We start from the raw sequence: 47,303 nt of genomic DNA on the forward strand, positions 1-47,303 counted from the left end.
GGGTCGGCGGGCGCGATCGGGCTGGCGCGGGCCGCCATCGTGGCCGGGGATGCCTCCGTCGTCGTGACGGTGATGGCGCTGCAACAATCCAAACAGCGCCTGGGCTCGGTGTTCTCGGCGATCGAGCCGGATCCGATCAACTCGTTCTTGCAGCCGTCCGGACTGTTCGGGCCCGGCCAGTTGATGTCGGTGATGGCTCGTCGGCACATGCACCTCTACGGCACCCGCCGCGAGGCGTTCGCCGAGATCGCGCTGTCCACGCGAAGCAACGCGGCCAACAGGCCGAAGGCGATGCATAGGGACCCTCTTACGTTGGAGGACTATTTCAAAGCCCGGATGGTCGCAGAGCCCTTGTGCCTCTACGACTTCTGCCAAGAGACCGACGGGGCCGTCGCGGTGATCACCACCAGCATGGACAGGGCCCGCGATCTACGGCAGCGACCGGTGCCGGTTGTCGCCGCCGCCCACGGCGGCGTCCGCGAATGGGGGAGGGCGTTCGCCTGGATGGGGATGCCCGACGAATACTTCGCCTCCTCGGGCAACGCACCCATCGCCAAGCGGCTCTACGAGCAAGCCGGTATAGGCGCCGACGACATCGACGTCGCGCTGCTCTACGACCACTTCAGCCCGATGGTGCTGATGCAGCTCGAGGACTACGGGTTCTGCGGCAAGGGGGAGGGCGGCGCGTTCGTCGAAAGCGGAGCGATTCGGTACGACGGCGGCTCGATCCCGGTCAACACCCACGGCGGCCAACTCTCCGAGGCCTACGTCATCGGCATGACCCACATCGTGGAAGGGGTTGAGCAGATGCGCGGGACCGCCATCAACCAGGTCGCCGACGCCGAACTCGCTCTCGTCACCGGAGGGCCGGCGAGCCTGCCCGTGAGCGGGCTGATCCTGGGGCGCGCCGCATGAGCACCGCCGCCGCCACGTTGGCTACGGCGATCCCCGGCGAGCATGTCCGGATCGCGGTCAATAAGGACACCGAACCGTTCTGGCAGGCCGCGAAGGAACGGCGGCTGGTGGCGCCACAGTGCGGCGACTGCCAGACCTTCCGCCTGCCACCGACACCGTTTTGCCCCAATTGCCAGTCCAAGGAAGTGAATTGGGTCGGTCTCAGCGGCGACGCGGTAATCTATAGTTTCGCGGTCGTGCACGGGTTCCCCGGAATGCCGGATCTGGTGCTGGTGCCGGCGGTCCTTGACCTGCCCGACGCGCCCGGTGCGCGACTGGTCTCCAACATCGTCGACGTCGCACCCGCCGACGTCACGATCGGATTGCCGGTCCGCGTTGACTTCTCACCGATCGCCGACGGCTGGCTGCTGCCCGTCTTCCGGGTCGGCGCTCAGGGCGAAGAGTAACGCCGTGTCCGACGACAGCGCCCTGCACGAGAAGCCCCTCGAGTTCCTCACCAGCATCGCCAACACCGGCGGATCGTGTGACGGCCAGGCGATCCTGCCCGTCAATGGTCACTTCCGTTGCACGTGCTCGTGCGGTGACTGGGACATCGAGGTCGACGACCCTCAGGAGGGCTTGCGACAAGCGAGGATTCACACCGGCAGCATGACTGGATAGGCGTTGAGGAGCAAGGGACCATGGGTAATCTGAACGGCAAAGTCGCCTTCATCACCGGAGCCGCCCGCGGCCAGGGACGCGCGCATGCGGTCCGGCTCGCGGCGGACGGCGCGGACATCGTTGTGCTCGACATCTGCCGCGACATCGGTTCCATCGACTACCCCAACGCCAGCCCCGAGGACCTCGGCGAGACGGTCAAGCTCGTCGAGAAGGAGGGCAGGCGCACCGTCGCCCGTCAGGCCGACGTCCGCGACGCCGACGCCGTCGAACAGGCGGTGGCCGATGGGCTCGCCGAGTTCGGGCGCCTCGACATCGTGATCGCGAACGCCGGCGTCATTCGACTGGGTTCTGGCGGCGATCGGCGGCAAACGTTCCGTGACATCATCGACGTCAACCTCGTCGGCGTGTGGAACACCGTGGAAGCGACCCAACGCGCCCTGATCGACGGTGGTCGCGGCGGATCGATCGTGCTGACGTCGTCGAGTGCAGGACTCAAGGGCACCGGCACGGACCGGGCCGGCGGTCAGGCCTACACCGCGGCCAAGCGCGGGTTGGTCGGGCTGATGCAGGTGTGGGCGAACGAGTTCGCGCAGTACTCGATCCGCGTCAACACCATCCATCCGACCGGTGTCGCCACCGGGATGGTGATGAACGAGACCATGGGCAAGCTGCTGGAGGCCAACGACACCGCGGTCGCGGCGATGCAGAACGCACTGCCGATCCAGATCCTGATGCCTGAGGACATCGCCAACGCGGTGGCGTTCCTGGTGTCCGAGGAGGCGAAGTTCATCACCGGCACCGCCTGGCCACTCGACGCCGGCTTCGCCGTCCGTTGACAGCGTTCCGGCAATTGCATCGGGTGCTGCGTTCGTCCCAGTCAGTCCGGTGCGTCTTCGGTGAGCACCAACGCCCCTTCCGGGCAGGATTTTTCGGCCCGCTGCAACGCCTCTAGGTGATCAACGGGCACCTGCCCGTCGCCGCGGACATGTGCTAGGCCTCGCTCGTCGTCTTCGATCAGGTCGGGCACGACGAGGTAGCACTGGCCGTGTCCCACGCACAGGTCGGAATCGATCTCAAACTTCGTCACCCTTGTGCCTTAAAGACAAGAGGCAGGCTCTCCAGATGGTATGTCCCTGTAGGCCAAGCGATTCGGGGCTCGAATCCCTGCGGGAGCTCGTAGTCAGGGATGCGGGCGTGGAATTCTTCAACGATCAATCTGAGTTCGCGACGGGCCAAATGTGACCCCAGACAACGATGAATGCCGCCGCCAAAACTTAGGTGAGCGCGTCCGGCGGCGGACAAGTCGATCTCGTCTGGGGCAGCACCACTGGCGGCTTCCCGGTTGGCCGTGGCCATGCAGATGCGGACCATTGCTCCTGCCGGGATGGTGACTCCAGCGACGTTGACCTCGCGAGTGGTTCGTCGGGGGACCATCGGAGCGGGTAGCTCGAGTCGGAGGATTTCTTCGACGAGCGGGTTGATCAGGGCCGGGTCGTCGATGACGGTCTGACGTAGGTCGGGGCGTCGCGCCAGGTGGTACATGGTGAATCCGATAGCACCGGTGGTGGTATCCAACGCGGCAAGGACGAACAGAAAGCACATGCCCAAGATGTCGAGGTCGGTGAGACCTTCGTGATCGGCCACGGCGAGCAGGCGATCGATCATGGCGTCGCTGCCGGGGTTGGGTCGACCGCGTTTCACGTTGACGTGCTCCTGCAGGTAGCCGAGCAACGCTGCTCCGGCCTCCATTGCCGCAGGGGTGGCCTCACTTTTGGAAGCGTCGGATGTCAAGGCGTCGGACCACAATTTGAATTTGTCGCGGTCGGCGACTGGCAACCCGAGCAGCGTGAGCAGTACCTGCGTCGGGAAGAGTTCTGCAAGGTCGGTGATGGCGTCGCAACGCCCCTGACCGACAAGGGGTTCGACCAGTTCCGCTGCCTGCCGACGCAGGTCGTCTTCGAGGTCGTTGATGACCCGCGGTGACAGCATAGGATCCAAGAGGCGCCGATAACGCGCATGATCGGGCGGGTCGATCATCAACGGCACCATGGGAATTGGGCTCCCGACGTCGTAACCGCCCGCCGAGGAGAAGATTTCGGGGTGGTGCTGTGCGAATCGGACCGCTTCCAGGCTGGTCAGATACCACATGCCGTCGGCCTCGTATACATCACCGCGGTCTCGAACGTAGCGCCAACCCGCGCTGCGATCGAACGCCATCGGCGCCGACTCGTAGAAATTTGGTCTCTGCTCAATGTCTGTGCTGGTCTTCATTGCGGGTCTCCTATCGCTGGTAGGTGGCGTCGGCGCCAGCCATGTCTTCGAGAATCGTGCCCTCCCACATCGGGTATTCCTCGGTCACCGTGAGCACATGGCACGGCGAGAAGGCGACCTTGCGGTGCGCGATACGCCATTGCCCTTCGCGGCGTTCGACTCTGTCCAGGTATCGGACCCGAAGAAATACTTCTCGGTTGCTGTGCTTGCCGTCGCTGTCGGGCTCACGGTAGAAGGCCAGCGTGTAGGTCTCGGTGTGCGCGACATCGCCCTCGATATCGATCAACTGCGTTCCGTTGTGGTGCATCCAGTGGTGTCCTGGCACGCTTCCCGTCTTCATAAAGTTCACGAATTCCGTTGCAGGGCCGTTGATCGGGCCATGTTCGTCGATCGCATCAGGATGAAATAGTGAAGCCAAGAGCTCGTGATCTTGCCGGTCGATTGCCCGCGGATACTGTGCCAGCAGCCGGCGGATGGCCGCTTCGTCAATCAGGCGTTGGACTTCAGGATCCCGGTCCATGGTATGTCCTCTCAGCTCGTCGTTCTGGTCATCGGATATTTCGCAGTCTGCGAGCAGTGCAAGGTTTTCGGTAGCGTTTGGGAGGCAGTCACGATGATCGTGGCTGTCAGGCCGACAGATAGTTGCTTGGTATCAGGCCCGATACGTCTTCGCCCGTCATCATTTTTATCGGCAGGCCGGTGTCCCAGTAGTCGGTCCAGCGAGCGATCTTGCCGTCGTGGACCACGAAGGTTCCCATCACGGGAACTCCCACCACCTCGCCCGCAGGCGTCTTGATCATGTCGAGGCGTTCGGTGAGTACGGTGTTGCCCGAGGCGGCGATGTTGATCATCCGGTAGGCGTAGGAGTCGGGGAACACGGCGAACTGCTGGCCGAGGTTCTCGGCGATCGCCTCGGCGCCTACGGTCGCCGGCATGCCGACGTTCTGGTACACCGCGTCATCGGCGAGGTAGGGCTTGAGGGCCGCCGCGTCGCGCTGCTCCATCAATCCACAAAAGGTCTCAACGAGCTGGATCGGATCAGTCATGGCGAGGGCCTCTTCCGGGAAATTTTAGCGTACAGATTGAATGTATATCACCTACAGGCAGTATGGGAATATACTGAGCGCGTGTCCCGAGGTCAACAGTCCGCGAAAGTCGCAAAGACGCCTCGCGCTGCCCAGGCCGAAGCCACCCGCGCGGCGTTGATCGCTGCGGCCCGAAAGCTGTTCGTCGAGAAAGGTTATTTCGAGACTGGGACCGAGGAGATCGTGGCGGCCTCAGGTGTCGGGACCCGCGGGGCGTTGTATCACCACTTCGATGACAAGCGTGCGTTGTTCCAGGCGGTCTTCGAGCAGGTCGAAGAGGATCTGCTGGCCGCCGCCGGCGGCGCGGAGGACACTGGCGACGCGCTCGGCCGGCTACGATCCGGCCTCCTGAGATTCCTCGATGCTTCCCTTACTCCTGAGGTCCAGCGCATTTTGCTGATCGATGGGCCCGCTGTTCTGGGTTGGCAGACCTGGCGCCAGCTTGAAGGCCGGTACGGTGTTGGGGCCATTCACGGACTTCTCGAACGCGCTGTCTTAGAGGGATCCCTACCGGCTCAGCCCCTGATAGTTCTGGCTCACGTCTTATTGGCGGCCGTGGACGAAGCGGCGCTGGTGATCGCGAACTCCCCGGAGCCGATGGCCGCCCGTGACCAAGGAATCGCGGCGATCAGCCAGCTGCTAGCCGGACTGGGAGTTTCCTCGCCCCTGCGGTGAGGCGCGGTCGCGTCCCGTCGTTCAGCCGTTAGCGGTTGACACGCCAGACCGTATCTGAACATACTGTTTGCACGCTAATCACATACAGATCGTATGTCTTATGGTCGTCGGCAAAACTGACGCCCCCGCTTCGCCGTGAGCGCAGAGCTCGCCGGTGAACTGTCCCCGTGGTGTTGAGGAGCTCAAGGTGCCAATTCCCGACGACGTCGTGAACGACCTGGTGGACCACTTCGACCATCATGCTCCCGGGTTCGCTCAAGAAGGCGTCCCACAACGGGTCTACGCCGAAATGCGTGAACACTGCCCCGTCAAATGGAGCGATGCCCAGGGCGGCTTCTGGGTCACCTCGAAGTACCAAGACATCGTCCGCGTCGCCGATGACGCCGCGACGTTCTCCTCGGCATTGGGCAACTTGGTACCGCACGCCCCCGACGCGCTCCCCGAAGAAGAACGGTCCGCGCTGCTCGAGAGCGGGAAGGGCAGTGCACCTCCGGTGTTCTACGACCCGCCGCTGCACGGTGCGTACCGCCGCGCGTTGAACCCCTTGTTCACCCCGAAAGCCGTTCGCACACGCGAAGATTACATCCGATCCGTGACTGATGAGCGCATCGATGCGTTCATTAACTTGGGGTCATGCGAAATCGTGAGCGCATTCTGCGCACCGGTACCGGCAATCGTCGTCCTCGACTGGTTGGGACTTCCGACTGAAGGGTGGAAGCAATGGTCGGATGCGGTGCTGTCGCAGTTCGAAAACCCCGGTCAAACTGGGCCGGACCCGTCCAAGATCGATCTACCCGCAGTGCTCGCTGAGGTGCAGGATCGGCGGGCCAACCCTCGTAATGACGTGCTGACGGCGCTGTCCCAAACCGAGGTGGAGGGAGCGTTGCTCAATGACCTTGAGCTGCTTCAGATCGTCGCCGTCGTCATCTTTGCCGGGCTCGACACCACCACCAATGCCGTCGCCAGCTCGCTGGTCGAGTTGCAGCGCCACCCCGATCTGCGGGCCGAACTCGCCCGTACGCCCATCGAGGACCCGCTGTGGGGATCGGCCATCGAGGAACTGCTGCGCTATGTCTGCCCGGTACAGGGCTTCCGCCGGACTGCCCGTGAGCAGGCCCAAGTCGGTGACGCCCTTGTCAAACCCGGTGAGCGGGTATTCATGCTTTGGGCGTCGGCGAACTTCGACGAAGAGATATTCGACGATCCGACACAGTTAGATTTCCGCCGGAACAATAACCGGCACTTATCCTTTGGCCGGGGAATCCACCGATGCTCCGGCGCGCATCTAGCCCGCTTGGAGATGATGATCATGCTCCAGCAGCTACTGCACCGCCTGCCCGATTACGTCATCGACGAGACCGCACTGCATCTTCATCGCGACGTCGGATTGGTCTACGGATTCGGCTCCGTGCCGATGCGGTTTAACGCGCCCGCGGTGGCCGCATTTCATGATGCCTGAACTCACCCAGCGGTGGATGACAGACGGGTTCGCCCAACCCGAGTCGCCGGCCTACGACCCCACACGCGGCGTCATCTACGTCTCGAACATGACCGACAGCACCATCCCCGTCCCCGACCACGGCGACGGCTTCCTGACCAAGCTCGACACCGACGGCGCAACCATCGAGCCCAAATGGCTCACCGGGCTCAGTCAGGTCAAAAATATCGCAGTACATGGTGATTGGCTCTACGCCGCCGATTCGCACGCCCTGGTTGTGATCGACATCGACGCCGCGACGATCGTCGCCCGCTACGACGCGCCGAATTCGATGTACATCGACGGTGTCGCCGTTCACCCCAATGGTGACGTCTACGTCGGCGATCTCGGCAAGAACACTATCTGGCGGCTGACCCCGGACGGCGGGTGGGCGCCCTGGCTAGAGTCTGACCTCCTGCATCATCCCGACGGCCTGATCGCCGAAGAGGATCGCTTGATCGCCGTGGGATTTGGCGGACTCGGCCCGTTCCGCACCGATCCCGATGAACCCGAGACGGGCTACCTCAGTGCGATTGGCCTCGCCGACCGCTCCGTCACCCCGATCGGCGATGGCACCCCGATCGGTCACCTCGATGGACTCGCCGCGCATCCAGCCGGCGGTTACCTCGCCACTGACTCCATCAACGGCGCCCTGTTCACGATCGACGATGCCGGTCGAACCCGACTAGTCCACGACTTCCCCTCCACGTCAGGGCCCGCCGACATCGACGTCATCGCTGACCTCGGCTTGGTGTTAGTAGCCATGTTGTTCGAGAACGCCGTTCGAGCATTCGAACTGCCCGATCTATATGAAGGACAGTCCAGATGACGAACCACACGGCCCGCGTCGACGGACTCGACATCGACTACACCGACACCGGGATGGGTCCGACGGTGCTGTTCGTACACGGCGTTTTCGTGACCGGCGCCCTGTGGAACGACGTCATCGACGAACTCGGCGACGGGTTCCGCTGCATCGCCCCGACCTGGCCGCTAGGCGCACACAGCACCAAGACCGACGGCGCCGACCTCGGCGCCGAAGCGGCCTCCCGGCGCATCGTCCACTTCTTAGAGTCACTCGACCTGACCGATGTCGCCGTGGTCGCCAACGACACCGGCGGCGGCCTGGTGCTGGCCTCACTGGGTGATCCAACTCTGGACACGTCCCGCATCGCACGCCTGGTGCTCACGAACTGCGATAGCTACGAACACTTTCCGCCCGGCTCCTTCGCGCAGATCGTGAAGCTGTGCCGGTTCAGCTCCGCCGTCGGCGCCAGCATTCTGCGTTTGCTCGCCACCGAGCCAGGTCAGAGCTTCCTCACGGCGGTGGCCAAGCACCCCCCGACCGCCGAGCGGCAACGCGAGATCTTCGGGGCCTTCGCCACCAGCCGGACGGCCCGGCGCGACGCCGTCACCGTGACCGCATCGCTCGATCCCGCCCTCACGGTGCGCGCCGCGCCGGCGATTGAGGCGTTCAACAAACCATTCACCCTGGCCTGGGGCACCGACGACAACCTCTTCCCCGTCAGCCATGCCTACCGACTTCGCGACGCTTTCCCGCGCGCCACGTTGACTGAAATACCGGACTGCTCCACCTTCGTCATGACCGACGCGCCGCAAGAACTCGCCGCAGCGATCCGCAACGGATGACCGCTCGGCGACCGCCCGGCTGGCAGCGCCTGGCACGACCGGGGCCCCCGGGCCCGACGACCTCACCAGCGCCAACCCGTTGGCGGCTCAGATCAGTGCCGGCTCCAACCGACACAGTGAGAACAACAAAGTGGAGGAAGAGGACAACCCGTGACGACTACTGACAACCACACCAACAAATGCCCCGTGCTCAACTTCGACTACACGCAGACCGCGCCAGCAGGCACATGGATGAGAACTTACGACGAGCTGCGTGGCCAATTCCCCTGGTTCCGAAACGAATTCGGCCCTGGATTTTGGACTGTTGTCAATCACGAGGGGATTCTGGCGATCCTGCAGAACCCGCAGGTGTTCTCCAGCAGCGTCGTCACTGCGCTCGACCCCGACCCACAGTACAAGTGGATTCCCGAGATGCTCGACGGCGATGAGCACAAACAGTGGCGACGTCAACTCGGTCCGCTGTTCTCGCCCGGGGCAGTGGAGCGCCTCGACGACGCGGTCCGGCAACGCGCCATCGACCTCATCGAGGCGCTCGCCGACAAGAGATCCTGCGACTTCATGGCTGACTTCGCCCAGCAATTTCCGACCACCATTTTTCTGGAGATGATGGGTCTGCCCGTTGACGAGCTGGACCAGTTCATGGAATGGGAACATGCGATCCTGCACATCGCCAACGATGAAGAGGGTGTGAGGCGCAGAGCAGACGCATCCGTGGCGGTGATGCAACGCTTTGCGGCCATCATCGCCGAGCGGAGGATCGAGCCACGCGATGACATCGTCAGTAAGGCGCTCAACTACGAGGTCGACGGCAAACCCGTGACCGACGCCGACCTCCTGTCATTTTGCCTGTTGATGTTCATGGCCGGTTTGGACACCGTGTCCGCCACGCTCGGATGGATCTTTCTGCATCTGGCTCGCACGCCCGAGGATCGCGACCGTATCGTGCAGCAACCTGAACTCATCCCAACTGCCGTCGAGGAATTTGTACGGGCCTATGCGATCGTCATCCCGGCCCGTAAGGTGACCGAAGACATCGAAATTCAGGGCTGCCCATTCAAAGCCGGCGACATGGTGAACATCCCGCTCAGCGCCGCGACACGTGATGACGCCGCTTTTACAGATGCCCGCACGATTGATATCGAACGTAAACCAAACAATCACATCGCCTTCGGCGCGGGACCCCACCGATGCCTGGGTTCACACCTCGCCCGCCGTGAACTCAAGATCGCGATGGAGGAATGGCACAAGCGCATTCCGATCTATCGGCTCGCCCCAGGCGCCGAACTGTTCGAAACGGGTGGCCAGTTGGGCCTCACGACACTGCCCCTGGTTTGGGGCGTCGGGGCGTCGCCGGGCGCCGAGGCTGGTTCCTGAGCTGAGGCCGCCGGATCATCCCGGCCCACACGGCTTGGCTGAGCCGCGGGGCGGGGCACGGCCGACGGCCGTTGCGCGCGCCACACCACATAGTTAACCTAGTTTGATGAGCCAGGTTGGGTCGGTCGCTGCAAGTCGCATCATGTTGACAGTGGACTGTCGTAGTATGCGAGCCGCAGGGTGCTTGAGATAGCACTCGACGCAACACGCCACGGAAGGACGTCATGAGCGAGAGTCAGCCCACCGTAACGTGCCCGGTCAAGGATGTTGAGATGAACACGCCGGATTCACCTGCCCTGACGCACTTCCGTCGCCTGGATCACTGTCAAGACGACGCCCGTCCGGCGTTTCGCAACAGCGAGGCGGGCATGGACTACTGGGTCTTTACCGAGAACTCGGTGATACACGACGGCCTGCAGCGTCCAGAACTCTGGTCGAGCAGCGTTATTGTGCCGACGGAACCGGATCCGCCCTACAAGTGGATTCCTGTCATGCTCGATCCGCCCGAGCACACCAAGTGGCGCCACCTGCTGGGAGAGTACTTCTCGCCCGGCCGCGTGAAAGGTCTGCGGGAAGACCAGCAAAGGCTCGCAGCGGAACTGATCGATGGGCTGAGTGCCAACGGCCGCTGCGACTTTGTGGCCCAGATTTCGAGGGTTTTTCCGTCGACGGTATTCCTGACGATCATGGGCATGCCCGTCGAGGATCTCGATAAGTTCTTGGCCTGGGAAGACATCATCTTGCATCAGAGCGGGGTAGGCGAGGAGGTCAACGCCGCCAGGCTCGAAGGTATGGGCCACGTGATGGGCTACTTCTCGAATCTGATTCAGCAGCGGCGCGAGAACCGTGACCCGGATGCCGACGACATTGTCAGCAAGGCCGTCGACTGGGCCATCGACGGCGAACCGATCAACGACCTGGAGCTGCTCAACTGCTTGTTGCTGTTGTTCATGGCGGGGCTCGACACGGTGTCCAACCAGTTGTCCTACGCGATATGGCACCTCGCAAGTCATCCAACCGACCGTGCCAGGCTCGTCGCCGAACCGGCGCTCATACCTAAGGCGGTCGAGGAGATGCTGCGCGCTTATCCGATTGTGCAGACGGCACGAAAAGCAGTGCAGAACATGGATTTTCATGGATGTCCGGTCAAGGTTGGCGATATGGCGTCGTTCCCGTTAGCGCTCGCCGGACGCGACGAGGCAGTCTATGAAGACGCGCGGCGAGTCGACCTGGATCGGGGCGTCACTCGTCACCTCTCGTTCGGTGGTGGACCGCACCGCTGCCTCGGCTCCCACTTGGCCCGCCAAGAGATGGTTGTGGTCCTAGAGGAGTGGCACAAGCGTATTCCGGATTACAAACTCGCCGAGCAGGCGAAGGAGCATGGCGGTCAGATCTTCGGCCTGGACTCTCTACAATTGACATGGTACTGACGTGAGCGTGCTGCGCGCGTTCAGTACGCCGACGATCGACGATTAACAAGAGCAATGGCGAACACGGTCGGATTTCTTGGCGCCGGACAACTCGGTGAGCCGATGATCAAGCGGTTGCTCGGCGCTGGCAACGAGGCCGTGGTATATACCCGTCGTGAAGAGGTCCGCCGCCGCCTGGAGGTGAGCGGTGCGGCGACGGCGGATTCGGTTGCTGACCTTGCACGCGGCAGCGACATCCTCATCTGTTGCCTTTTTTCCGATACGCAGCTGCGCGAAACCGGTCTCGGGTCTGACGGTTTCATCGCCAATGCGAAACCAGGTGCTATCTTCGTTTCTCACACGACGGGTACGTTGTCCACCCTCGAGGCGTTACGCGACGGTTCTCCTGCGCCGCCGGTCATCCTCGATGCGCCGGTCAGCGGCACCGTCGAGAACATCACTGCGGGCAATCTGACCGTGCTGATCGGGGGACCGAGCGACGCCGTCGCCGCAGTAACGCCCATCCTTCGCGCCTACGCCGACCCGGTGGTGGCGACCGGTGCACTGGGCAGCGCGCTGGCGCTCAAGCTGATCAACAACCTGCTGTTCGCGGCCAACGCCCAACTCCTTGCCGCGGCAACGCAACTGGGAGACCGGTTGAGCGTCGCACCGGAGGTGTTGTTGTCCACCCTGCAGGTGTGCAGCGCCAGGAGTCACGCGGCGGAACAGGCGCACCGCGTCGGCGGCATGGACCGGTTCGCGGAGTTGGCCGGGCCGTTCTTGCGCAAGGACATCGCGGCGTGCCGCGAAGCCGCGGCCGAGGCAGGCGTGGAGCTGGGGCTGCTGGACACCGCAGTACGCGAGGGACCGCTGGCGTTGGACCACGCGAGCGCGGGGACACCCTGATGACGGGTCGACTCGCGGGGAAAGTCGCGTTCATCACCGGCGCCGCTAGAGGACAAGGCCGCGCACACGCCGTGCGAATGGCCGCCGAAGGGGCCGACATCATCGCCGTCGACCTCGCCGCCCCGCTACCCGAATCAGTACGTTACCCATCGGCCACCCCCGACGACCTCGCCGAGACCGTGGAGATGGTAAAGGCCGCAGGTGGCCGAATCATGGCTACTGCCGCGGACATCCGCGATCTGGACGCGCTGCGGACGGCCGTCGACGCGGGCGTCGAGGCCTACGGCGGGCTGGACGTCATCGTGGCCAACGCCGGAATATGTGTCCCGGCGCCGTGGAACGAGATCACGCCCGAGTCGTTTCGCGACATCATCGACGTCAACGTGACTGGTACGTGGAACACGGTGATGGCCGGTGCGCAGCGGATCATCGACGGAGGCCGCGGCGGGTCCATCATTCTGATCAGCTCCTATGCCGGGGTGAAGGTGCAGCCGTACATGGTGCATTACACAGCGAGCAAGCATGCTGTGACGGGGATGGCGCGGGCCTTCGCCGCCGAACTGGGCAAACACGACATCAGGGTCAACAGCGTGCATCCCGGTCCGGTCAACACTCCGATGGGCGGTGGCGACATGATCGCCGCGCTGTTCGCCGCGATCGAGACCAACCCGACGCTGAACAACATGGGGACCCCGTTTTTGCCGCAATGGGCCTGCGAACCGGAAGACATTGCCGCCGCGGTGTGTTGGCTGGCCTCGGACGAGTCACGCTTCGTCACAGCCACCCGGTTGTCGGTCGACCAGGGCATGGCGCAGTTCTAACGCTGTCGCCTCATTGCCTCGGCTTCGTCAGATCTGGTTGAGATACCGCTCGACCAGCGCGACTGACGTCTGCGGATAGCTACGAGCCGTGGCGGAATCGAGGCCGTCGCGCACCAAAAGCCGGGCGAGTCGGTTGTTGATCAATGACAACACGAACGCGGCCAGCAGTTGGTAGTAGGCGATGTCGCCGGTCAAGGTCCCGCCGAATTGCACATAGCGCCTGACGGTCTCGCCGTCGTCGGGTACACCGGCCAGACGTGTGAATCCCAGTGCTTCGCACAGGAAACGCTCGAACATCAGCCACCACCCGAGGTCGATTTCCGGTGGACCAGTGCCTGCGGTCTCCCAGTCGAACAATGCGACCACCGACAAGTCGTCACCGAAACACATGTTTCCGACGCGGGCGTCGCCCCACACCACCGTCTCGGCATCGTTGTCGGGTGCCGATTCGAGGAGCACTCGTAGAGCGTGAGCGAGCACACCCGCGCCGATGATCAGATCGCTGCGACACCACTCGTACCACTCGCTGAGTTTGTCGAGGTAGCGTTGCAACGCCGTACGGGTGGGGTCGGCGTCACCGCGGAGGAAACGCAACGTGTCAGAGTCGTTGACGCGGTGCACGTCGACCAGTGCGCGTAGCCCGTTGTCGCACAGCAGCCCCCGATCGCCAGCGGACAGCTCGACGGTCCAACCCCGCTTGTGCCAACTCGGAACGTCCGACGGTGTGCGCCCCCGTACTCGGCGCATCACATAGAACGGTGACCCCAGAACAGCGGCATCGCGTTCGATGCCGACAATCTCCGGAACTGGGATGCCGTGTGCACCAAGTCGTTGCATCACTTCGGCTTGTCGCGGCGCGTCGGGCACGGTGAACAACTGGTGGTCGTGGGCCTGCGCGCGCAGCACGAGATCCTCAGCACGGCGTAGGCCGCCGCCGTCGACCCAGGCGGCGGTGAAAAACGCCGTCTTGCCCGAGTACCCGGCCGGCGGTGCAGTGAATTCCGAGATGTGGAACGCTGTCGCGCCGGCCGGAGCCAGCCGCGGCGGCAGCCAAGACAGCAGCGCTTCGCCCACCCGGTCGCCCATGTTGCCGCGTGCGGATTTATACGCCATCGGCGTCCTTTCCAAAACTGAACACTACTGTCAGAATAACCATCATGGAGGGCAGGAGGTCGGGCAGTCCGGCGTCGGGGGCCTACGTGCTTCCCGGACGCGTCACCGATCCCGGCGCCGTGGTCGGTCAGGCGAAAGCTGCCGAGCGCCTCGGTCTGCGCACGATATGGCTCAGCGAACGGTGGGGAACCAAAGACCTCGGAGTGATCGTCGGCGCGGTCAGCCAGGTCACGTCGAGAGTCCGAATCGCCTCGGGCATAACCCATTGCCAGTCGCGTCATCCTGCACTACTGGCATCGCTGGCGATGACGGCGCAGGCGCTGTCCGGGGGGCGGTTCGTCCTTGGCGTTGGCCGCTCGCTGGACGCCATGTGGAAGGCTGCCGGGTTACCGACATCCACTAATGCTTCGATCGTCGACCACGCCGACATCTTCCGGCGCCTGTGCCGCGGGGAGAAGGTGCGCTACGACGGGCCCGCGGGCACCTTTCCATCATTGCGGCTCAACGACTTACCTGATCAGCCGGTGCCGCCGGTCGTTTTAGCAGCGATCGGACCGAAGGGCTTGCAGCTCGCGGGTCGTCACTTCGACGGCGTGCTGCTGCATCCATTCCTGACGCCTGCCGCCGTGCAACGGTCGGTGAGTGTCGTGCGCGACGCCGAGCGCGCGGCCGGGCGGCCGGCCGGCAGCGTACGGATTTACGTCACCGTGGTGGTGGCTTGCGAGCTTCCTCCCGAGGAAGAACTCGCAGTGGTCGGAGCACGAGCGGTGACCTACTACCAGATCCCGGGCTTCGGAGAGCGATTGGCGGCCACAAATGGGTGGAGTCCGGAGCCGTTGACACGGTTACGATCCCATCCGCTGCTCAACGACATCAAAGGCTCCGCCGATTCCGTCCTGACCCGCGAGCAACTCGTCGAGGTCGCGTCGGTGTTGCCTGCGGCATGGACCGGTGAGGCGGCGGCGACCGGGTCGGCGTCTACCTGCGGCCAAGTATTTCATCGCTACCGACAAGCGGGGGCGGACGAGCTGGTGTTGCACGGGAGTACACCCGGGCGGCTCGGTCCCCTCTTCGCGTAGGCAGCTGATCAGGTTAGCTGAAATACGGTTAAATATCGAGCGGATTAATCCTAGGATTCGGCCATGGATCTGATGTCGTCACACAACAAGCACCTACGCGACACGTGGCGTCGCGACGGTTGGCACTCGGACAGTACGTGTTTGGATGCCTTCGAAGCCGCTGCGGACGAATACGGCAGCGCGACATTGACGTTCGTAACCGACGATGCAGTGCGCAGTCCGACGGTGGGCGAAATACGTGATCAGGCCTTGGTCGTGGCGGCCTCGCTGCAGCGGCTCGGGGTGCGCGCCGGTGACGCGGTCGCAGTTCAGCTGACCAATCGTGTCGAGTGTGCGGTCGCCTATCAGGCGGTGTTGTTGTGCGGCGCGGTGCTGGTGCCGATCGTGCACATCTACGGCGTGACCGAGGTGAGTTTCATCCTTGACCAGTCGCGCGCGAAAGTACTGATCATGCCCGAGCGACACAGATCGACGCTGTACCGCACACGGCTGCAACAACTGTCTCGCAGCGACTCGCTGCAACATGTCGTTATGCTGGACGCCGAACCGGGCGAGGGCTACCGCGCGTGGGCGCAACTGGACACGCCCGCCACCCAGTACCGACGGCCCGCCGTCGATGCGGACGGAGTGTGCCTGCTCCTGTACACGTCGGGCACCACGTCTGCGCCCAAAGGCGTGCAGCACACCCACAACACGGTTCTCGCCGAGCAGAGAACCATGCCGGCGCTGCTGGCCGGTAAACCCGACGACGTGTCGCTGGTGACCTTTCCGCCCGGCCACATCGCGGGTTTGGCGTCCATGCTTCGGCCGTTGTTGACCGGCGCCCGGACCGTCTTCACCGATGGCTGGGACCCGGCACTGGCCGTCGAGGTGGTACATCGTTTCGGCGTGACCTGCACCGCGGGAACACCGTTTCACCTGGCTGGCATCCTGGACCTGGGCGACACCGGGGGCAAGCTCGCAAGTCTGCGGGAGTTTCTCGTGGGGGCCGCACCGGTCGCCGAGGAGATCGGCCGGCGGGCCGCGCGAGCCGGAATCAGCACCTTCCGCAGTTACGGCGCCACCGAACACCCCACTGTCACTGGCGAACACGAGGGCGAGCCGCAGTGGGCCCGTCTCCGTACCGACGGAAAGCCGCTGCCGGGTTCTGCGGTCCGCGTCGTCGGGACCGACGGCGCAGACTGCCCGCCGGGCGTGGACGGCGAGGTCGTCGTGCGCGGTCCTGACCAGTTCATCGGTTACCAAGACCCCGCCCTGGATGCCAACGCGTTCACCGCCGACGGCTGGTTCCGCACCGGTGACCTCGGGCAGCTCGACGCCCAAGGCAGATTGACCATCACCGACCGGATCAAGGACGTCGTCATCCGTGGCGGCGAGACCATCTCCTCGGGTCAGGTCGAAGAGGTCCTCAACGCGCATCCCGCGGTCGCCGACGGCGTTGCCGTCGCGGCCCCGGATTCGCGTTACGGTGAAGTGGTCGCCGCGGTGGTGATCCTCAAACCGGGGTGCGTGCTCGACCTCGACAACCTGCGCGCCCACTTTGCCGCATCGGGATTGTCCAGGCAGAAGACCCCAGAACGTCTCGCCATCGTCGACGAGCTACCACGCACCTCGCTGGGCAAGGTGCGCAAAGCCCAATTGCGCACTGACCACTTCGGTGCCGGCGGCGGTTGAAACATTCACGCGACAACAGGGTTCAGTGTGACCGGACTCCGAAATCGATGTCCTGAAGGCCGGCGAACGGTGTGAAGCCGGGCTTGTCCAGCCACGACGGCGCCGCGTCGTGGCTGGGTTCCGGGCGTGCCCAGTCCACCCAAGGCCCCCAGTCCTCGCGGCGGAGCTTCTGCTGCAATGTTTGCGGGTGTGCGGCTTCGGCGGCCGCGTAGCGCTTCGCGAACTGCTTCATCTCGGGCAGCAGCCAAACATCTTCCTCGGAACGCCATCTGCCACCGCCGGCGTACTCGATGAATTGATACGAAGGGAAGTCGATGGGCGCTGCGCCCGGTTGCGGATTATCGGCGCGGTTGGTGTATGCCACCCGCGTGCCATCGATGACGTACCAGACCAGCGGACTGTAGACCTGCGGTGCGGCGCCCATCGTCCCTTCGAGGAACTTGGTGATTTCCGCCGGACCGGTGAACGTTCCGTAGAAGTGGTCGAAGTAGGTCGCGTCGTCGGTAAAGAGGCCGGCCCAGGCCTGCCAGTCCTCGAGCACCGGGCCGGTCATGAAATAGCGTCGAAATTCCCGCTCGACTTCCGCCGCGGTGGTCATCCGCCGAGCCGCAGGCCGGTATTGCGAGTGCCGAACACGTCGGTAGCCATGATGGCGCCGAGCTTCTCTGCATCCCAGCGCTTCTGGCCGTTGGAGACAGATGCGACAGGATGCCAGCCCTTGAGCAGTTGAAGATGTTCGCCCATCGCGCGGATCACTTGGCCGCTGATGTGGCCAGCCTCCGGACTGGCCAACCAGGCCACGACCGGTGAACCCAGTGACGGGTCCTTAAGGTCGAACTCGTCCTCGGCGCGTTCGTCGGGCTCGATCGGCGCCTGCGCGCCGGGCATGGACGCCGACATCCGGGTCCGACCACCCGGGCTGATCGCATTCACAGTGGCGCCGATCGACGCCAACTCCAGGCTCAGGGTCTGGGTCAGACCGACGATTGCGGCCTTCGCGGCACTGTAATTGGTCTGCCCGAAGTGGCCGTGCAGACCGGCTCCGGAGGTGGTGTTGATGATGCGCCCGTAGACCTTTCCGCCGGATTCCTTCGATTCCGCGCGCCACTTGCGGGCGACCGCGCGGCTGGTAAGCCAGCTACCGCGGACGTGCACCCGCATCACCAGGTCGAAATCGTCGGCGGACATGTTCCAGATCGCCTTGTCCCGAACGATTCCCGCGTTGTTGACGACGATGTCCAGCCGCCCCAACTGTGAGTAGGCTCGCTCGACGGCGAGGTCGACCTGCTCCTCGTCACCGACGTCGCTGAAGTCCGAAACTGCGGTCCCACCGCGGCTTTCGATGATCGCCACCACTTCGTCGGCCACCTTGCCGGTGCCCTCGCCGGACAAACTGGTGCCCAGGTCGTTGACGATCACGGTGGCGCCGTGCTTGGCCAGTTCGAGTGCGTGGCCGCGGCCGATGCCGTGCCCGGCCCCGGTCACCAGGGCGACTTTGCCGTCGAGTAGTCCGGTCATGGGCTCTCCTCGGTTGGTGTGAAGACCGTCAGATAGGGACTGTCGGGATCGGCGTCGTCGACTGGGCGAAACACGGCGGTGACCGGCATGCCGACCCGAAGGTGGTCACCATCGGCGCCTTCGATCGCCGTCATCAACCGTGGGCCCTCGGCCAGTTCGACGATCGCGGCCACATATGGCAGTCGCTCCTTGAACGGTGCCAAATCATTGACGTAGACAGTCGAATACGTATACAGCGTTCCGGTCCCGCTCGCCCTCACCGGCCGCACGTCCTCACTCCAGCAAAAGGGGCAGAACGGGCGCGGATAGTGATGGACCTTGCCGCAGGCCGCGCATTCGGCGATCAGCAATTGACCCTGCCGGGCGGCCTCCCAGTAGGGAGCGCTGGCCGCGTCGATCGTTGGTATGTCAGCGCGGGCCACCTTTACCACCCGGTGAATTCGGTCGGTCGTTTCTCCACGAACGCCTGAACGCCCTCGGTGGAGTCGTGTGAATACGACTGGATCTCCTGCGCCATTGCCTCGGCGACGAATGCACCGGACCGATCGGTGTCGGGGGAGTCGTTGAGCAGCCGTTTGGTGAACGCGATCGCGGACGTGGGCGCTCCGGCGAGCCGGCTGGCGAAGTCGGTGACCGTGGCATCGAAGTCGGCGGCGCTGACCACCCGGTTCACCAGACCCAGCGTGAACGCTTCTGCCGCCGAGAGCTTTTCACCGAAGAACGCCATCTCCTTGGCCTTCTGCATGCCGATGCGGCGCGGCAACAGGTAGCAGCCGCCGCCGTCGACGACCAGTCCGCGCTTGACGAAAGACTCCGCGAAGTAAGCGGTCTCGGTGGCGATCACCAAGTCGGAGGCGTACACGATGTGGGCCCCCAGGCCCGTCGCGGCGCCGTGCACCGCGGCGATGACCGGTTTGTTGCAGTCCAGCACGCTAGCCACCAGCTTCTGCGCGCCGTTCATGATGCGCCGGGTCGGCTCCAGCACCCGCTTCTCGCCCTTCGCGCGGCGCTCGGCCAGCGAGCCCACGTCGGCGCCTGCACAAAAGTGCTTGCCGTTGGCCCGCAGCACCACCACGCGCACCTTCTCGTCGGCGTCGGCGGCGGCTAACAACGCGATGAGCGCATCACGATCGTCGGGGCGTACCGCGTTGGCCGCGTCCGGCCGGTTCAAGGTGATCGTCATGACGCCGTCCGCGACGTCGGACAGCACCGCTGCCTGAGCGTTCATGGTGTGTAGGTGGCCTTCAAGTGCTTGATGCCGTTGACGAAGTTCGACCGCAACATGACCGGTTTGCCCGCGGCGGTGATGTCGGGGTAGCGAGCATAGAGCATTTGAAACGCCACATTCAGCTCGAGTCGCGCCAGGTGGGCCCCCAGGCAGAAGTGTGGTCCCGGTCCGCCGAACGCGATGTGGTTATTGGGTTTTCGCTCGATGTCGAAGCGCTCCGGCTCCTGGAAGACCGCGGGGTCGCGGTTGGCGGCGGGATACCAGAGGACGACCTTGTCGCCGGCGTTGAAGGTGTGGGTGACCGCGCCTTGCGAGTCGGTCAGCGTCACGCCGTCGCGGGTCACTGTGCGGCGCATGTGAATCACGGGGCTGGCGTACCGCAAAATTTCCTCGACCGCCGTGGGCGCTCTGTTGTCGTAGTCCGCCACCAGGCGGTCGCGTTGCTCGGGGTGCGCGCTGAGAATGAGCAACCCGTGGGTCAGCGCATTGCGCGTGGTCTCGTTGCCTGCGCCGATCAGCAGGATGAAGAACTTCGCCAGCTCCTGGGGGGTCAGGTTCTCCTCGTCTGAGGTGACGAGCTTGCTGATCACGTCGTCGCGGGGGTGGGCGATGCGGTCCTCGGCGATCTGCTTGAGCAGCTCGATGAGCCGCTCGCTGGTGTCGCTGACGGCTGCTTCGATGCCTGCGACGGTCTGGTCTGGTACGTACTCGGGGTCCGAGGCGCCCAGCACGACGTTCGTCGCGCGCAGGATGAACTGTTCGTGTTGGCGGGGAACGCCGAGCATGTTGTCGATAATGCGCAGCGGCAGCAGCGTCGCGAACGACGAGACGAAGTCGCACTCACCCGAACGGGGCATCTCTTCGAGGATCTCGGCGGTGGTCTCTTTTACCAGGCCACGCAGCTCGGAAAGCATGCGAGGGGTGAAGCCGCGCGAGACGATCTTGCGCAGCCGCATGTGCTCGGGATCGTCCATGTCGATGATCGAGCCGCGATATTCGCGCATTTCAGCGGTCTGGTCGAAGATCTGGGTTCCCTGCCCGGAACTGAAGTCGCCGGTGCGGCGGCTGATGTCGACGACATCGCGGTGGGCGCCGACCGCCCAGAACCCGCGGGGCTGCGGCGAGTCGGGTCGGTTGGTACGGACAAACACCGGGCCGCCGGCTTCACGAAGGCGCCGATAGAGCTCCGACCGGTCAGCCGGATGATCCTGCCACCACTGCAGGTCGATCAACGGTGCGAACTGCTGCTCGTCGGTGTCGATCGCGCTCACAGCATCCGATTCTGGCACTCATGTCACTTACAAGCAACGCCGGGTACGGGTTAAGGTCGGGCAACGGCCGTAATTTTCTGTTGATTGCCCGGCGCATCTAACATCAGTGTCACCGGGCGGAGGGAGTAGAGCAGATGACCTTGCGAGTCGGCATCATTGGCGTGGGATGGGGCGCACACGTCCAAGTACCCGGTTTTCGGGCGGCCAAGGGCTTCGAACCCGTCGCGCTGTGTGCGCGCACACCCGAGCGTCTGGAACGCGTGGCCCGCAAGCTGGGCATCGAACAGACCTCCACCGATTGGCGGTCGTTCGTCACCCGCGACGACCTTGACGTGATCTCGGTCGCGACCCCTACCGTGCTGCACCACGAGATGGCACTCGCCGCACTGGAGGCAGGCAAGCCCGTGCTGTGCGAGAAGCCACTGGCGGGTGACCTGCAGGCTGCCCGCGACATGGTGCGCGCCGCGGCGGACTCCAACCTGCCCACCGCCTGCTGCTTCGAAAACCGTTGGAATCCGGACTGGTTGGCCGTCGCCGACCGGGTGCGCTCAGGTTTCCTCGGTTCGCAGTACTTTGCGCGGGCCAGTCGCAGCGCGTCCTACTGGCATCCGAGTCATCCGCTGCAGGCCCATTGGATGTATGACCGCGAGCAGGGCGGCGGCTATCTTGCCGGCATGCTGGTGCACGACCTCGATTTCCTATGCAGCCTGCTGGGCCGCCCGATGTCGGTGTGCGCCGAGGTCCGTACCAGCGACCCCGTCCGCCAACTGCCTGACGGTGCAACCCTGAACGTCACCGCCGACGACACCGCGGCGCTGCTGATGCGTATGGAGTCCGGGGTCACCGTCGTGTTGAGCCTCACGGTCATGGGCGCCCACGCCGATCACTATCGTCTCGAATTGTTCGGTTCCGATGGCACCATCATCGGCGACGGCGACTTGCGTTCTGCGGAATATCGCCTCGGCGCCGCCACCGATGCGGGATTGGGTCCCCTGACGGTTGATGAGCGTGAGCCCGCGCACCCTGAGCGGTTGCCCGGGGGGCTGGCGGGCCACGCCAGCAGGGCGATGGCGTTGATGCTGCAGGATTGGCTGCCCGCCTTCGACGGCGGCCCGAGCGGCGCGGCCACCTTCGAGGACGGTTTGCTCTCGCTCGCGGTGATCGATGCGGCGCATCGCTCATCTGAAGGCGGTGGTTGGGAGCCCGTGCAGGCCTGAGGCGCGGGTCGAGCGATCAAAGGAAGGGAACAGCCCGATGAAAGGTGGACCGTCGATCAAGCATCTCGACGATATACCGGCCGAGGAAATGCTGCGTTACGAGTTCGCCGATGGTCGCACGGCGTCGATCTGGGAGAAGTGGATCGAGCTTTCGCCCCGTTACTTCGCGTTCTGGAACAAGTGGGATCCGGGTGCCATCTCCTCGCAGCACGGTCACACCGGCGATCACAGCAACTTCATTCTGGCCGGTGAGATCCGCTGCGGCGACGTAGTCGCCCGCGCTGGTACGCACATCATGCTCGAGTGGGGGGACGTGTTCGGACCCTGGGAGGCTGGCCCTGAAGGATGCGAACTGTACGGGTTCATCGCCGGTGAGGGACAACCGTTCAGTGGCGATACCACCGCGTACGAGGCGTTGCTCGAGGCGCGTGGCGCCCGGTCGGTACCCTTACCGATGCCAGAACGCTTGCCGCCGTGGATACTCGCCAAACTAGGTGTGCCATTCACCTCATCGACCACCAACTGGGAGGCGTCGACCTGAGCCGCTCGGGTGTCGTGCTCGTCGTCGGAGCTAGTTGAGGGACGAGCCGGCGTCGACCGTGACGTGTCGGCCGGTTATCGCTCGCGATTCGTCCGCTGCCAAGAACGCCACCGCAGCGGATGCGTCGGTGTCAGCCCAGGTCGCAGCCGGCCATAACATCGTCGAAAGCGAAGCCGCGCCAGCGTGATTGCCTCTGCTATCCACGTCGAGCATGACGGGCCGATGCAACCGTCCGGCACGCCGCACATCGCCGGCATCCTTCGCGCCGCTGACGGTGTTTACCCGGATGCCCTGTGGCGCTAGTTGGTTGGCCAGCGTTTTCACGTACTGCGAGACCATCGACTGGGCGAGCTCATATGCTGCTCCACCGAGCCCCTGCGGTCGATCGAAAAACGGTCCTTGCGGGGAGTATGTGGGACCAGAAGCGATGAGAGACGAGCCTTCGACCAACCGGGGCATCGCGGCACTGAAAGTGTTGACCACCCCGATGAAGTCGACGTCGAAGGTGTCTATGAAGGCCGCGATTGGGGCGTCCGGCCGAGTCGGGGCAATGGCGGCGTTGGCGACGACGACATCGAGCGTGCCGAGTTGCCGCACCGCGGTGTCGACGGCGATCTCCATTTCGGTTCGATCGCAGACATCGCACCGATACACCGCCGCTCTTCGGTCGAGCTTCTCGATCATGGAGGCGGTGCGGTCGAGGTCTTCGCTCGTCGCGAGTGGATAGTCGCACGACGGGATGTTGTCGCACAGATCCACCAACATGACGTCTGCGCCTTCCCAGGCCAAGCGCAGCGCGTGGCTTCGACCGCGACCCCTGGCTGCGCCGGTCACGAGCGCCACCTTGCCCGCGAGACGTCTACTGGTCACGACCTTCTCCGGCGAGAAGTCCCCCGGCGGGCGGATAGATCAGTACGCCCCGGATATTGGCGCCGGCGTGCATGTCGGCGTAGCCGTCGTTGACCTTCTCCAACGGATAGGTGCGGGTCACCATGGATTCGAGGTCGACCTGCCCGGCGCTGTACAACTCGAGGATTTTCGGGATGTCGGCTCGCGGATTGCCCGAGCCATAAAGGGTTCCGATGATCTGCTTTTCGGTCAGGGTGAGGTCCATCAGGTTGGCACGAATCTCGCGTTCCAGCATCGGGTGGATGTTGGTGACCACCAACCGGCCCCGCTTTGCCGTCATCGTCAGCGCCCTGCCGACCAGTTGACCGTCGCCGACTCCCATGGCGCAGATGAACTTGTCCACGCCGCGGTTCCAGGTAGCCTCGGCGATAACGTCTTTGGCCTCGTCCCAGTCCGCTGCGGTATGCGTGGCCCCCATCTTCACCGCTTCGGCCCGCTTGTACTCCGAAGGGTCGATGACCGTGATCGTGCGGGCACCCGCGAGCCGGGCGCCCTGTACCGCCGCGGCGCCGATGCCTCCGACGCCGGCGACGGCGACCGTGTCGCCCGGCCGGACCTCGGCGGCGTACACCGATGATCCCCAACCGGTGATGAAGCCGCAGCCGAGAAGGCAGGCCAGGTCGAGGCGATAGTGGTCTGGGACCTTCACGCAACTCGCCTCGTGCACCACGGTGTGGTGCGCGAAAGAACCGACGCCGCAGGCCAGCGCGAGGTCTTCGCCACCGAGATGGTGGCGGGCGGTTCCATCGTGAATCTGCATGCCCGAGTAGATCTTTGCGCCGAGGTCGCACAGGCTCTGATGCCCTGTCGAGCATGAGGGACACCGGCCGCACGACGGAATGAAGCTGAACACGACGTGGTCGCCCGGCGATAACCACGACACGTGTTCACCGACGGACTTGACCACGCCCGCACCCTCGTGGCCGCCGATGCACGGCAACCGGATCGGCATGTCGCCGGTGACGAGGTGGTCGTCGGAGTGGCACATGCCCGAAGCGTGTAGTTCGATCAATACCTCGGTCGCCTTCGGCGCGTCGAGGTCGATGGTCTCGACGGACCATGGTGTGTTGCGTTCGAACAGGACCGCCGCCTGCGTCTGCACTGAAGCCCCTTTCGGCTCAACGAATGATGGCCTGGTATTCGACGAAGCCTGCGATGCCCTCGGGGCCCCCTTCACGCCCGATCCCGGACTGCTTGAATCCACCGAACGGGCTGGCGAAGTCGAGCACGGCGGTCGAGTTGACGGCCACCGAACCTACTTGCAGCCGGGTCGCCACTGCCGCCGCCCGTTCGTCGTCGGCGGACCACACCGCGCCGACCAGCCCGTAACGGGAGTCGTTGGCGGTGGCCACCGCCTCGGCTGCGTCGTCGGAGCCGCTGTCGTCGTAGGCGATCACGACCGCGACCGGGCCGAAGACCTCTTCGCGGGCGATCTCCATGTCGTTGGTCGCGGCGACGAGCGCGGGTGAGACGAACCAGCCTGCGCCGTCGGGCCGGTCACCTCTAACCAGGACGGTGGCGCCCTCGCCTGGCGCGCGCAGCAGGAACCCCTCGACCCTGTCGCGCGCGGCCTCGTTGATCAGCGGACCGATGTCGGTGGCCCGATCGGCGGGATCCCCGACTCTCAGCCCGGAGACGGCGGCGCTAAGTGCGTCCACGAATTCGTCGTACCGGCTCCGCGGCAACAAAATTCGCGTCAGCGCGGCGCACAGCTGACCATTGTTGCCCATCACGCCGGCAACCAAACCCGGCACCGTCGTTTCGAGCGGCGCGTCGGCCAGCACGATCGCCGCCGACTTGCCGCCCAGTTCGGTGCTGCACCGGCGGATTCGGGAGCCGCACGACGCCGCGACCCTGGCGCCGACGGCCGTCGAACCGGTAAAGCTGACCTTGTCGACCCCTGGATGTTCCGTCAGCAGCTCACCGGTTACGGCGCCGCCGTTGACGACATTGACGACTCCGTCGGGCAACCCGGCTTCCTCGATCGCCTCCATCAGCACACCGAATTCGAGCGGGGCGTCGGGCGCCGGCTTGAGCACCGCCGTGCAGCCGGCCGCCAGGGCCGGAGCGAGCTTCAACGCGGCGATGAACAACGGCGTGTTCCAGGGCACGATCGCGCCCACCACTCCGACGGGGAGCTGACGCACCTCGACGGTGCCGCCCGTCATCGAGGGACGGGTGGCGGAGAAGGGATAGTCGGGCGTGATCGACGCGTAGGCGCGCAGCACGCCGACCGCGGTGATGACCTGACCAAACGTGCTCCAGGATCGTGGTGAGCCGATCTCGGCGGTCGTCAGGTCTGCCAGTTCACCCTTGCGGGCGTTCAGTGCGTCCGCCAGTCGCCCCAACGCGGCACCGCGATCCGCGGGAGAGACCCGCCGCCACGGCCCCAGCGCGCCGTGGGCGGCCGCGACCGCGGCGTCCACTTCTTGCGGGCCGGCAACACCCACGGTGCCGAGGTGCTGACCGGTGGTCGGCGACGTCACATCCAGCTTCCCGGCGTGCGCGCACGACACCCATTTGCCCGCGACATAGCTTGCCGCCAACTCGACCATGGCCACCGATTCTGGCAGCAATGTCATCTTTGGACAAGCAGCTCATTGGTGTCGAAGCGATATTTCGGTTTCCGTTCTTCATATTTTCTGACAGTATTGGTCACTATGACTGCATCGCCCGACAGTGGCGCCGAGGGCCGTGCCGGAGGGTCGTGGGAGCTGGTGGTCGAGCGTGGCAAGATCGCAGAGTTCGCCGAGGCCATGTCGTGCGACAACCCCGCCTACCGCGGTCCGGCAGCGATCATTCCGCCGACATTCCTCACCACCGCCGGTCGCTGGGCACCGGCTGGCGTCCGGGTGGACGTGGGCTTCGACCGCAAGCGCCTACTGCACGGCGAGCAGGAATACATCTTCCACGGTGACCTGCCCGCCGCCGGGGACGTCCTGACCGCACGGGAAAGGGTCGTCGATCGGTACTCGAAACCCGGAAAGCGAGGGGGCACAATGCGCTTCGCCACGGTGCTCACCGAGTACCGCGATGCTGGGGGAGCGCTCGTCGCGGAGGCCAGAGCCACGTTCATCGAGACGGCCCCGCGATGAGCCCCGGCGACGGGAGCGCGGCACGGATGGCGGCTGCCACCGCATGGAGGGCGGGTATGCGGGCGCCGGTGCGCGAGTTCGGCCCGCTGACCAGGCAGATGTTCGTGCGCTACGCCGGCGCGTCCGGCGACTTCAACCCCATGCATTACGACGACCAGTTCGCGCAGTCCGCGGGCTACCCCTCGGTATTCGCCCAGGGCATGTTCTCTGCGGCGCTGCTGGCCGGGTTTGCGACCGACTGGCTGGGCGCCGGCGCCGTGCGCCGTTTTGGCGTCCGCTTCCGCGAGCAGGTCTGGCCGGGTGACGTATTGACCTGCTCGGGCACTGTGACCGCGGTATCGGCGGAACATGCCGGCGAACGCCTCGTCGTGGAGTTGACCGCTACCCGGCAGACGGGCGGCGTTGCGATCACCGGCACCGCCGAGTTCGTCCACCTCCAAAACACCGCTCGATGCGACGCGGGTGAGGCCGATCGGCCATAGGCTGGCAACACTATGTCCGAAGCCTCGATCGTCCGACGGGCCAGCTACGGTCCCTCCAGCCCCGCAGTGGGTGCTCGCGGCGCCACCACCCGGGGTCGCATCGCCGAGGTTTCGTTGGACCTGTTCGGCCGAATCGGGTACTTCGACACGTCGGTCGACGCGATAGCCAAAGCGGCCGGAGTGTCCCGGGCCACTCTCTATCAGTACTTCAAGGGCAAGGACGAGATCTTCCTCGAGCTGCTCAACGAATGCGGCAGTGCGTTGTTCCGGGTGGCGCGGCGCATCGGTCCGCTCGGACCCGACGAGGTGGGCTTCGACAACCTGAACTGGTGGCTGGGCGAATGGAGCTGGGTATTCGACAAGTACTCCACGATGTTCGTGCAGTGGACGGCTATCGCCTCGTCGGATACCAAGGTGCGTCCCGAAATCACCCGATTCGTGCGCGGTTACAACCACCGACTCGCCGAGCGGCTCGCCGGCTCCGGACTCAAAGGCCTGGACCCGGAGGTCGCGGCCATGATCATGACCGCACTGGTGCACCGCATCAATCTGTTTGTCCATACCGACCGCGCTTATGGCCGTAGCGCCAAGGATGCGGTCGACACGTTGTCGGTATTTCTGCAGCTGATGTTGTTCCCCGACACCCCACGATCGGTGCTGCGCTCACTCCCTTTGCACGCCAGCACGGATCCGTCGGCCGAGATCGACGCCCTCAAGGTGCCCCCGGCGCCAGACGTCGCGGGGCTCTCGATCAGCGAACGCACCACCAGCCTCAGCAAGCGCGCCGTCAGCACCGTAAGCGCGTTGGCCGATGCCGGCGCCGCCCAGTTCCGGGCTCGCGGCTATCGCAGCACCAGTGTCGACGACATCGTCGAGGCGGCCAGCGTGGCGCGGGGCACGTTCTACAAGTACTTCAGCGACAAGCAGGACCTGCTCGCCGCCGTGGCCGCCGAAATCTATGGCACTGGAACGGCGTTCGCCCACCGGATCGCCGACGTCGATCCGGTGGCCAAGCAGTCGACGCTGCGGCATTGGCTGGGTACCTACGTGGAGTTCTACGACAAGTATTCGGGATGCATCGAAGCGTGGGCCGAGGGCGCCACCGACGACCCCACCATCGTGAGCATCGGGGAGAACGGACAGGTGCAGATGGATATCGGCGCGGCCAGGATGCTGATCCGCGGACCGGGTCGGTATCCGTTCGACCCGGTGGTCTCCGCACTGATCCTGCGTGCGCTCGTCACCCGCGTGCCGCAGGCCGCTCTGGATCTGCCCGAACCGATTGACGACGACGAGCTCGTCGATGTGTTGATGGCTTGCATCCACCGCGGTTTCTTCGGCCGCGCAAAGTAGTACGAGTCCTGCCGCTATGCCGTCGTAATACCAGCGGCGATGAGTTCGTCGATCGCCTGCGCCGAATATCCCAACTCGCGCAGTATCTTTCGGTTATGCGCGCCCAGCGCGGGCACGTCGCCGATCACCGGATCGACGCCGGCCAGGCCCGTGGGTGGCGGCAGCGCGGCGACCGGGCCGCCGGGCGTCTGAATCTCGTGCCACCGATTCCTTCCGACGAGCACGGGATGCGACCACAACTGGTCGACACCGTTCATACGTGCGTGTGCCACGCCGGCGCTCTGCAGGCGCTCTTCGAGTTCCTCGGCGCTCAGCCGCGCCGCTACTGAGCTGATGATCGCCTCCAACTCGTCACGGTGCGCTACCCGATGCGGGTTCGTCGCGAACCGCGGGTCGGTGACGAGATCCGTTCGCTCCAGGACGATCTCGCAAAGCCGCTGCCATTCGGCCGGGTTCTGCACGGCGAGCAACACGGTGCCGCCGTCGCCCGCGGTGAATGGGCCGTAAGGGGCGATCGTCGGATGCCGCGCACCCGTGCGCGGCGGCACCGTTCCGCCGTAGCGGCCGTAGTAGAGCGGCTGGGACATCCATTCGGCCAACGCATCGAACAACGACACCGACACCGGATGGACCGAACCTGTTGTGGCACGGGTGTAGAGCGCGGTGAGGATTCCGGAAAAGGCGAACATGCCGGCGGCGATATCGGCGATCGACACACCGGTGCGCGCCACCTCCGCCGGCGAACCGGTCACCGACAACAACCCCGCCTCGGCTTGTACCAAAAGGTCGTAGGCCTTCCGATCGCGCCACGGTCCGTCCTGCCCGTAGCCGCTGATGGTCGCCGTGATGGTCCGTGGGTGCGCGCGCGCCACCGATCCGGCGTCCAATCCCACCCGAGCCGCGGCGCCGGGCGCCAGGTTTTGCACCAGCACGTCGGCGCACTCGAGCAGACGCTCAACGACGTGTCTGCCCTCGGGCTGCTTGAGGTCGACAGTCAACGACTGTTTGCCGCGATTGAGCCAGACGAAGTAACTCGACTCCCCGCGCACCGTGCTGTCGTAGCCGCGGGCGAAATCGCCGCCCTGCGGACGCTCGACCTTGATCACCCGTGCGCCGAGGTCCGCCAGTTGACGAGTGGCGTACGGCGCGGCGACCGCCTGCTCAAGGCTCACGACGGTGATGCCGGCCAGCGGCGTATTCGTCATGTCGGCGGCGAATTCCGGGCCGGCTCACCGGTCCAACCGCCCGTCTCGTAGTTGGCGGTACTAGCCGAATCGCGGACGCACACAGAGCAGGACCCCCGAGGATTAGATGACGGTTACGTCAGAAACGATATCAGGATGACCTAGGTTCCCCCTTGATGCGTGCACAAAAGGACAGCACCACGTGTACGCAGTGTCAGATCCTTTCGCTAGGCTCATCAGGTGTCAGACAGCTGCCCGCAGGCACCGGTGGGTCCTCTGAACGGCGTCAAGGTCGTCGAGCTCGCGGGCATGGGCCCCGGGCCGCACGCCGCGATGTTGCTCGCCGACCTCGGTGCCGAAGTGACGCGGGTTCAGCGGCCCGGGGGTGATGGCGGGGGCGCCCAGCTGCGTGGGCGCCGGATCGTTTCCGCCGATCTCGAAGACGCCGCCGAGCTGAACGGGGTGCGCCGCCTCATCGACGAGGCTGACGTTCTCATCGAGGGGTTCCGACCCGGCGTCGTCGAACGCCTCGGCCTCGGACCTGACGAATGTTGCCGCAGCAACCCGCGATTGGTTTACACCGCATCACCGGATGGGGACAGACCGGTCCCCGTGCTCGACAGGCCGGCCACGACATCAACTACGTTGGCCTTACCGGGTTGCTTCACGCCATGGGCGACCCGGATCGTCCGCCGGCGCCACCTTTGAATCTGGTCGGCGACTACGGTGGAGGCTCGCTATTCGCGGTCGTCGGCGTCCTTGCCGCCTTACTGGAGCGGCACTCCTTGGGGCGAGCCAGGTGATCGATGCCGCGATCGTCAACGGCGCCCCGATGCTGGGCCACATACTGTGGGCGATGCTCGGCGACGGCCGGTGGTCAGGCGGGCGGGGTGACAACATCTTTGATGGCTCGGCGCCGTTCTACCGCACCTACGAATGCGCGGACGGTGGCTACGTCGCCGTGGGTGCGCTGGAACCGGCCTTCTTCGCCGAGTTGCTGCGGCTACTTAAGATCGACCCGGACACTCTGGGCCCGCAACGGGAGCGTGCCGGCTGGCCCGCGATGCGGGATGTCCTGTCGGACAAATTCCGGGAGGAAATTCGGGACCACTGGGCGCGGGTTTTCTCGGAAAGCGACGCATGTGTTACGCCGGTTCTGACCGCGACCGAGGCGATCGACGATCCGCATATGCGGGCACGCGACGTATTCATCGACGTCGACGGGATCCGCCAACCGGCATCCGCGCCGCGCTTCTCCCGAACCCCGGCCGCGCAACCGCGACCCGCGCGCGTGGCGCCCTCGGTCACGCTGACGTAGCTACGGCCATCCCGGTGATCCATTCCGGCACAGGCTCATAGACCATCGGAGTTACCGGCCGGCCCCCGCCCGCGGCGCCTGCGGCAAGCCAGGTCCTGACCTCGTTGGCGCCCGCGCCCGCACGGACGTGGGCAGTGTCGACGAGTCGAATAAACGCGGCGACATCCCAATTCGACATGGCATCCAACACTTCGGCGTCCCAATCGGGACGGATCTTGGTGCGCGCGTCCGCCATACCCTCGGCGATGATCCGTGCCCGGTCTTCGTCGCTGAGGTCGTACGTGTCGACCTCCAAACTTGGCGGGGAATGTGACAACCCGCCGGTGCCGATCACCAGCACCCGCTCAGCGATCCCGTCGAGGAACCGGCCAACCTCCGCGCCGAATTCTGCGACCCGACGGCCCGTCGGCAGCGGAGCCGTGGCACAGTTCACCGGCACCGGAATGACCGGCTTGACCGCCAACTCGCCGAGAAGGTCCCGAACAGGTTGAGCGAACGCGTGATCGAGCCCGATGTCACGGCATGCGGCGACATCGAATCCCGCCGACAGCAAGTGTTCACACAATCCGCGTGCCAGCGCGGACGGGACGTCCAGGTCGCCGGCCGGATGGCCGCCCTCGGCCAGAATCGACGCGGACAGCGCAACCCCGAAGGCGGGCACCACGTGGCGAAACGCGCGACGGTGGTCACCGCCGAACACGATGACCACGTCGGGATCGAACAGTTGCGCGCGCTCGGCCGCCGACGTCAGTGCCGAGCGGAACCGGCGACCGAAGGCGTGTTCGACATCGCGTTCCTTGCCCGGGCTGTGGCTCGCGCAGACGACCAGTCGCTCCGGCGTCATTCATCACCTCCGGTAGAAGTGACACTCATGTTAGATGAGTTTGGCTGCCACGGCGAAAGCCCCCGCTTCACACCTTCAGCACGACGCCCTGCGTGAGCGCCGCGATGACGCCCAGGATGACGATGAACGCCACGCATGCCGCGACAAGCCGGCCGGTTTCTCTCCGCAGACCGGCATCGGTCTGCGGGGGAAGAAAGAATTCAGCGGGCAGGTTTTTCATGCGGTCGCTTGCCACCAGGATTCCTTTCCGATCAGGGGATGTAGGGGCTGTCCGCGCCGGTCACGGTGCGCAACACCACGAGCGGAATGATCAGGAACACGAAGAAGGTGATCTGGAAGACGACGAACCAGGCGCCCAGTCGCATGGCTTCGAATTGCCATCGCGGAATTGTCACGACGTAGTTGAGGTAATCGTCGAATTCTTGCTGCTTGGTCAAGGTTAATCGCTGGGTGGCAACGGCGGTCCCGCCGCGACTTTCGGTGTCGTCGGGCGGATGTGACGCGGTTCGGGGGATCGTGAAACGATCCAATCGGCAAAATCGCTCGAAATGGTTGAGGCCGCGTATCGGTGGCTTACCGGCCCAGTAGGCGATCAGGTTGGGCCACACGCACATGATGCCGATGGTCCAGAGCAACGTGATGCGACCGCCGTTGCCCCACTCCAGAACCGGCCCGATGCCGGGATCGTAGGTCCACCATCCCATTGCCGTGGCGGTGCCCTCGACGGCGAAGTCCCAGACGTAGTTGACCGGAATCGCCAGCACCAGCATGGATTTGAGCATGCTCCAGCCGAACCGCGCGGACACCCATTGACTCAGCCACAACACCAGGAGCGCGTGCACTCCCCAGTACACCGCGTAGGCGAACGGCATGAACAACGGATCGTTAGGGGTCTTGATCGGTAGCCATTCGAGCAGATGGTGCTGGGCGAACGCCGGGCTGTAGAAGAGCATCTGGCCCCAGTCCCCGATGGTCTCCATCCAATACACCGCGAGGCTGTTGAACAGGAAAAGGAATCCCCAGGTCAGGCGTCGCCGCCGGATGACGTCGGCGATCGCCAGAACGATGAAGATGCTGCCGACGATCGGTATCACCCAATTGAAGAACCACACACCGGATGGATTGACGGTTGCTGGCGGCTCCAACTGCGACGTGGCGGCAAGCATCGTAGCCTCTCAACGAGTACGTGGGGAGAGGGATCAAGTACTTGTCCAACCTAGTTCGCTATCTCCCGATTTGTCACGTGAAGCTACGATGAGCTACCGACATTGACACTTGACAGTGAACTGCCAACTTTGATTAAGTCGGGGTCAAATGAGCCGCGCAGTGACGGATCTGAAGTCGCCTCGGCAAGCGGAGCCGTCGGTCAACGAGCCCGCGCGGATCGAGACCATTCGGCCGGTGCTGTTCTGGTCGAGCCTCGGCGCGGTATGCGTCGTCGTCGCCGCCTACGTCTACATCTCATGGATCGTGTCGGGCAATGCGACTCCGGTGAATCCGAGTCCCGACCCGATCCCCGGATCCACCCGGTGGGCGATGACCGCCTTCCAAATCGCCTGCCCCATAATGGCGCTGGCCGCGATCATCTACGTGATCCGCAAGAGCCTGCGCGAGCGTCAACTCTGCGTCGAAGCCGCCATCGTGATCGGCTCGGCGATCGCGTGGTGGCACGATCCCCTGATCAATTGGTTTCAGCCGGTGCTTTTCTACAACGCCGGCCTGGTCAACTTCGGTAACTGGACACAGAACATCCCCGGCTGGTTGAGCCCGGACGGCCGATTGATGGCCGAGCCGGTGCTGATGATCGGAATGATCTACATCTGGATGCCGCTAGCGATGGGCTCTATCGCCCGCTGGGCCATGGGTCGCGCTCGCCGCAGGTGGCCGGTGCTGGGACCCGTCCGCACCTTCTGCGCCGGTTGGCTCGCGGTCTACGTCATCGAGTTTCCGCTGGAGATCTTTGCGGTGCGCCACGGTCTGCTCGGATATCCGGCGTCGATTCCCGGTGTCACGCTGTGGGCGGGGCAGACCGTCCAGATACCGCTCTACGGGCCCATCCTGTGGTCTTTGGTGCTCAGTTCGAGTGGTGCACTGATGTTCTTTCGCAACCCTAAAGGCCAGATCCGAGTCGAGGCGGGCGTGGAGACCCTGCGGCGGGCCGGACCCCGGGTTAGAGGACTTCTCAGGGCGCTGGCGGTCACCGGCTTTATACATGTGGTGGCGATCGGCGTGTACGACTTGCCGGTGAACCTGGCCGGCTTCTACGCCGGGCCGACCCAGACTTACCCCAGCTATCTGCGCACGCAGTTTTGCGGACCAGGCACACCTCGACACTGTCCCGACGGCACCCGTTTGGGCGACCGCTAGGTCGCGCTACTTCAGCACCGCGGGCAGAGCGGCGAACTCCTGGCGGATCAGGTCCTCGAGCGAGCGACCCGGTGTCGACAACCACTGGTTGAGGGCCCGCTCGACCAGCAGCATGCCGACGGCCGCCAAGAGCCGGCATTCGCTGTCGGGTGCCGGCAATCGGCGTCGCTCGGCGATCACCTTGGCGACGGTCTCGGCGTTGGCCTCATGGTTTTTCCGCTCGCGGCCTAGCAGCACGAGCGACGACGCGACAGCGTCGTGGTACTGCCCGATCCGTTTACGGATGCGCTTGAGGCCGGGCGCCAGCAACGCGAAGGAATTCGCCAACGCCTCGAAATCTGACACCCTGTCCGGTTGTGCGAGGTAGACCCCGCTCACGGCGTCGATGAAGTCGTACTCGCCGAAGAAAAGCACCGACTCCTTGGTCGGGAAGTAGCGGAAGAAGGTTCTCGGCGAAACGCCCACGCTCTCGGCGATCTGGTCCGTGGTGGTCTCGTCGTAACCGTTGGTGCTGAACAGGTTCAGGGCCGAATTCAGCAGAGCATTGCGGATCCGGTCCGCATGCGCGTCCCGCGGTGATCGATCGCCCCGGGCCATCCGCCATCCCCTTTCAAGTCTGGGTGTCTCGACAGTACAACGACTCCGGGTGCCGGCACATCGTTGACACTCGTTGTGATACCAACGATACTTCCAATATATGACAGTGCACTGTCATAGTGAAATTTGAGCGCTTACCGGCGCGGGCAGAGAGGATCTGGTCTCAATGACCGAGCTCGGCATCACCGGAACGCTGAACATCAACGATCTGCCCTTCACGGAGGACCGCACGCGCGCGTGGCGGGAACTGCGGGAGGCCGGCGAGGCGGTGAGTTCTGGCGAAGAGGTCGTGCTCACCAGCGCCGAGGCCGTCGAGTTCGCGGCCAAGCGACCTGAGATCTTCTCATCGGCAAAAGCTTTCGACCGCCTGGGAAGCCCGGTCCCGCTGGTACCGATCGCGATAGATCCGCCGGATCACACCCGGTTCCGCCGAATGCTTGATCCGTTCTTCAGCCCCAAGAAGATGGCCGAGCGTGAGTCCGAATTACGCAGGCAGGCCGGGGAGTTGATTGACGCCATCGTCGCGCGCGGCGAGTGCGATGTGGTGCCCGATCTCGCCACACCGTTTCCTTCCCAGGTGTTTTTGACGCTGTTCGGGCTACCCATGGCGGACCGCGACCGGCTGGTGCAGTGGAAGGATGCGATTCTGCAATTCACCGATCCGAGTAGCACTGAGGCGACCCCGGAGGTGATGGCTCACGCGCTGGAACTGTTCACCTATCTAACCGAGCACATCGCAGAGCGGCGCGCCGATTCGACCGGCGACGACATGCTCACCCAGTTGATACAAGACACCGACGAGGGTGGCATGTCGGACAACGAGATCCTCGGCCTTTGTTTCATGTTCGTGCTGGCCGGGCTCGACACCGTCACCTCTGCGGTGGGGTTTTCTCTGGCCAGGCTCGCGGCCGACACCAAGATGCGCCGCCGTATCGCGGACGACTTCGGGCTCATTCCCGCGTTCATCGAGGATATGTTGCGCGTCGACGGACCTGTTCCTTTCGCGCCACGTGTCACCACCGAGGAGGTCGAGGTGGCGGGCAGGGTCGTGCCGAAGGACACCACGGTCATGCTCAGTTATGGCAGCGCCGATCGTGATCCGCGGCGGTATCAGGAAGCCGATGAGGTTCATCTCGACAGCAAGGTTGTGCACTTCGCGTTCGGTCGTGGACCGCACCGGTGTCTGGGTTCGCATCTGGCGCGTCTCGAACTCCGACTCATCCTCGAGGAATGGCACTCCCGCATACCCGAATACACTCTGGCTCAAGGCAAGCCGCCACAGATGCCGTGGCCGACTGGGACGATGTCGCTGCAATCGGTTCCGCTGAACATCAAGCCGTCATCGCAGGGTCAGTAGATCTGACGGTCGTGGCGCGAAGGCTCATCCGACCTTCGGGATGATTTCCTCGGCCACCCACTGCATGTGGTCGAGGTAGGCATTCAACCCCTCCAGCGCGGGCGGGTTGACCCAGGTGTCCGTCACGCCGCGCTCCGCCAGCATGTTGCAGTTGTCGATGACCTGCTGGGCGCTCTGGCCAAAATGCGCATTGGGGTCATCGACGACGGTGTGCTCCTGACCGATGGACAGGACCGCCAGGCTGTAGAACAGGGAGAACGGCCGATCATCGAACCCGGGTTGTGAGCGCAGGTAATCCATCTTGGCGGGCAGTTCGTCGGGCTTGGTCAGCCACGGCGCCCAGCCGTCACCGAATTTGGCCGCTCGGCGCAACACCGCGTCGGCGTCTCCGCCCATCCACACCGTGGGGTGGGGCTTGGAGATTGGTTTGGGCCCGAATGCGATGTCGTCGAACTTGACGAAGTCGCCGTCGAAGCTTGGCGAATCGCTGTGCCACAACTCGAACATCGCCTCAAGACACTCGTCCGCTATACGGCCACGCTGGGAGAAGGGGACGCCGATCGCGTCATACTCCTCCTTGAGCCAACCGACACCGACAGTGGTCTGGGCACGACCGCCACTGAGCCAATCGAACGTTGCGATCTGTTTCGCGGCGATGATCGGGTTGTGCAACGGCAAGATCGTGACCATCGACCCAATGGTGATCGTCGAAGTTGCGCCCGCGATGAAGGCCTGGGCGGTGGTGGCGTCAAAGTAGTGGTCCCCGGACAACTCCACATGACCCGTCGGGGTGAGGAAGTGTTCGGGCAGGAACACCATCGAATAGCCCAGCTGCTCGGCGCGTTGGGCAGCTCGCGCGATATCGGCGCCGGTGAGCTGGTGTTCCCACGGCTGCGTGATCGCTGCGACATGCATGCAGTTGGGTAGGTACACGGCGAATCTCATCTGGCACCTTCCGATTTCATGCCCGTTGGCGGAGCGTTGACTGAATGATCCAACGCCAGGCCGAGCGCGACCCGCTCATTATGACAGTCTACTGTCGCCAGTCAAGCACGGGGCTGCCGCGTCCGTAGATTCAAATCTGCCGACACAGCAGCTAGTCTGGCGCGATAATCGTCTGCGGATACGACAGTCTACTGTCAAGACATACGAGCAGGAGAACCATGCATACCGGCCCCGCGGTGCCCTTAACCGATCCGATCCGGGGCAGGAGCGAACCTGATCGCCTCTGGACTCTGACGAACGTTGGCGAAGCGACGCCCGATATCCTCTCCCCGCTGTGCTGGTCACTGTGGGGGACCGGCGTCGAATTCGCTTCCCGCGGCGGCCTCTACGACTTGGGCGTGCTGGGGTCATCGGCACTTCGGGTACCCGACGACCCGAATCAGTGGAGCACCGCCTGCTTCTTTGGCAGACAAGCGATGAACGTCGATCGCGCCCGCGAACTCGCCGGATTGCTGCCCGGAATGACCGGTGACGACTTCGAACGCGACTTGTTGGGCGCAGTGCGGCCCGATGCGGCTCCGACCCGTAGCGACCCCCGCCGGTTGCCGGCAGTCGTCGTCAAGGCGCCGTTGGTGCTGACGCGAGAGCGGTCTGCTCCGGTCCGTCTACACCAACGCCAGATGAACTGGTGGCGGGCAACCGTGCTAAATGGACGATGGCCCGATCCGCGGACTCTGCTGACTGATTCGTCGCACCGGTTCAGTGCGGCGATGCGGGTACATGTCCGTACCCGGCTGATCCTCAATGTGTGTCGCGCACAGGTCGAATCGATCGCCGTCAAGGCGGGTCGTGGTGATCTGGTGCCCGCACTGTTGGCCGGGTACGGCGGCGTGATCGAAACCGAATTGGCCGATGACGTGTGGTCGTTGGGGCACCGACGGATTACGGTGGACGAGTTTCTTTCTCGGCACGGGTTCCATGGCCCCAACGAGGGCAATGTGATCGGGCATTCATGGCGGGAGGACCCAGACGCGGTCCTGCGTGCTGCCGCCGCCCACAGCGGCAGACCCGAGGCCGACCGCCCGGCGGTGCGCGCAGAACGTGCAGCATCGACGCGCCGGCACGCCGAGACCGATTTGCTCTCAACGCTTCCCCCGGCGCGACGCCTATTGGTGCGCCGGCTGCTGGCATTGACTGGGGCACAGGTGCGAGCCGTGGAACTGACCAAGGCCTCGTTCCTGACCGCCGTTGATGGATGCCGCGCGGCCGCCGGCGGGTTCGGTGCTGAGCTGGTCGATGCCGGGACGCTGGATCGGATTAACGACGCCTGTTACCTGACTGTGGATGAACTGCTGGCTCCGCTGCCTGCGAACGTGCGCGATTTGGTGGAGTTTCGTCGAAGCCGGCGCGAGGAGTACCGGCGCCTTGAGGTGCCGTCGGTTTTCACCGGGATGCCCGAGGCTATCGAGATGTCGGGCGAACCGCCTTCAGCGGATGCCGTCGTTCACGGAACACCCGCAGGCCCAGGAGTCTTCGAAGGCACCGTAAGGGTGGTGGTCGATGCGGAATCTCACGACACCCTCGACGACGGCGAGGTACTGGTTTGCAAGTTCGTCGACCCTGGCTGGACCGCCTTGGTCTCGCTTGCGGGTGCCCTGGTAACCGACATGGGCAGTCCCGCCAGTCACGGGGCGATCGTCGCGCGCGAGCTCGGTATCACGTGCGTGGTCGGAACGGGAAACGGCACCAGGGCATTACGCAGCGGCGACGTCGTGCGGGTGGACGGGACCACCGGTGAGATCGTGGTGCTGGTCCGGTCTCGGGCCATGGTGGAGAAGTGAGCGTCGAGCCGGGCGCGCTCTCCTCGGGTCTGCCCGTGGCCAAGGAGCAAGTCGTGACCAGTTGCCCGCCGGTGTCTTGCTGGACCGAAAATCTGCTGTTCACGCCCTACGACCCTGTGCACGACGTCGGCATGTGGCTGCATCTGGGCACCGTCGCCGACATGTGGGAGATGTGGGAGGACCGTGTCCTCATCGCGCTGCCCGCGGACCAGGGAGTCTTGTCCATGTGGGCGTATCACCGCACTGTGCCCGAGCGCCGGCCCGCAGGAGCCAGCCTGGCCTTCCGTTGTGAAGAGCCGTTCGTCAAGTGGCGCATCACTTTTGACGGATTCTGTCTGCGGTCTACCTATGACGCGATGCGCAGCGCTCCGTTGTCCGACGGCCCTAAGACCCACGTCCGGCTAGATCTGGAGGTGCACGGTGTGACCCCGGTGTGGGACGCCGAGGCCAGTCCGCTGACCGAGTCGGGCGCGGGAATGGCCGAACAGAGCTGGGCCAGAGAACACTACGAGCAGCTCACCCGTGTCGTCGGCGAGGTCACCGTAGGATCGGAGACGTTCCTGTTCGATGGTGGCGGCTGGCGCGATCATTCGCGTGGACCACGCGGTGCCGACACCCTCACCGACTGGGGCGGCCACGTCATCGCCGGGGGAGCCATGCCCAGCGGCCGCGCATTCGGGTTCTGCAGGTACTGGGCCCGAGATGGGCGTACCACGCTGCAGGGTGCTTACGCGGTAACCCACGGCTCACTGCGACACGTGGAACTGGAGGAGATCCCGCCACCGGCGATGTTGCAGCGCGACGGTGAGCAATTTAACTGCAAGCTCGACGGTCAACCGATCACGGGCACCATCTGCTCGTCGCTGTGGCTGTCGATGGCCGAGGGCCTGCCCTACGGGCTGGTGGATCCGGCGCGGGCCTACACCGTCAGCTGGGCCGAGCTGACGTGGGGCGGGGAGACCGGCTACGCCTACCTCGAGAGGTCGAGTCTCACCGCACCGCCGCGTTGTTGACTATGACAGTCGACTGTCATAGTGTGGCGAAGGACCCTGGACGTCGAGAAAGGCGTATGGCGTGGCTTCGAACCTGTTCATAGCTCTCACCAACCCGATCGAAGGCGAAGATGACGCCTTCAACAAGTGGTACGACGCCCAACATGTGCCCGAGGTTCTCGATGTTCCCGGAGTCGTTGCGGCGCAACGCTACGACATCACCGAACTGAACGTGCCCGACGATGAGGACCTGCCGGCTCAGTTACCGCCGCCGACGCACCGTTACATGGTGATCTACGAGTTGGACGACGACCCCGAGATCGTCATGGCGCAGTTCCTCAAGCGCGTGATGGCCGGCACGCTGTCATTGGGGGAGTGGCTCGATCTGACCACTGTTTCCCTCACCGGATGGGCGCCGCGCGGCGAACGTGAACTGGCGGAGCGCTAGTGGGCGAATTGCTCGCGGGCATCCACGCCCAGCGTGCGTGTCGGCGTTTCGATCCGGACGGCAAGGTACCTGACTCCGATGTCGAGCAGATGCTGGCGGCCGCGGTACATGCGCCGAGCGCAGAGAACACCCAGCCTTGGACGTTCATCGTGGTCCGCGACGAGAGCAACCGTGCGCTGCTAGCGGCTTGGTGGACGGAGACGTGGAACGCGGGCGGCGGCGACTACGTCAGGCATAGCGTTGAGGACAAGGTATTGGTCGCCGACCTTGAATTCGGTTTCAACAAGGGCGGATTCGCCGCGGCGCCGGTCGTGGTGGTGGTGTGCGCCGATACCGATCGCGTGCCAGAGGTCTACGCACCGTCATCGATCTACCCTGCCGTGCAGAACATGCTGCTCGCCGCTGCCGACCTCGGCTATGGCTCGTGTCTGACTACCGGCCTGACCACCTTCGGTGTCGATCGCGTCCGCGAACTGCTGCAACTGCCCCAGAACCTGATCCCAATGGCGGCGGTCTACGTAGGCCCGCCCGCACGCAAGCTCTCGCCAGCGCGCCGCCGCCCGGCGACATCGGTGACCCACCGCGAGCAGTTTGGCAACTCATGGTGAACATAACGGAGAACTGCCAATGCCCTTAGCGATAACCGAGGAGCATCGCGCGCTCGCCGACGTGGCGGGCGCGATGGTTGCCGGGCGCGCCGGCACCGTGAGTGCACGCCGGATCCTGCTCGACCGTGACAAAGGCGGTCGGTGGTGGTCTACCGACGGACTCTGGAAAGAGATGGTCTCCACCGGGTGGCTTGGCCTGCACATCGACGAACGGTTCGACGGCCAGGGTTACGGACTGCCTGAATTGACGATCGTGCTCGAGCAGCTCGGTCGCGCCGCGCTGGGAGGACCGTTTCTGCCCACCGTCGCAGTGTCCGCGGTGATCGCCGAAGTAGGGACCGACGGGCAGCGAGAGCGGTGGTTACCGCAGCTGGTGTCTGGTGACGTGACCGCGGGCATTGGCACCAAAGGCGATGTTGTTGTTCACGATTCGAAGGTCTCGGCCGCCGGGGCGCCGGCACTGGCCGAGGCGGGCGCAGACTTGTTCCTGCTGCCCGCGGGCGACGACCTCGTCCTGGTGCAGGCCGGTGACGGCGTCAGTACACGATGCGTCGACTCGGTGGACCGGCTACTTGCACCGGTTGTCGTGGCCAGCCTGAGCTCCGTGCAGGTCGCCGACGTCTTCCCGGCCGCCGCCGGGGCAGCGGTGCGCATTCTTCGGCTGCTGGCCGCGGCCGAAGCCGTTGGCGGGCTGGGTGCGTGTACCGAGATGGCGACGGCCTACGCCGCCAGCCGCGAACAATTCGGCAGGCCTATTGGCTCTTTTCAGGCGGTCAAACACCACTGCGCGAACATGCTGGTGGATACCGAGCTGGCCGTCGCGGCGACCTGGGACGCCGCGCGCGCCGTTGGCGCGGAGGCTGAGCTGGCCGCGACGATGGCAGCCGGGCATGCGCTGACCGCCTATCAGCGGGTGGCGTTGCAGAACGTGCAGGTGCACGGCGGCATCGGCTACACCTGGGAGCACGACGCCCACCTCTACATCAGGCGGGCCACCGTGTTGCAGGCCTTCGTTGGTGACCAGGATGCTTTGCAGGACAAGGTTATCGCGCTCCAAGGCAGCGGAATGCGTCGGCGGCACTCGGTGGACCTACCCCAGGGCGCCGAGCAGTATCGCCAGGCCGCACTGGATTTCCGCTCTGAACTCGAGGCGTCCGACGCCGACGATCGCCAAAGACTATGGGCGCGCAGCGGTTACCTGCAACCGCATTGGCCCACCCCGTACGGGCGTGGCGCAGACAGCGTCGAGCAGTTGATCATCGAGGACGCCTTGGGCGGTCTGGACAAGCCGAGCCTCGGACTGGGTGAATGGGTGGTGCCGACGCTGCTCCAGCACGGCAGCAGCGAACAGATCGAGCGATTGATCTGGCCGAGCCTCGAAGGCGAATTGCGGTGGTGCCAGCTGTTTAGCGAACCTGGCGCCGGCTCGGACGCGGCGGCGGTAGCCACCAAGGCCAGACGGGTCGACGACGGCTGGGTGGTCACCGGTCAGAAAGTGTGGACCAGTGACGCGGTGAACTGCCAGCGCGGACTGGCCACCGTGCGCACCGATCCGAATGCACCCAAGCACAAGGGTATTACAGCGATGATCATTGACCTCACCGATCCGGCGGTGCAGATTCGCCCGCTGACCGAGATCACCGGCGAAACGCTGTTCAACGAGGTGTTTTTCGACGACGTATTCGTGCCCGATCGCAACGTGGTCGGCGGGGTGAATGCAGGCTGGCGCGTGGCGATGGCGGCATTCGGCAACGAGCGAGTGTCGATCGGCGGTGGCTCGGTCACCATGACCGCCGACACGTTGATCGATCTGCTCACTCGCCACCGGCCCCACGACACCTGCGTCGCGCGTGACGTCGGTGCGCTGTTGATCGAGGCCTACACGCTGGCCACGCTGAACCTGCGGCAGGCTGCGAGGGCTGTCTTCGACGCCGGGCCCGGAATCGAAGGGAACATCGCCAAGCTGTTTGGAGCGGAGCATGCTCAGCGCGTGGCGGAGCTGGGGCTCCGCATTGCCCGTCAGGCCGTTCTGCTCGGCGAGGAACCCGAGGTTGTGCATGATTACCTGTTCAGCCGGTGCTTGACCATCGCGGGCGGCACGTCGGAGATCGTCAGAAACCTGATCGCCGAGCGCATTCTCGGCCTGCCGCGCGATCCGGCGCCAAAGTAGATCGGAGAGCCGCATGACCTGTGCCGTCGTCGGGATCGGCCGTACCGAGTATTCCCGCAACTCCGGCCGCACGACCCGCGGCATGGCCGTGGCCGCCTGTCGCGATGCCATCGACGATGCCGGTCTGAGGCCGACCGACATCGACGGCATCTGCACCTTTATGGCCAACGACTCTGAGCAGCCGATCTTTGTCGGGTGGGCGTTGGGTATCGACGAATTAGCTTGGGCCAATGCCATGTACGGTGGCGGCAACCTGGTGGCCGACCAAATCGCCACCGCCGCTGCGGTGATTGAGGCCGGCATGTGCAAGGCCGTGCTGGTTTACCGGTCACTCAACGGCCGCTCGGGTTACCGGTTCGGTCACGTCGAGGGGCCGATGCAGGTGCAGCACCACGACCAGTTCGACACGGCCTCCGGATTCATGGTGCCGCCGCAGTGGTTCGCGATGTGGGCCCGGCGTCACCAGCATGAGTACGGCTCTACCAGCGAGGATCTGGCGCACATCGCGATCACCCAGCGCACTCATGCGGGGCCCAACGAGCATGCTTTGCGACGCGAACCGCTGACCATGGATGACTATCTGGCCGCGCGCTGGATCAACGAGCCGTTCCGGGTACTGGATTGCACATCGGAGGTCGACGGCGCGGTAGCTGTGCTGATCGCCGGCGAAGACATCGCCCGCGACGCGAAGCAGCCCCCGATGTGGCTCGTCGGGTCGTCGAACTCGCAGGGAGGCTCCGGCTGGACCGAATGGGACGACCCCACCGAGATGTACTCGCGCACAGCGGGACCGAAGATCTGGGAGAAGACAGGCCTGAGTCCCTTCGACATGGACGTGGCGTGCATGTACGACTGCTTCACCTACACCGTGATGGCCACCATGGAGGGATTCGGCTTCTGCGAAAAAGGCGAAGTGGGCAAGTTCTTCTCGACCGGACGCGCCACCTACGGCGGTGACATCGTCGTCAACCCACACGGTGGGCTGTTGTCCGAAGGTTATATCCATGGCCTCAACCACCACTACGAGGCAGCGCTGCAACTGCGGCACGCAGCCGGCGTGCGGCAGGTCAAGGACGCTCAACTGGCATTAGTGACCGCGGGCGGAGGGCCTTTCGGCGGTGCGAACGTCTACAGCAAGGAGCACCCGTGACGAATCCCGCACTAGCGGCGCCGGTTCCAGTACCTGACCCCGATACGGCGTCTTACTGGGAGGGTCTGAAGCGCGGCAAGTTGACGCTGTGCCGCTGCGACGACACCGGCAAGTGGATCCACCCACCGTTGGAACGCAGCCGCCACACCGGCGGCCCCGTACACTTCGAGGAAGTCAGCGGCGACGGCACGATCTTCAGCTACATTGTGGTCCGCCAGGCGCTCGTTCCCGGCCGCGTGCCCCCTTACGTCGTCGGGCTCGTCGAACTCGTGGAGCAGCCGGGCCTGCGGATCAATGCGGTCATCAATGCGGATCCAGCCGATGTCCGAATCGGGCAACCGGTGCAGATGCGCATCGTCGACCTCGGCGACAGCGGTTATCGCATACCTGAATTCGTCATCAAGTAGAGGTAGGCGACCACTATGACAACTGGTCAAAAGCCCGCCGGCACGGTTAACAACCGGGGTTTGGCAGAAGGTACGCACCGGGCGGAACACATGGCGATGCATGTCGTTCCGCTGCATCGCTGTAGTTCGGAGCTAGGGGCCGAGGTAGGCGGCAAGGCGATAGGCCTTGGGGCGCTGACCAAACAAGGCCTGTCGGTTCCCCCAGGGTTTGTAATCACCGTGAGCGCCTACCGCGAGGCCGTTGCCACCGCTGGAGTGGCGCCACGCATCGCCGAACTACTGACGACAATGGGTACCGACCGGGACAGGTCGGCGGCAATCACCGCGCTATTCGATCATGTCGCCCTCCCGGAGCACCTCGCTGTCCAGGTTGTGGAGGCTTACGCCCAGATCGGTGGCGGACCAGTGGCGGTACGGTCAAGCGCGATCGCCGAGGACACGGCCGAGGCGTCGTTCGCCGGTCAGCAAGATACCTATCTGTGGATCGAGGGTGAGCCCGCGCTGCTTGATGCCGTTGTCCGTTGTTGGGCAAGTCTGTATACAACGCGGGCGATCGGGTATCGCCGGCGGTTCAACGTGGCTTCCGATGATGTCGCGATGGCGGTGGTTGTTCAGCAAATGGTGCCGGCCGTGGCGGCGGGGGTGACGATGACGTTGGAGCCGGTGACGGGAGACCGTGACCAGATCTATATCGCGTCAGCCCTCGGCCTGGGTGAAGGCGTGGTCAACGGCGATGTGGAAACCGACAGCGCCTGGGTCGATAAGGCCGCCTTATGCTTGCGCAGGCGGGAGATTGCGCGCCAGACTCGCGCCCATCGGTACGAGTCTGGGGCGGTCAGGATTGTCGATCTCGCCCCCGGCGAGGGCGACGCACCCAGCCTCGATGACGACACGCTGCTACAGGTTGCGCGCCTCGCCCTACAAATTGAGCAGAACGCCGGGTACGCCGTGGACGTCGAGTGGGCCGTGGATGCCTCCGGTGAAGTTCATCTGCTGCAGGCCAGACCGGAGACGGTCTGGAATAACCGATAGCCCCAGCCCGAAGGATGGCGCGAGCCGAACGTCCTGCACCACTACGCCGGTGAGCGCTCGGCCGGCCCACCGATGTTGTGCGCCAACCCTACTCGTGCCTCATCGACCTGGTTCGCGGCGTCCGACCGACGTCTCGGAAACGGTGCCGTTCCTCAGCTCAGCAACTTACCGGTGCCGAGATCCACGTAGGCCTCAGCGAAGCGGCCAAGCACAGCACGCACGACCTCGACCGAATACATCTGATCGGGTGTAATGGCCCACATGCAAAACCCCCACGCCGGACTCTGCCGATAGGCGGTCCACATCTGCTCGCGATCCGGCACCGACGAGACGCCGGCACGAGCAGTCGCCCGCTGTAATTGTCGAGGAGCTCGCGCTCATGCTCGCGACGCGAAGCAGGCGGCAGCGCGCCGATTAACGCGGAGCCGACGTCATGGGACCACGAACCCCGTCGCACCAACTGCCAGTCCAGGAGCCCGACGCGGCCGTCCGGTAGAACGTATGTGTTGCGCGGGTGCGGGTCCCCGTGCAACAGCGTGATCGGTTCGTGAGCCACCCGGTCCTGCAGCGTCCAGAACGCCGCCTCCATGGCGTCCATGTCGGCGCCGGTTTTTTTGAGAAGCTCTCGCTTATAGGGAATGTCGGCGAACGCGCGGATGATCGCGAAACCGTTGGTGCGCAGGAATTCTGCGAACCCACCGGTCACGGGATGCTGCAGCCACGCCAGGTCGCCACGCCCATCGAGCCTCGGATTCGCCCAGAACGGGGCGTGCACGCGGCTCAACGTCGCCAGCAGCTCGTCGACCTGCTCGACGGGCAGACCGGCCTCCGCGTCGGGCACCTGTGCTCCGCGCATCGTGATGTCTTCGCCGATCACCATGAACTGTGACGGGCCGTCGAGATGTTCAGCGAAGCAGGTCGTTATGGTCTCGACGTCGAGGTCGTCGCGATGATTGCGATAGAACTTCGTTTCGTCGTCCAGCAGAACCGTCCCGCCGCCGCGCTCCGATAGCGACTCGTCGACCGCGGCGGGAAGATCGTGCACCGTGCCAAGTTGTGTCTTGACGAAAAGCTTTGAAGGTAAGCCGGTGTCGTCATCGGCGTAGTCCACGTCGAGGTGGATGTGTGAGGTGGTCTCTTGCCAGGTGGTCGGGACCCGCACGTCGGTGACCGTCACCGCGGGCCGGTGGCGACGCAGCAGCGAGGTCAGGTCCGTGGGCGAGCGCAGCGTGACGGGCAAGGCTTACTAAGGCGATCGTAAGTAAGTCGAGTCACGCCGCGATGTAGGCCAAATTCGGGTCACGGAAAAATCCCTGGACC

The 47,303-nt window shown here is 64.6% G+C and carries 47 protein-coding genes and 3 pseudogenes; 30 read left to right on the top strand and 20 right to left on the bottom strand.

What is annotated here, in order from left to right:
• The 4 genes from FPZ47_RS07845 to FPZ47_RS07860 all read left to right on the top strand — a co-directional run.
• Positions 1-915, top strand: a 915-nt coding sequence (locus tag FPZ47_RS07845) for a thiolase C-terminal domain-containing protein (RefSeq protein ID WP_145039390.1), incomplete at its 5' end; no start/stop codon positions are given.
• Complete coding sequence (locus FPZ47_RS07850) at positions 912-1,361, top strand: Zn-ribbon domain-containing OB-fold protein (RefSeq protein WP_144945518.1); 450 nt, start codon at positions 912-914, stop codon at positions 1,359-1,361. The genes FPZ47_RS07845 and FPZ47_RS07850, both read left to right, overlap by 4 nt.
• Before the next feature lie 4 nt (positions 1,362-1,365).
• Complete coding sequence (locus FPZ47_RS07855; RefSeq protein WP_144945521.1) at positions 1,366-1,575, top strand: hypothetical protein; 210 nt, start codon at positions 1,366-1,368, stop codon at positions 1,573-1,575.
• Positions 1,576-1,595: 20 nt separating this feature from the next.
• Positions 1,596-2,411, top strand: coding sequence for a mycofactocin-coupled SDR family oxidoreductase (locus FPZ47_RS07860; RefSeq protein ID WP_144945524.1), 816 nt, complete (start codon positions 1,596-1,598; stop codon positions 2,409-2,411).
• 41 nt (positions 2,412-2,452) lie between these two features.
• On the opposite strand, the gene FPZ47_RS07865 is transcribed toward FPZ47_RS07860, so the two are convergent.
• From FPZ47_RS07865 to FPZ47_RS07880, 4 genes are all read right to left on the bottom strand, one after another.
• Positions 2,453-2,662, bottom strand: a complete 210-nt coding sequence (locus tag FPZ47_RS07865; RefSeq protein WP_246133188.1) for a ferredoxin — start codon at positions 2,660-2,662, stop codon at positions 2,453-2,455.
• Positions 2,659-3,846, bottom strand: a complete 1,188-nt coding sequence (locus FPZ47_RS07870) for a cytochrome P450 (protein ID WP_144945527.1) — start codon at positions 3,844-3,846, stop codon at positions 2,659-2,661. The genes FPZ47_RS07865 and FPZ47_RS07870 overlap by 4 nt, the downstream gene beginning before the upstream one ends.
• A gap of 10 nt (positions 3,847-3,856) precedes the next feature.
• Positions 3,857-4,366 carry a nuclear transport factor 2 family protein gene (locus tag FPZ47_RS07875; protein WP_144945530.1) on the bottom strand — a complete coding sequence of 170 codons (510 nt, stop codon included), beginning with the start codon at positions 4,364-4,366 and terminating at the stop codon, positions 3,857-3,859.
• A gap of 106 nt (positions 4,367-4,472) precedes the next feature.
• Positions 4,473-4,892 (bottom strand): limonene-1,2-epoxide hydrolase family protein, encoded by a 420-nt coding sequence (locus FPZ47_RS07880; protein ID WP_144945533.1) that lies wholly within the window; start codon positions 4,890-4,892, stop codon positions 4,473-4,475.
• Positions 4,893-4,973: 81 nt separating this feature from the next.
• On the opposite strand from FPZ47_RS07880, the gene FPZ47_RS07885 reads away from it, so the two are divergent.
• From FPZ47_RS07885 to FPZ47_RS07920, 8 genes and pseudogenes are all read left to right on the top strand, one after another.
• Positions 4,974-5,606: a TetR/AcrR family transcriptional regulator gene (locus FPZ47_RS07885; RefSeq protein WP_144945536.1), complete on the top strand. Its 633-nt coding sequence runs from the start codon at positions 4,974-4,976 to the stop codon at positions 5,604-5,606.
• Positions 5,607-5,793: 187 nt separating this feature from the next.
• Positions 5,794-7,065 (top strand): cytochrome P450, encoded by a 1,272-nt coding sequence (locus FPZ47_RS07890; protein WP_144945539.1) that lies wholly within the window; start codon positions 5,794-5,796, stop codon positions 7,063-7,065.
• An 88-nt stretch (positions 7,066-7,153) separates the two neighbouring features.
• Positions 7,154-7,912, top strand: coding sequence for an NHL repeat-containing protein (locus tag FPZ47_RS07895; protein WP_144945542.1), 759 nt, complete (start codon positions 7,154-7,156; stop codon positions 7,910-7,912).
• Positions 7,909-8,733, top strand: a complete 825-nt coding sequence (locus FPZ47_RS07900; RefSeq protein WP_144945545.1) for an alpha/beta fold hydrolase — start codon at positions 7,909-7,911, stop codon at positions 8,731-8,733. Before FPZ47_RS07895 ends, FPZ47_RS07900 begins: the two co-directional genes overlap by 4 nt.
• Positions 8,734-8,883: 150 nt before the next feature.
• Complete coding sequence (locus tag FPZ47_RS07905) at positions 8,884-10,107, top strand: cytochrome P450 (protein WP_246133189.1); 1,224 nt, start codon at positions 8,884-8,886, stop codon at positions 10,105-10,107.
• A 272-nt stretch (positions 10,108-10,379) separates the two neighbouring features.
• Complete coding sequence (locus FPZ47_RS07910; RefSeq protein ID WP_144945548.1) at positions 10,380-11,537, top strand: cytochrome P450; 1,158 nt, start codon at positions 10,380-10,382, stop codon at positions 11,535-11,537.
• Positions 11,538-11,576: 39 nt separating this feature from the next.
• Positions 11,577-12,422: pseudogene (locus tag FPZ47_RS07915) on the top strand (NAD(P)-dependent oxidoreductase); the annotation flags it as partial.
• On the top strand, positions 12,422-13,243 hold the full coding sequence (locus FPZ47_RS07920) for a mycofactocin-coupled SDR family oxidoreductase (protein ID WP_144945554.1): 822 nt from the start codon (positions 12,422-12,424) through the stop codon (positions 13,241-13,243). The pseudogene FPZ47_RS07915 and the gene FPZ47_RS07920, both read left to right, overlap by 1 nt.
• Before the next feature lie 27 nt (positions 13,244-13,270).
• Here the strand turns inward: FPZ47_RS07920 and FPZ47_RS07925 are convergent, their stop codons facing one another.
• Positions 13,271-14,356, bottom strand: a complete 1,086-nt coding sequence (locus tag FPZ47_RS07925; RefSeq protein WP_144945557.1) for a phosphotransferase family protein — start codon at positions 14,354-14,356, stop codon at positions 13,271-13,273.
• Between the two features lie 44 nt (positions 14,357-14,400).
• On the opposite strand from FPZ47_RS07925, the gene FPZ47_RS07930 reads away from it, so the two are divergent.
• Together FPZ47_RS07930 and FPZ47_RS07935 are read left to right on the top strand one after the other, a co-directional pair.
• On the top strand, positions 14,401-15,435 hold the full coding sequence (locus FPZ47_RS07930) for a TIGR03857 family LLM class F420-dependent oxidoreductase (protein ID WP_144945560.1): 1,035 nt from the start codon (positions 14,401-14,403) through the stop codon (positions 15,433-15,435).
• 141 nt (positions 15,436-15,576) lie between these two features.
• Positions 15,577-17,109 (top strand): AMP-binding protein, encoded by a 1,533-nt coding sequence (locus FPZ47_RS07935; protein ID WP_246133191.1) that lies wholly within the window; start codon positions 15,577-15,579, stop codon positions 17,107-17,109.
• A gap of 22 nt (positions 17,110-17,131) precedes the next feature.
• On the opposite strand, the gene FPZ47_RS07940 is transcribed toward FPZ47_RS07935, so the two are convergent.
• The 5 genes from FPZ47_RS07940 to FPZ47_RS07960 are packed head-to-tail and all read right to left on the bottom strand — an operon-like array spanning position 17,132 to position 21,126.
• The gene (locus tag FPZ47_RS07940; protein ID WP_144945563.1) at positions 17,132-17,707 is read right to left on the bottom strand and encodes a nuclear transport factor 2 family protein; all 576 of its coding nucleotides are present in this window, start codon (positions 17,705-17,707) and stop codon (positions 17,132-17,134) included.
• Positions 17,704-18,627 (bottom strand): SDR family NAD(P)-dependent oxidoreductase, encoded by a 924-nt coding sequence (locus FPZ47_RS07945; protein WP_144945566.1) that lies wholly within the window; start codon positions 18,625-18,627, stop codon positions 17,704-17,706. The genes FPZ47_RS07940 and FPZ47_RS07945 overlap by 4 nt, the downstream gene beginning before the upstream one ends.
• Positions 18,624-19,058, bottom strand: coding sequence for a Zn-ribbon domain-containing OB-fold protein (locus tag FPZ47_RS07950; protein WP_144945569.1), 435 nt, complete (start codon positions 19,056-19,058; stop codon positions 18,624-18,626). Before FPZ47_RS07950 ends, FPZ47_RS07945 begins: the two co-directional genes overlap by 4 nt.
• The gene (locus FPZ47_RS07955; protein ID WP_144945573.1) at positions 19,052-19,855 is read right to left on the bottom strand and encodes an enoyl-CoA hydratase/isomerase family protein; all 804 of its coding nucleotides are present in this window, start codon (positions 19,853-19,855) and stop codon (positions 19,052-19,054) included. The genes FPZ47_RS07950 and FPZ47_RS07955 overlap by 7 nt, the downstream gene beginning before the upstream one ends.
• Positions 19,852-21,126 (bottom strand): cytochrome P450, encoded by a 1,275-nt coding sequence (locus FPZ47_RS07960; protein WP_144945576.1) that lies wholly within the window; start codon positions 21,124-21,126, stop codon positions 19,852-19,854. Before FPZ47_RS07960 ends, FPZ47_RS07955 begins: the two co-directional genes overlap by 4 nt.
• Positions 21,127-21,260: 134 nt before the next feature.
• Here FPZ47_RS07960 and FPZ47_RS07965 point away from each other — a divergent pair, with 134 nt between their 5' ends.
• Positions 21,261-22,343: a Gfo/Idh/MocA family protein gene (locus FPZ47_RS07965; RefSeq protein ID WP_144945579.1), complete on the top strand. Its 1,083-nt coding sequence runs from the start codon at positions 21,261-21,263 to the stop codon at positions 22,341-22,343.
• A gap of 37 nt (positions 22,344-22,380) precedes the next feature.
• The gene (locus FPZ47_RS07970; protein ID WP_144945582.1) at positions 22,381-22,884 is read left to right on the top strand and encodes a cupin domain-containing protein; all 504 of its coding nucleotides are present in this window, start codon (positions 22,381-22,383) and stop codon (positions 22,882-22,884) included.
• A 30-nt stretch (positions 22,885-22,914) separates the two neighbouring features.
• Here the strand turns inward: FPZ47_RS07970 and FPZ47_RS07975 are convergent, their stop codons facing one another.
• Genes FPZ47_RS07975 through FPZ47_RS07985 form a run of 3 tightly spaced genes read right to left on the bottom strand, consistent with a single transcriptional unit; the run spans position 22,915 to position 26,375 of the window.
• Positions 22,915-23,718, bottom strand: coding sequence for an SDR family oxidoreductase (locus FPZ47_RS07975; RefSeq protein WP_144945585.1), 804 nt, complete (start codon positions 23,716-23,718; stop codon positions 22,915-22,917).
• Positions 23,719-23,743: 25 nt separating this feature from the next.
• Complete coding sequence (locus tag FPZ47_RS07980; RefSeq protein WP_144945588.1) at positions 23,744-24,895, bottom strand: Zn-dependent alcohol dehydrogenase; 1,152 nt, start codon at positions 24,893-24,895, stop codon at positions 23,744-23,746.
• A 16-nt stretch (positions 24,896-24,911) separates the two neighbouring features.
• On the bottom strand, positions 24,912-26,375 hold the full coding sequence (locus FPZ47_RS07985) for an aldehyde dehydrogenase family protein (protein ID WP_144945591.1): 1,464 nt from the start codon (positions 26,373-26,375) through the stop codon (positions 24,912-24,914).
• Positions 26,376-26,453: 78 nt separating this feature from the next.
• Between FPZ47_RS07985 and FPZ47_RS07990 the strand changes: the two genes are divergently transcribed.
• Genes FPZ47_RS07990 through FPZ47_RS08000 form a run of 3 tightly spaced genes read left to right on the top strand, consistent with a single transcriptional unit; the run spans position 26,454 to position 28,723 of the window.
• Positions 26,454-26,888 carry an FAS1-like dehydratase domain-containing protein gene (locus tag FPZ47_RS07990; protein ID WP_210419858.1) on the top strand — a complete coding sequence of 145 codons (435 nt, stop codon included), beginning with the start codon at positions 26,454-26,456 and terminating at the stop codon, positions 26,886-26,888.
• On the top strand, positions 26,885-27,370 hold the full coding sequence (locus tag FPZ47_RS07995) for a MaoC/PaaZ C-terminal domain-containing protein (RefSeq protein WP_144945594.1): 486 nt from the start codon (positions 26,885-26,887) through the stop codon (positions 27,368-27,370). Before FPZ47_RS07990 ends, FPZ47_RS07995 begins: the two co-directional genes overlap by 4 nt.
• A 12-nt stretch (positions 27,371-27,382) precedes the next feature.
• Positions 27,383-28,723, top strand: coding sequence for a TetR/AcrR family transcriptional regulator (locus FPZ47_RS08000; RefSeq protein ID WP_144945597.1), 1,341 nt, complete (start codon positions 27,383-27,385; stop codon positions 28,721-28,723).
• Between the two features lie 14 nt (positions 28,724-28,737).
• Here the strand turns inward: FPZ47_RS08000 and FPZ47_RS08005 are convergent, their stop codons facing one another.
• The gene (locus FPZ47_RS08005) at positions 28,738-29,928 is read right to left on the bottom strand and encodes a CaiB/BaiF CoA transferase family protein (protein WP_144945600.1); all 1,191 of its coding nucleotides are present in this window, start codon (positions 29,926-29,928) and stop codon (positions 28,738-28,740) included.
• 312 nt (positions 29,929-30,240) lie between these two features.
• On the opposite strand from FPZ47_RS08005, the pseudogene FPZ47_RS08010 reads away from it, so the two are divergent.
• Positions 30,241-31,225, top strand: a pseudogene (locus FPZ47_RS08010) (CaiB/BaiF CoA transferase family protein).
• Here the strand turns inward: FPZ47_RS08010 and FPZ47_RS08015 are convergent.
• The 3 genes from FPZ47_RS08015 to FPZ47_RS08020 form a co-directional block, all read right to left on the bottom strand.
• Positions 31,212-32,069, bottom strand: coding sequence for a 3-carboxyethylcatechol 2,3-dioxygenase (locus tag FPZ47_RS08015; RefSeq protein WP_210419859.1), 858 nt, complete (start codon positions 32,067-32,069; stop codon positions 31,212-31,214). The pseudogene FPZ47_RS08010 and the gene FPZ47_RS08015 sit on opposite strands and share 14 nt — an antisense overlap.
• Positions 32,070-32,136: 67 nt before the next feature.
• Positions 32,137-32,304, bottom strand: a complete 168-nt coding sequence (locus tag FPZ47_RS28305; protein WP_168209388.1) for a DUF7156 family protein — start codon at positions 32,302-32,304, stop codon at positions 32,137-32,139.
• Positions 32,305-32,320: 16 nt separating this feature from the next.
• Complete coding sequence (locus FPZ47_RS08020; protein WP_168209389.1) at positions 32,321-33,235, bottom strand: spirocyclase AveC family protein; 915 nt, start codon at positions 33,233-33,235, stop codon at positions 32,321-32,323.
• Between the two features lie 160 nt (positions 33,236-33,395).
• On the opposite strand from FPZ47_RS08020, the gene FPZ47_RS08025 reads away from it, so the two are divergent.
• Positions 33,396-34,436 carry a spirocyclase AveC family protein gene (locus FPZ47_RS08025; protein ID WP_168209390.1) on the top strand — a complete coding sequence of 347 codons (1,041 nt, stop codon included), beginning with the start codon at positions 33,396-33,398 and terminating at the stop codon, positions 34,434-34,436.
• Positions 34,437-34,442: 6 nt separating this feature from the next.
• Here the strand turns inward: FPZ47_RS08025 and FPZ47_RS08030 are convergent, their stop codons facing one another.
• Positions 34,443-35,033: a TetR family transcriptional regulator gene (locus FPZ47_RS08030; RefSeq protein WP_144945603.1), complete on the bottom strand. Its 591-nt coding sequence runs from the start codon at positions 35,031-35,033 to the stop codon at positions 34,443-34,445.
• A 166-nt stretch (positions 35,034-35,199) separates the two neighbouring features.
• Between FPZ47_RS08030 and FPZ47_RS08035 the strand changes: the two genes are divergently transcribed.
• Positions 35,200-36,390, top strand: coding sequence for a cytochrome P450 (locus FPZ47_RS08035; RefSeq protein WP_144945606.1), 1,191 nt, complete (start codon positions 35,200-35,202; stop codon positions 36,388-36,390).
• Between the two features lie 24 nt (positions 36,391-36,414).
• Here the strand turns inward: FPZ47_RS08035 and FPZ47_RS08040 are convergent, their stop codons facing one another.
• Positions 36,415-37,335, bottom strand: a complete 921-nt coding sequence (locus tag FPZ47_RS08040; protein ID WP_144945609.1) for a TIGR03619 family F420-dependent LLM class oxidoreductase — start codon at positions 37,333-37,335, stop codon at positions 36,415-36,417.
• A gap of 218 nt (positions 37,336-37,553) precedes the next feature.
• Between FPZ47_RS08040 and FPZ47_RS08045 the strand changes: the two genes are divergently transcribed.
• From FPZ47_RS08045 to FPZ47_RS08080, 8 genes are all read left to right on the top strand, one after another.
• On the top strand, positions 37,554-39,176 hold the full coding sequence (locus tag FPZ47_RS08045) for a PEP-utilizing enzyme (RefSeq protein ID WP_144945612.1): 1,623 nt from the start codon (positions 37,554-37,556) through the stop codon (positions 39,174-39,176).
• Positions 39,173-40,189 carry a 6-phosphofructokinase gene (locus FPZ47_RS08050; protein WP_144945615.1) on the top strand — a complete coding sequence of 339 codons (1,017 nt, stop codon included), beginning with the start codon at positions 39,173-39,175 and terminating at the stop codon, positions 40,187-40,189. The genes FPZ47_RS08045 and FPZ47_RS08050 overlap by 4 nt, the downstream gene beginning before the upstream one ends.
• 61 nt (positions 40,190-40,250) lie before the next feature.
• Positions 40,251-40,616: a DUF4286 family protein gene (locus tag FPZ47_RS08055; protein WP_144945618.1), complete on the top strand. Its 366-nt coding sequence runs from the start codon at positions 40,251-40,253 to the stop codon at positions 40,614-40,616.
• Positions 40,616-41,224 (top strand): nitroreductase family protein, encoded by a 609-nt coding sequence (locus FPZ47_RS08060; protein WP_144945621.1) that lies wholly within the window; start codon positions 40,616-40,618, stop codon positions 41,222-41,224. Before FPZ47_RS08055 ends, FPZ47_RS08060 begins: the two co-directional genes overlap by 1 nt.
• Positions 41,225-41,243: 19 nt before the next feature.
• Complete coding sequence (locus tag FPZ47_RS08065) at positions 41,244-43,394, top strand: acyl-CoA dehydrogenase family protein (RefSeq protein WP_144945688.1); 2,151 nt, start codon at positions 41,244-41,246, stop codon at positions 43,392-43,394.
• 13 nt (positions 43,395-43,407) lie between these two features.
• Positions 43,408-44,544 carry a thiolase C-terminal domain-containing protein gene (locus tag FPZ47_RS08070; protein ID WP_144945624.1) on the top strand — a complete coding sequence of 379 codons (1,137 nt, stop codon included), beginning with the start codon at positions 43,408-43,410 and terminating at the stop codon, positions 44,542-44,544.
• Positions 44,541-44,951: a Zn-ribbon domain-containing OB-fold protein gene (locus FPZ47_RS08075; RefSeq protein WP_144945627.1), complete on the top strand. Its 411-nt coding sequence runs from the start codon at positions 44,541-44,543 to the stop codon at positions 44,949-44,951. Before FPZ47_RS08070 ends, FPZ47_RS08075 begins: the two co-directional genes overlap by 4 nt.
• Positions 44,952-45,047: 96 nt before the next feature.
• On the top strand, positions 45,048-45,983 hold the full coding sequence (locus FPZ47_RS08080) for a PEP/pyruvate-binding domain-containing protein (protein ID WP_246859834.1): 936 nt from the start codon (positions 45,048-45,050) through the stop codon (positions 45,981-45,983).
• Between the two features lie 152 nt (positions 45,984-46,135).
• Here the strand turns inward: FPZ47_RS08080 and FPZ47_RS08085 are convergent.
• Positions 46,136-47,211: pseudogene (locus FPZ47_RS08085) on the bottom strand (phosphotransferase).
• Positions 47,212-47,303: the final 92 nt, after the last annotated feature.

Source organism: Mycobacterium helveticum (assembly GCF_007714205.1).
Classification (GTDB): domain Bacteria; phylum Actinomycetota; class Actinomycetes; order Mycobacteriales; family Mycobacteriaceae; genus Mycobacterium; species Mycobacterium helveticum.

Bases quoted from the DNA above. Each gene is read 5' to 3' on its own strand.
- FPZ47_RS07850 (WP_144945518.1), top strand. From the start codon at position 912: ATGAGCACCGCCGCCGCCACGTTGGCTACGGCGATCCCCGGCGAGCAT.
- FPZ47_RS07860 (WP_144945524.1), top strand. From the start codon at position 1,596: ATGGGTAATCTGAACGGCAAAGTCGCCTTCATCACCGGAGCCGCCCGC.
- FPZ47_RS07870 (WP_144945527.1), bottom strand. From the start codon at position 3,846: ATGAAGACCAGCACAGACATTGAGCAGAGACCAAATTTCTACGAGTCG.
- FPZ47_RS07875 (WP_144945530.1), bottom strand. From the start codon at position 4,366: ATGGACCGGGATCCTGAAGTCCAACGCCTGATTGACGAAGCGGCCATC.
- FPZ47_RS07880 (WP_144945533.1), bottom strand. From the start codon at position 4,892: ATGACTGATCCGATCCAGCTCGTTGAGACCTTTTGTGGATTGATGGAG.
- FPZ47_RS07895 (WP_144945542.1), top strand. From the start codon at position 7,154: ATGACCGACAGCACCATCCCCGTCCCCGACCACGGCGACGGCTTCCTG.
- FPZ47_RS07900 (WP_144945545.1), top strand. From the start codon at position 7,909: ATGACGAACCACACGGCCCGCGTCGACGGACTCGACATCGACTACACC.
- FPZ47_RS07910 (WP_144945548.1), top strand. From the start codon at position 10,380: ATGAACACGCCGGATTCACCTGCCCTGACGCACTTCCGTCGCCTGGAT.
- FPZ47_RS07920 (WP_144945554.1), top strand. From the start codon at position 12,422: ATGACGGGTCGACTCGCGGGGAAAGTCGCGTTCATCACCGGCGCCGCT.
- FPZ47_RS07925 (WP_144945557.1), bottom strand. From the start codon at position 14,356: ATGGCGTATAAATCCGCACGCGGCAACATGGGCGACCGGGTGGGCGAA.
- FPZ47_RS07930 (WP_144945560.1), top strand. From the start codon at position 14,401: ATGGAGGGCAGGAGGTCGGGCAGTCCGGCGTCGGGGGCCTACGTGCTT.
- FPZ47_RS07940 (WP_144945563.1), bottom strand. From the start codon at position 17,707: ATGACCACCGCGGCGGAAGTCGAGCGGGAATTTCGACGCTATTTCATG.
- FPZ47_RS07945 (WP_144945566.1), bottom strand. From the start codon at position 18,627: ATGACCGGACTACTCGACGGCAAAGTCGCCCTGGTGACCGGGGCCGGG.
- FPZ47_RS07955 (WP_144945573.1), bottom strand. From the start codon at position 19,855: ATGAACGCTCAGGCAGCGGTGCTGTCCGACGTCGCGGACGGCGTCATG.
- FPZ47_RS07965 (WP_144945579.1), top strand. From the start codon at position 21,261: ATGACCTTGCGAGTCGGCATCATTGGCGTGGGATGGGGCGCACACGTC.
- FPZ47_RS07970 (WP_144945582.1), top strand. From the start codon at position 22,381: ATGAAAGGTGGACCGTCGATCAAGCATCTCGACGATATACCGGCCGAG.
- FPZ47_RS07985 (WP_144945591.1), bottom strand. From the start codon at position 26,375: ATGACATTGCTGCCAGAATCGGTGGCCATGGTCGAGTTGGCGGCAAGC.
- FPZ47_RS07990 (WP_210419858.1), top strand. From the start codon at position 26,454: ATGACTGCATCGCCCGACAGTGGCGCCGAGGGCCGTGCCGGAGGGTCG.
- FPZ47_RS07995 (WP_144945594.1), top strand. From the start codon at position 26,885: ATGAGCCCCGGCGACGGGAGCGCGGCACGGATGGCGGCTGCCACCGCA.
- FPZ47_RS08000 (WP_144945597.1), top strand. From the start codon at position 27,383: ATGTCCGAAGCCTCGATCGTCCGACGGGCCAGCTACGGTCCCTCCAGC.
- FPZ47_RS08005 (WP_144945600.1), bottom strand. From the start codon at position 29,928: ATGACGAATACGCCGCTGGCCGGCATCACCGTCGTGAGCCTTGAGCAG.
- FPZ47_RS08015 (WP_210419859.1), bottom strand. From the start codon at position 32,069: ATGACGCCGGAGCGACTGGTCGTCTGCGCGAGCCACAGCCCGGGCAAG.
- FPZ47_RS08020 (WP_168209389.1), bottom strand. From the start codon at position 33,235: ATGCTTGCCGCCACGTCGCAGTTGGAGCCGCCAGCAACCGTCAATCCA.
- FPZ47_RS08030 (WP_144945603.1), bottom strand. From the start codon at position 35,033: ATGGCCCGGGGCGATCGATCACCGCGGGACGCGCATGCGGACCGGATC.
- FPZ47_RS08035 (WP_144945606.1), top strand. From the start codon at position 35,200: ATGACCGAGCTCGGCATCACCGGAACGCTGAACATCAACGATCTGCCC.
- FPZ47_RS08040 (WP_144945609.1), bottom strand. From the start codon at position 37,335: ATGAGATTCGCCGTGTACCTACCCAACTGCATGCATGTCGCAGCGATC.
- FPZ47_RS08045 (WP_144945612.1), top strand. From the start codon at position 37,554: ATGCATACCGGCCCCGCGGTGCCCTTAACCGATCCGATCCGGGGCAGG.
- FPZ47_RS08065 (WP_144945688.1), top strand. From the start codon at position 41,244: ATGCCCTTAGCGATAACCGAGGAGCATCGCGCGCTCGCCGACGTGGCG.
- FPZ47_RS08070 (WP_144945624.1), top strand. From the start codon at position 43,408: ATGACCTGTGCCGTCGTCGGGATCGGCCGTACCGAGTATTCCCGCAAC.
- FPZ47_RS08080 (WP_246859834.1), top strand. From the start codon at position 45,048: ATGCATGTCGTTCCGCTGCATCGCTGTAGTTCGGAGCTAGGGGCCGAG.